The sequence below is a fragment of the Legionella nagasakiensis genome, assembly GCF_900639915.1.
GTDB classification, from domain to species: Bacteria; Pseudomonadota; Gammaproteobacteria; order Legionellales; family Legionellaceae; genus Legionella_A; species Legionella_A nagasakiensis.
In genome coordinates this window covers 1-54771 of record NZ_CAAAID010000014.1, presented here as the reverse complement: position 1 = coordinate 54771, position 54771 = coordinate 1, and the positions used below count along the sequence as shown (strand labels likewise).

Genomic DNA, 54771 nt, shown 5'->3' with positions numbered 1-54771 from the left:
GGATATCAAGGTGGCACGTTCTATAAGAAAAGGTCCTTTTGTTGATCAGCATCTGCTGACTAAAATTGAGGCAGCAGTTGCGTCTAAATCGAAAAAGCCAATTAAAACTTGGTCGCGGCGTTCAACGATTATTCCTGAAATGATCGATTTGACCATCGCAGTTCATAACGGTCGTGATCATGTTCCCGTGTTTATTACAGATAACATGGTTGGTCATAAATTAGGTGAGTTTGCCATGACTCGAACATTTAAAGGCCATGCTGGTGACAGAAAGGCCAAAGGTAAGTAAGAGGCAGCGATGGAAGTTACAGCTAAATTAAGAAATGCCCCTTTATCAGCACAAAAAGGCAGGTTGGTTGCAAATATGATACGTAATATGAACGTTTCAAGTGCAATCGATGTCCTTAAGTTTACTCCCAAAAAGGGAGCTCAATTGATGCTGAAATTATTGGAATCTGCAATTGCTAATGCAGAGAATAATAATGGCGCAGATATCGACGAACTAAAAGTAGGTATGGTATGTGTGGATGAGGCTGCAACGCTGAAGCGCATTCGTGCTCGTGCCAAAGGGCGTGCGAACAGAATTTCCAAGCGCACATGTCATATCACCATTAAAGTGTCTGATGAGGAATAACAATGGGACAGAAAGTTAACCCAATTGGCATACGGTTAGGTATTATTAAAGATTGGAATTCCAAGTGGTTTGCAAGTAAAAATTACGCGCAGCTATTAAACCAAGACATAAACCTCCGTAAAGAATTAAAGAATAAGTTGATGTCTGCTGCAGTAAGTCGAATTCAGATAGAACGCCCTGCGAATAACGCTGTGGTTACTATCTACTCTGCAAGACCAGGCGTTATTATTGGAAAAAAAGGTGGTGGTATTGAATCACTGCGTGCTGAGATTTCTTCAAAACTTGAGGTTCCTGTGCACCTCAATATAGAAGAAGTACGAAAACCTGAGCTTGATGCAACGCTTGTTGCCGAAGGCATCGCTCAGCAATTGGAACAGCGTGTTATGTTTAGACGTGCCATGAAGCGTGCTGTAACCTCTGCGTTAAAGGCAGGCGCCAAAGGCATTAAAATTTGTGTTAGTGGTCGACTTGGCGGCGCAGAGATTGCTCGTAGTGAATGGTATCGTGAAGGCCGTGTTCCCTTGCATACATTTCGTGCTGATATTGATTATGGTACGGCTGAGTCAAAAACCACCTACGGGATTATTGGTGTCAAAGTTTGGATCTTTAAGGGGGAAAGCGTGCCTCAAAAGAGCCGTAGTAATGACACGACCAAGTAAGTGAGGATTTACAATCATGTTACAGCCAAAACGTACTAAATATCGTAAACAAATGAAAGGGCGAAATCGAGGGCTTGCACAAAGAGGCTCTAAGGTTAGCTTTGGTGAATTTGGTTTAAAAGCAATAGAAAGAGGTCGCTTGACAGCCCGTCAAATAGAAGCGGCAAGGCGAGCGATGACGCGTCATGTTAAGCGTGGCGGGAAAATATGGATTCGGGTCTTTCCTGACAAGCCGATCACCCAAAAACCTTTAGAAGTTCGGCAAGGGAAAGGAAAAGGTAATGTTGAATATTGGGTGGCTCAAATTCAACCGGGCAAGATGCTTTTTGAAATGGAAGGGGTGAGTCGAGAGCTTGCCATTGAAGCATTTGATCTTGCTAAAGCGAAACTTCCTTTCAAAGTAGCGTTTGAAGAGCGTAAGGTGATGTAATGAAAGATAATAGTGAATTAAGAAATATGACGGTTGATGAATTGCAAAATGAGTTACTTTCATTACGTAAAGAACAGTTTAACATGCGTTTAAAAAAGGCGAATGGCACATTAGATAAGACGCATCTTGTACGACAAGTACGCCGCTCAATTGCAAGAATTAAAACAATTATGACTGAAAAGGCAGGAAATAGTGATGTCAAATAGTGAGACAAATGCCAGAACAGTAGTTGGAAAAGTTATTAGTGATAAAATGCAAAAAACTATTGTTGTCATGGTAGAACGAACTGTTAAGCACCCTAAATATGGAAAAATGATTAAACGTCGAACAAAATTGCATGCGCACGATGAGAATCAAGTTTCCAAAATTGGTAATACCGTTAAGATTCGTGAGACCAGGCCACTTTCTAAAACAAAGTCTTGGGAACTCATCGAGGTAATTTCCTGATTTTCGTGATTTGATGCCCTTTTAAAAATCCAGTAAGGCTGATATAATCAGCAGCCTTTTTCTGGTCAAAATTAGATCTGGAGAATAAGATGATACAAATGCAGACCGTGCTCGATGTCGCGGACAATAGCGGTGCGCGCAAAGTGATGTGTATCAAGGTGCTTGGTGGCTCACACAGACGATATGCTCGTGTGGGGGATATTATCAAAGTTAGTGTTAAAGAAGCTATACCACGTAGCAAGGTTAAGAAAGGTGCGGTTATGAATGCCGTTGTTGTGCGTACCAGTCAAGGGGTTCGTCGTGATGATGGTTCGCTGATACGATTTGATGGAAATGCGGCTGTACTTTTAAACAACCAGCATGAGCCGATTGGGACTCGAATATTCGGACCGGTGACGCGTGAACTAAGAGAGCGATTTATGAAAATCATATCTCTCGCTGCTGAAGTATTATGAGAAGGATTATTTATGAAACGCATTAGAAAAGGCGATACAGTTGTTGTGATTGCTGGAAAAAGCAAAAGTCATATAGGCAAAGTAGTACGTGTAATTGATAATAAGCTTATTGTCGAAGGCGCAAATTTAATAAAAAAACATGTTAAGCCTAATCCACAACTAGGTCAAAAAGGTGGAATTATATCTAAAGAGGCTCCATTAGATGTTTCAAATGTGGCTTTATATAATCCTGTTACTAAAAAAGCAGATAGAGTTGGATTCAAGTTCATTGAAAAAGATGGCAACAAGCACAAGGTAAGGTATTTTAAATCCAATAATGAAGTCGTTGACCTTGTTTAATTTAGGTGATGGAAATGGCTAGATTGAAAGAGTTTTATAATAAAGAAGTAGTCGATATGATGATGCAAAAATTCGGCTATAAAAGTATCATGCAAGTACCACGAATTAAAAAAATAACACTCAATATGGGTGTTGGCGAAGCGGTTGGTGATAAAAAGGTTATGAATTTTGCTTTAGAGGATATGACAAGAATATCTGGTCAAAAACCTGTAATTACTAAAGCTAAAAAATCCATCGCTGGTTTTAAAATTCGTGAGGGGTGGCCTGTCGGGTGTAAAGTGACTCTGCGTAATAATCATATGTATGAGTTTCTTGATCGACTAATAACGGTTGCTTTGCCGAGGGTTAGAGATTTTCGTGGCCTGAATCCAAAATCATTTGATGGTACCGGAAATTACAGTATGGGCATCCAAGAGCAAATTGTTTTTCCTGAAATTGACTTTGATAAGATTGATGGTATTCGTGGTTTGGATATATGTATAACAACAAGTGCCAAGACCAATGAAGAAGCAAAAGCACTATTGGAAGCTTTCAATCTTCCTTTAAGAGATAGAGACAGAAAATAAGAAGGGTAATATTGTGGCTAAAAAATCAATTATAGCACGTGAAAGTAAAAAGGGTCGTTTGGTTGATAAGTATCGGAGTCGAAGATCTGAGTTAAAGAATATCATTAAATCATCAGATGATTTTGATACAATCATGGCAGCGCAAGCTAAGTTGGCTAAGTTACCTGTTAATTCAAATCCTGTCCGACATACGACCCGTTGTCAACAGTGCGGAAGACCACATGCCGTTTATCGTAAGTTCGGACTTTGCAGGATTTGCTTGCGTCAGCAGTTAATGACTGGAAATGTCACTGGTGGCAGAAAATCCAGCTGGTAAAAACCATTATTCATTGGAGAACAAATGTGAGTATGCATGATCCAGTTGCAGATATGCTGACCCGAATACGGAATGGTCAGAGAGCGAAGCATCAATCTGTAACAATGATGTCGTCTAATTTAAAAGAAGAAATCGCAAGAGTATTGAAAGAAGAAGGCTATATTGTTGGATATAGCGTTGATGCTTGTGAAAATAATCAAAAAGAAATCACTTTACAGCTTAAATATTATCATGGAAAGCCAGTAATCGAGCGAATTCAGCGTGTTAGTCGTCCAGGGCTACGGGTTTATAAATCAGTAAAAGCGTTATCTCCTGTGCCAGGATTTGGAATTGCAATTTTGTCAACCTCTAAAGGTGTGATGACTCATATTGCAGCAAAAGAACGCGGCGTGGGCGGCGAGCTTATTTGTGAAGTGGCGTAATACAAACGAGGATAGATATGTCTAGAGTAGCGAAAGCCCCAATTGTACTGCCGGCAAATGTTGAGCTATCTATTGATAAAGATACGATAACAGTAAAAGGGCCTAAAGGTGCATTGACACAGCATAAAAATAAGTTGGTCAATATAAATAAATCCGAAGAAAATGCTAATGAAATTCTTTTTAAACCTGCGTCTAATGATCCTAATGCTTGGGCTCAGGCAGGTACGGCACGTGCTTTGGTTAACAACATGGTTAAAGGTGTGACGACCGGGTTTGAAATTACCATGGAACTTGTTGGGGTTGGATACCGTGCACAAGCCAAGGGAAAGTCAATTTCTTTATCTCTAGGATTCTCTCATCCCGTGGAATATAAGTTGCCTGAGGGGGTTGCTGTAGAAACACCAAGCAATACAACGGTGCTTTTGAAGAGTATTGATAAGCAGTTGCTTGGGCAGGTTGCTGCAGAAATTCGCGGATTTAGACCACCAGAGCCTTATAAAGGGAAAGGCATTAAATATGCTGGCGAAGTTATTGTTCGTAAAGAAGCGAAAAAGAAATAAGGTATAAAGTATGAATAAGTATGCAGCCCGAAAAAGACGTGGTTCTAAAGTAAAAGCCGTTATTCGTAATTCAGAACGACCAAGGTTAGTCGTATATCGAAGTGCGTCTCATATCTATTCACAAATTGTGAGACCTAGTAAAAATGGTGATGAGGTTCTTGTTTCCTCATCAACATTGGATAAAGAATTAAAAGCCAGCTTGACCGGAAACAAATGTGAGCAGGCAATGCAAGTGGGTAAGTTGTTAGCGAAACGTGCAAAAGAGAAAGATGTTATCAAGGTTGCTTTTGATCGTGCTGGCTATAAATATCATGGTCGTGTGAAAGCACTTGCTGAAGCTGCTCGTGAAGCAGGGTTGGATTTTTAAGGATCGGTTATGGCATTAGATGAAACAACAAAAACTGATGGTTACCAAGAAAAGCTGGTGTCGGTGACGCGTACGGCAAAAGTCGTTAAAGGTGGCCGTGTATTTGGCTTTGCGGTTCTGGTTGTCGTTGGTGATGGTAAGGGTAAAGTAGGGTTTGGACGAGGGAAGGCTCGTGAAGTTCCTATTGCAATACAAAAAGCGATGGACCAAGCTCGAAAAAATATGGTGTATGTTCCATTAGCTGGAAAAACCATTCATCATGAAATAACACGCAGCTTTGGTGCTTCAAAGGTGTTTATGAAACCGGCGAGCGAAGGAACAGGAATCATTGCTGGTGGTGCTATGAGAGCTGTATTAGAAGTTCTTGGTGTACAGAATATTCTTGCAAAAAGTATTGGTTCGACAAATCCAAGCAATATTGTTCGTGCAACAATAAATGCCTTGACGAATGTTGGGACACCTGATTATGTTGCTGCCAAAAGGGGCAAAACCATTGAAGAAGTAATGGTGGGTTAATGATGAGTAAAATAAAAATCACTTTGATCAAAAGCTTGATTGGACGTATGCCAAAGCATATTGAAATCGCTAAACAATTGCGACTGCGTAAAATGAATAGCGTGGCCATTCACCAGGATAATCCTGCAATTCGTGGATTAATTCGCCAGATTGATTATTTGTTGAAGGTCGAGGAGTGCGCATAATGAATTTAAATTCACTTTCACCTGCACTGGGTTCCCGTACTGAGCGAAAACGGTTAGGGCGAGGAATAGGCTCAGGGCTTGGTAAAACCAGTGGTCGAGGACATAAGGGACAAAAAGCAAGAGCAGGTGGCTACCATAAAATCAATTTTGAGGGTGGTCAAATGCCTATTCAGCGTCGGCTTCCTAAATTGGGTTTTAAATCTCGTGTGGGTAAGTTGATTGACGAGATTACTTTAACTGAATTGACAAAAGTAAATGCAGATGTCATTGATATGGATGCATTGAAAGCAGCTGGCATTGTTAATAAATCAATGCGTGATGCAAAGATCATACTTTCTGGCGAACTTTCTACTGCTGTTAAGATTAAAGGCTTGCGAGTTACAAAAGGTGCACGTAAAGCAATCGAAGATCTTGGCGGAAGTATAGAAGAGTGAATATGAAAAACCAGAAACAAGGATCCATCCCCTCTCGCGGGGGATTAGCAGAGCTGAAATCAAGGTTACTGTTTGTTGTCCTCGCAATACTAGTGTATCGACTGGGAGCGCATATACCTGTTCCTGGTTTGGATCCACAAAAGCTAGCCAATTTTTTCAGTGAGCAACAAAATACCATTTTTGGTTTGTTCAATATGTTTTCTGGTGGGGCATTATCCAGGGTTACTGTTTTTGCGATTGGGATTATGCCTTATATTTCTGCTTCTATTATGATCCAACTTTTTTCTGTTGTTGTTCCGAAACTAGAGCAATTGAAAAAGGAAGGGGAGTCTGGTAGGCGTAAAATAAATCAATATACCCGATACTTGACACTTGTCCTCTCCATATTCCAATCTTTGGGGATGGCACGATGGTTAGCCGGGCAGCAAATAGCACTTCATCCGGATGTTGCTTTCTATTTTACGGCAGTGGTAACTTTGGTCACAGGAACAATGTTTTTAATGTGGTTAGGTGAGCAAATTACTGAGAAAGGCGTAGGAAACGGAATATCTCTCATTATATTTTCTGGGATTGTATCAAGCATGCCCGGAGCTATTGCCTCTATTTTGCAACAGGTAAAAGAAGGACAAATGCAAGCTTTAACTTTACTGGTTATTGCTGTAATTGTAGTGGTTGTTACAGGCTTTGTTGTTTTTATGGAACGGGGGCAAAGGCGAATTCGTGTAAATTATGCACAAAGAACACAAGGTCGAAAAGTGTATGCTGCGCAATCTAGCCATTTGCCTTTAAAAATAAATATGTCAGGCGTAATCCCTCCTATTTTTGCGTCTAGTATCATACTTTTACCAGCCACTTTGGCTCAGTTTTTTGGACGCGGGAAAGGTATGGATTGGTTGGCTGATATAGGCATGGCTTTATCGCCAGGTCAGCCTTTATATCTAATTGTTTATGCATTGGCTATTCTGTTTTTTGCATTTTTCTATACGGCATTGGTGTTTAATCCCAAAGATACAGCAGACAATCTTAAAAAATCAGGAGCATATATTCCTGGAATTAGGCCTGGCGAACAAACTGCAAAATACGTCGATAATGTTATGACCAGATTAACCTTGGTGGGGGCAGTTTACTTAGTGCTTGTTTGTCTGCTTCCTCAAATTTTGATGTTTACATGGCATGTTCCTTTTTATTTTGGAGGAACTTCATTATTGATTATTGTTGTGGTAATTATGGATTTTGTTGCTCAGGTACAAGCTCATTTAATGACTCAGCAATATGATTCACTTATGAAAAAGGCCAATTTTAAGGGAACGAAATTGCCTGGTCTATTATGATTTATTTTTGGAGTTAATAATGAAAGTTAGAGCATCAGTTAAACGCATTTGCCGTAATTGCAAGATTATTCGTCGCAGTGGCTCAATTCGTGTGATTTGTAAAGATGCGCGTCATAAGCAAAAGCAAGGTTAGTTAAAGCTTGATTTTATTTTGTGAAACTAGTATTCTTCTGTCCCTTTCGGCAGAGCAAATAATTATCGGAGAAATGAATGGCTCGTATTGCAGGTGTTAATATACCAGATAATAAGCACGTAGTGATTGCACTGATGTCGATTTATGGTATAGGAAAATCAACATCTCTAAAGTTATGCAAAAAGGTTGGTGTTGAGCCTACGACTAAAGTGGCTGAATTACCTGATGAACAATTGGAATTGTTCAGAAATGAGATAGCAAAAATGACGGTTGAGGGTGATTTAAGGCGTGTCGTTAGCATGAATATTAAGCGGCTGATGGATTTGGGCTGTTATAGAGGTTTGCGGCATCGAAGAGGATTGCCTTTGCGGGGACAACGAACAAAAACAAATGCTAGAACACGAAAAGGCCGAAGAAAAGGTACGGTAGTTTGATTTTTCATGTAGGAAATTGAGATGGCAATTAATAAGGCAAAGCAACAAAAGGCTAGAAAAAAAGTTAAAAGAGTCGTGTCTGATGGTATCGTCCATGTTCATGCATCATTTAATAATACTATTATTACCTTTACTGATCGACAAGGTAATGCTTTGTGCTGGGCAACTTCGGGTGGTTCTGGGTTTAGAGGCTCACGTAAAAGTACACCTTATGCTGCACAGATAGCAACTGAAAAAGCTGCTGCGGTGGCAAAAGAATATGGTATGAAATCCGTTGCTGTATTTGTGCATGGACCCGGCCCCGGGCGAGAATCAAGTATTCGCGAATTAATTTCGCAGGAATTCAAAATTGTAGAAATAACAGATGTGACTGGCATACCTCATAATGGGTGTAAGCCACCTAAAAAACGTCGCGTGTAAGTCTCAGGAGTGCTCAATGGCTAGATACCTTGGTCCAAAGTGTAAATTATCACGAAGAGAAGGGACCGATTTGTTACTTAAAAGTGGTGTGCGAGATCACAAATCCAAATGCAAGTCGGAAAAACAACCCGGACAACATGGTGATAAACGGCCGCGTTTAAGCGATTATGGTCTTCAATTGCGGGAAAAGCAAAAAATTCGAAGACTTTACGGGGTTTTGGAAAAACAATTCCGAAATTATTACAAGATAGCTGCTCGTAAAAAAGGGTCAACTGGCGAAAATTTACTGGTGTTATTAGAAAGCCGATTAGATAATGTCGTCTATCGAATGGGGTTTGCAAGTACACGTGCGGAAGCGCGTCAGCTTGTGGCTCATAAAGCTATTTTGGTGAATGATCAAGTTGTTAATATACCATCTTACCTTGTTGCAGCTGGTGATGTGGTTTCAATTCGCCAGAAGGCAAGAGAGCAGGGGCGTATACAAGCCGCAATTGCCTTATCTGAGCAACGAGCTCCGTGTGATTGGTTGACTGTTGAGTTGGCTTCTTTTAAAGGAACCTTTTCTACGTATCCAACATTAAATGATTTACCTCCTGATTTTAACGTTAACCTGGTGGTAGAACTTTACTCAAAGTAAGATCGGAGACATAGCCGAATGTATACTGATATTAATGAAATGCTAACCCCTAAGGTCTTGAAAGTACAATCTGAGACCCCTAATCATTCGCGTATTGTACTGGAACCATTAGAGCGTGGGTTTGGCCACACACTTGGTAACGCTTTACGGCGAATTTTGATGTCATCCATGCCAGGAAGTGCAATCACTGAGGCAACTATTGATGGTGTATTACATGAATACAGTACCATCGAAGGGGTTCAAGAAGATGTTGTTAATATCCTTCTTAATCTCAAAGAAGTGGCCGTTAAAATTTCTGTAGGTCATGAAGCTACTCTTACCTTAAATAAAAAAGGTCCATGCCAGGTTACTGCAGGCGATATTCAATTGACACATGGTGTTGAGGTTTTGAATCCTGATTTTGTAATCGCAAATCTGAACGAGCATGGAAAATTGGACATGACTCTGAAAGTAGAAAGAGGGGTTGGTTATCGGTCAACAGAAACATTTGTACGATTACTAGAGGATGAAATTCAAGAAAAATCAGTTGGTAAACTGAAAATTGATAGCACCTTTTCACCTGTAAAAAAAGTGGCTTATTTTGTTGATAATGCTCGTGTAGAAAATCGCACGGATTTGGATAAGCTTACGATTGATCTGCAAACAAATGGTACTATTGATCCTGAGGAAGCCATACGCATTTCTGCAAGTATACTGCAAAGACAATTGCATTCGTTTGTAGATATGAAATTTGAGGAATCTCGTCATGATCATAAGGAACAAAACCAGTTTGATCCAATCTTACTGCGGCCTGTGGATGATTTGGAATTAACCGTACGTTCAGCCAATTGCTTGAAAGCGGAAAATATATATTACATAGGGGACTTGGTACAAAAAACTGAAACTGAGTTATTAAAAACGCCTAACTTAGGTAAAAAATCCCTCACTGAAATTAAAGATGTATTAGCATCACGCTCATTATCATTGGGGATGAAACTAGAGAATTGGCCGCCAGAAAACCTTGGCGAGTAAAATTAGGAGTTATAATTATGCGTCACCGTAATACCGGCCGAAACTTAGGCAGGACAAGCAGCCATAGAAAAGCCATGTTTGCTAACATGTGTTGTTCTTTAATTGAACATGAGATCATTAAAACAACTTTACCAAAGGCAAAAGAATTAAGACGGTACATTGAGCCACTGATAACAACGAGCAAAGTTGACTCAGTAGCTACTAGACGGCAAGTATTTGACAAGTTGCGTAGTAAAGGTGCCGTTGGTAAATTATTTACAACGCTTGGTCCTCGTTATAATAAAAGACCAGGTGGGTATGTTCGTGTTTTAAAATGCGGTTATCGTGTTGGTGATAATGCACCAATGGCCGTTGTTGAGCTTGTGGATAGACCCACTGCAGAAAGTAATACAGAAGAATGAAGCGATTTATATACCTGTATAAAAAAGGCCAGGTTAACCTGGCCTTTTTTACTTTAAGATGGTTTTTAAAAAGGAATATCATCATCTAATTCTTCAAAGGCATCTTGAGATACTCCTTGAGAAGGCTTTGTTGCCGTCTTATTAGTTGGAGTCATTGATTGCTCTTCGGGATAAGTTGCTGTTTGGTTTTTACCGTCGAGCATTTGAATGTCAGAAGCGACTATCTCAGTGGTGTATCGATCTTGCCCTTGTTGATCTTGCCATTTTCTTGTACGTAAACTGCCCTCAACATAAAGTTTTGTTCCTTTACGAATGTATTCGCCTGCAATTTCACCAAGCCGGTTAAAACAAACCACGCGATGCCACTCCGTTCGTTCTTGTTTATCGCCAGTTTGCTTGTCTTTCCATGTTTCACTTGTGGCAATTGATAACGTTGTAACGGCATTGCCATTGGGCATATAACGTACTTCAGGATCAACGCCAACATTGCCTATAAGTATTACTTTATTAATACCACGGGCCATAAAATTTCTCCAATATCAGTAAATGAGTTTAATCGATTATATATAATTCCCAGACTATTTCGTAGGGTTCAATCTGAGATATTTATAAACTGCTCATCATCTCTTCAGCACTTCCGGGATGATAGTTGGCTTTATCAATTTTTAAGTAAATAACCCCTTCTTCATGTGCCATAGTAACATGCAGAATACCTGGCAAGCTTTGCAGCTTCTCAGCGAGAAGGCTCGAATCTTTTGCAGCATCAGGATATTTAAGAATGAGGGTTACTTGATAAACATTCGGTTTCATCGTGAATGCAACAATTATCCAGAGTAGACTAAGAAATGAATTGACTAGAAATATCCCTTTATTGCCAGATAATTGATAAATAAAACCTGCAGATGCTCCTCCGGCAAAAATACCAAGAAATTGGCAGCTTGAATAAATACCCATGGCGGTGCCTTTGCTTTCGGCATTTGCTTGCCTTGAAACCAGAGAGGGTAAACTGGCTTCAAGAATATTAAACGCTACAAAGTAGATAAATAGCAGCATGCATAGTCCCACCCAATGTTGGGAAATAAAAGACAGCAAGAATTGTGCTGCTGCAATAGTAATGACGGAGCCAAGGAACATGACCTTAACTTTTTGTTTTTTTTCTGCAAGCAAAATAAATGGCACCATCATCAGAAAGGATAGGAGCATTAATGGCAAATAAAAATGCCATTGTTCGGACAATTTGCCCTGTAGAATATAGTGTTGCAATAGAATCGGGATAGCAAAAAAGGTTGATGTCAGCATAAAATGCTGAAAAAAGATTCCCGCATTGAGGCGTTGTAAGTGGCGATTTTTTATAACCGGTTTAAATAGAACTAGATTCGTTTCACTGTCTGGATGAAAGGGTTCTTTTACCGGAGTTGGGATGACTAAGTGGAGCAATAATAAACCCATGATAGCCAGGAGAGCAGTAAAATAAAAAATTCCTGAAAGTCCAAAGTAAGATGTGATGGTTGGACTGATGATCATCGCCAGACTGAAAGAGATTCCAATGGTGGCTCCAATCACAGCCATGGCTTTCGTACGTTGCTCATCTGGAGTAAGATCAGCAAGAAGAGCTACTAAAACACTTCCTATGGCTCCCATGCCTTGTAAGATGCGTGCAGCAATCATGCCGTAAATGGAATCCGTCATGGCGCCAAGTAAACTACCTGCGGTAAATAGAATTAAACCAATCGTCAGTATGGATTTTCTGCCAAAATAATCTGAAAGCATGCCAAAGGGCATTTGTAAAATTCCCTGACTTAAACCGTAACTGCCAAGCGCTATACCAATCAGAGTCGGTGTAGCATCATGCAATTGGGTGGCCAGTACGGTAAAGACTGGAATCAGCATAAATAGGCCGAGCATGCGAAATGAAAATATTGCAGCTATGGGAAGAACACTGTTCATCCAAGGTTGTTTCATTGGAAGTTTCACTACGTAATCACTGTGTGCTGATGGTACCGAGATAGTGTTTTAGAAACAAGGTCTTCATTCGGACCTAATTGACAGAACCATTGAATCGCGATAATTTGACTGATTTTTAATCTAGAGGTGGTGCCAATGAAGCAAATACTGGCAAACAAAGTAGCAATGATTACTGGCGGCGCACGTGGTATTGGCAGGGCAACAGCCTTAAAATTGGCGCAAGAAGGCTGTGATATTGCCATCATTTACTACAATAGCTCCGATGAAGCAATGGTCATGGTAGAGGAAATACAAAAAATAGGTCAACGGGCTATTGCGATTCAAGCTAATGTTGCTGATCACCAGTCCGTTAAAGACATGTTTGTACAATTTAAAACGCATTTTAATCAATTGAATTTCCTGGTTAGTAATGCAGCCAGTGGTGTATTAAAACCAGCGATGAGCATGTCGACCAAGCATTGGCGATGGTGTTTAGAGACAAATGCTTTGGCTTTGAATCATTTAGTGAGTGAAGGCCGAAGCATGATGCCACCAGGTAGCCGCGTTATTGCCTTATCGAGCCTTGGTGCACACCGTGCCATACCAAATTATGCATTCATCGGGGCGTCAAAAGCAGCACTTGAAGCCTTGGTACGTTCATTAAGTCTTGAATTGGCTGAAGCTGGTATTAGTGTAAATACCGTTTCTGCTGGCGTTGTTGATACAGATGCTCTTAAACATTTTCCTAACCGAGAACAATTACTGGATGAGTACCAAGCTCATGCTTTGTCCGCGCGCCCGTTAACCCCTCAAGATGTGGCGAATGCTGTTTATTTGTTGTGTCTGCCAGAAGCAGAAATGATTAAGGGTCACACGCTTTTTGTGGATGCAGGTTATAGTGTTGTGGGATAAAAAAAAGGTAAATTAGAATGAATTGTTGAATATTTTTTTCGCGCAAAATCATACGTTGAGCATATAATGTAATACTTTTGCAGTCTTAAAGTATTTGACGACACATCCTGAAAATTTATGATATAATTTGAGCATTTTTGAAGTGCTAAAGAGCTTTGAGGTATACCATGAACGTAGAAAGCGTTTATCCAAAAGTCAGAGAAATTATTGCTGATGTATTGGTTATTGATGAAGAAGAAATATCGTTAAATAGTCGTTTAATTAGTGATCTAGGTGCTGAATCCATCGATTTTCTTGATCTGGTTTTTCAATTGGAAAAAGAATTTGATATAAAAATTCCTCGCGGCCAACTTGAAAAGAATGCTCGCGGTAATTTGGCCGAAGATGAGTTTGAAAAAGGCGGTGTATTAACTGAGAAAGGGGTGAGTGCTCTCAAAGATTATTTGAGTGAAGTCCCGACTGAATATTTTAAAACCAATATGAAGGTCAATGAGATTCCTACGCTTTTTACGGTGGAAACCTTTTGTAAACTCATTGTTGCCGCTGTGAAAGAACAAAAAGTATCTGAAACTGTGGCCTGATGCGGTTTTTATTTGTCGACAGAATTACTCAGTTATCCCCTGGCCAGATGGCAAGGGGGGTAAAGTATATTGCACATGATGAACATTATTTATGCCGTGATCCGCATGGCCGATTATGTTTTATTCCTTCCCTAATTGGCGAATCTTTAGGTCAATTGGCGGCTTGGAATGTTATGGTTTGTAATAACTTTACGCAACGGCCAGTGGCGGGCATTGTCGGCAGCGCTCACGTACATCGTTCGGTGTATGTTGGCGAAACAATTTTACTAGAGTCATTTATTGATTCTCTGGATGATGCGGCTGTACGTTATCACAGCATTGCCCGGGTTGGTGATGAAATCGTATTTCGCATTGAAGATGCATTAGGGCCTTTATTGCCTATGACAGAGTTTATTGAAACCGCTGAGGTGCGACGGCAATTTGCTGAAATTAATCACCCTGGTGAGTGGTCATTGTCAGATATAAGCCGCAATCGACAACTCAATATTAATAACGGTCATATAACGTCTCTTGAGTTTGACCGTCTGATTGATTGTCAACCTAGACAGTCTCTTACAGCGGAAAAAAAGATAGGTTACGAAGCACCTTATTTTCCTGACCATTTTCCGAATAAACCGGTTTTACCCATGACGGTTTTGCTTGAATGCAAGCTAAATTTGGCACGCCTGTTTCTGGAAAAATCGCAGTGGATAGACAACTATCAAGTTCGGGAGCTGCGTAAAATCAAAATGAATGAGTTTGTTCATCCTGGGGATGCCTTATTTTGTCACTTGAAAGTAAAACAGCAGTGTGAGCATGAGCTGATATTAAGTTATCGTAGTGAAGTGGATGGCAGACGAGTTTGTGTTTTAGACGTGGTTATGACTGCAAAGGGTGTTCTATGAAAAAGCGACGTGTCGCAGTGACTGGTTTAGGTATAGTTTCTCCGTTAGGTCATGATGTTCAATCAACGTGGTCTAATCTATTAGCCGGTCGGTCTGGAATTGATGAAATTAAACAGTTTGATGCCAGTGCATTTCCAACCAGAATCGCTGCCGAGGTGAAAAACTATATTCCCCCCTCTGTAAATTTTGGCAAACACAAGCGATTTGCCATGCCGTTTACGTCTTATGCTTTAGATGCCGCATTGCAGGCCTTTGAGGATGCAGGAGTCAGGCCCAATGACCAAACTTCCCAGCGTTGGGGGGTCGTTACTGGCAGCGGTATGATGACAGCTGAGTTTGATTATTTGCTCCGTTTTCAACAGACTTGTGCGTTGAATGGGGACATCAATTGGCAAGCATTACAAAATAATGCCAGTGGTTTTTATAAATTAGTTGATTTTGGTAAAACGACCTCAAATTCTGGGTTGTCACTTTTGATCCAGCAATTCGGAATTTCTGGTTTCGCGAGCTCTGTACATACTGCATGTGCATCTGGTGGACAGGCGTTGGGCTTGGCGATGCAGGCTATTCGTCGCGGTGATGCAGATTATATGCTTGCCGGTGGTTTTGATTCGATGATTAACCCTCTGGGTTTATCCAGTTTTTGTCTCTTAGGGGCTTTATCAACTTATAATGATGCACCAGAAACGGCAAGCCGTCCTTTTGATGCGACCAGGAACGGATTTGTTCTGGGAGAAGGAGCGGCTTTCCTAATTTTGGAGGCATGGGACAAGGCTAAAGCCCGAGGAGCGCATATTTACGCTGAATTGGCAGGAGAAGGCAATACGTTAAGTTCTTATCGAATTACGGATTCTCATCCGAATGGCGATGGCGCTATTCAAGCCATGCAACAGGCGCTTCGTGATGCCGGAATTAAACACTCCGATGTGGATTATATCAATGCTCATGGCACCTCAACTAAAATGAATGATTTGAGTGAAACCAACGCTATTAAGGCCGTTTTTGCTACCAATGCTTATCGAGTACCAGTTAGTTCTACTAAAAGCCAAACCGGGCATTTAATTGCGGCAGCGGGTGCCTTGGAAGCGGTGATATCTGTTTTATCCATTCAACATGCAAAAATTCCAGGGACCGCAAATTTGACCGTGCCCGATCCAGAATGTGATTTGGATTACGTGGTGGAGGGGCCAAGAGAAAAATCAGTCGGTGCGGTGCTGTCCAATTCATTCGGATTTGGAGGTTCCAATAGCAGTTTATTATTCAAACATCCGGAGTTTGAGGGGCCAGTGCATGAGTCATAAAAAACGTGTTTTTATTACTGGCTTAAGTGCCTTAACGGCCTGCGGTCACACGGCAGATGATACGTGGGCGGCCGTATTGGCCGGTAAACATGGTCTTGATGAAATTAAGCATTGGGATTTGTCCTCATGGACTCATCGATTGGGTGGTGAGTTAAAGCAATTTCAGCCTGCTAAAATGCTTCCTGACCGCAAATTGATGAAAGTTATCTCACGACAAGATGCCATGGGCATTCATGCGGCGGTCCAAGCGGTTGAGCATAGCTGCCTGCTTCCCTATCGCGATACCTTAGATTTAGTGAATTCATTTAATGATGAAACAGGTGTTTATGTTGGTTCGCCGGGTAATAAGTATTATCAACAGTATGATTTTTTACCACTGGCTGCCAAAACTGGTGGTGACATGAAGGAATTTGCTTCCCAGCTGTTCAGTGAAGTTCATCCTATGTGGCTATTGCGTATTTTGCCCAATAATGTCTTGGCTTACACTGGAATTACTTATGGTTTTAAAGGTGCAAATCATAATATAACCAACCATGCTGTTGGAGGCATGCAAGCCATTATTGAAGCGTACCATGCCATTCAAAGTGGACAGATAGCACGGGCTGTTGTTGTGGCTTATGATATTGGTACAGAACCGCAAGCCTTATTTTATTATGAAAAGTTGGGTGTTATCAGTCCACGTCATCTGAAACCGTTTGATTACGATCATGATGGAACATTGCTGGCTGAAGGTGCTGCAGCTTTAGTACTTGAAAGCGAAGAGAGTGCACAAGCGCGTTCTGCGATTTGTTATGGAGAAATCGTCGCTGGAGCGTCTGCTTCTGAAGCGTCTGGTTTGTTTTCAATAGGAGCAGAAGGAACTCATTTGGCTTCAATGCTGAATCAGACGTTGGCCGCTCAACAGCTAAGTGTAACGGATATTGGCTTAGTGGTTGCTCATGGAAATGGCAACAAAAAGTCAGATATCAGTGAAGCTCAGGCCATTCATACACTTTTTGATAACTATAAAGTACCAGTCACTGCGTTTAAATGGTCTATGGGACATACCATTTGTGCTTCAGGTATTGTGGATACGGTTCTGGCAACGTATGCGCTGCGTGCAAAATGCATCCCTGGTATCGCTAATTTTGCAAAGCCGGCTTTAGGCTGTGAGCAGCTCAATATTTCGTCAGCAGAGAGGGACATGGAAGAAGATAAATCCCATGCGTTGATTATTAATCGTGGTTATGCCAGCATAAATGCCTGCCTAGTGATTAAAGCCTGTGAATGATCTGACAAAAAGAATAAATGCATTGCCTTTATCGTTGGCTGGAAAAATCTTATATCACGTATTGCCTTACCGTAGACGGGTTGTTATGAATAATATCAATCATGTCTTTGGCACGCTTTTAACGAAACAACAGCAAACCCATTTGGCTAAATCTTTTTATTCTCATCTTGCTACTTCCATAAAAGAAATGATACAGCTGCGTTTTATGAATGAAAAGAAATTGCAGCAGCGGGTTGAAGTGCGAGGTTATGAGCATTTATTGCGTGTTGCTGAACAAGGCCAAGGCGTTCTGATTCTCACCGGGCATTTCGGTAGCTGGGAGTATGCGCCGATCGGCGGTATTTTGAATTTTAAGCAATTTCAAGGGCAGTTTCATTTTATTCGCCGTACATTAGGGAATAAATTTATTGAGCGTATTTTGTTTCGCCGATATTATCGGGCTGGCCTTAATGTAATACCTAAGAAAAACTCTCTGCAGCAAGTATGTGACGCGCTGGAAAAAAATCATGCCGTTGTTTTTGTTCTCGATCAGCATGCCTCACTGGTTAATCGTGATGGAGTAGCCGTTGAATTTTTTGGCAAAAAAGCGGGTACTTATCGAAGTCTAGCCAGTTTTGCAAGACATACGGGTATCCCAGTGATTCCTGCTGCCGGCTATCGACTTGGTAAGAAACAGCATGTATTAGAATTTCATGACCCCATTTTTTGGAAACATTATGACAATACTCAGGAAGCGATTTATCGCAATACCCTAGAGTATAATCGTGCATTGGAGCGTATTATCCTGGCTCATCCAGAACAATGGCTGTGGTTACATAAGCGGTGGAAATTAAAAGAATAGTTTGATGGTTTCTTATTTTTATTTTTGCCAAAACTGACGAGAAAATAGAATAAGTAATGAAAAAATTTCCAATCGACCGGCCACCATGGCAAACATGAGTAGCCATTTGCTGGGTAGATTGAGATCGGCAAATGTAACACTAATCGTTCCAATCCCAGCGCCAGCGTTAGCGAGTGTGGCGGTCATTGCTGAAAATGCGGTAATAAAATCATTACCTAAAGCAATAAATACGATCATTAATAGCAAAAATAGCGCGATGAAGACAGAAATAAATCCCCACATGGATTGTAGTATGGGCTCGGCTAAAATATGACCGCCAAACTTAATAGGGATGATGCCATGTGGATGTAAAAGACGAGACATTTCTCGTTTACTTTGCTTATAAAGAAGAAGGGCCCTTAACATTTTAATGCCGCCACTGGTTGACGCGGCACAACCACCAATAATGGCCAAGATTAATATTAATATAGGGACAAACGTTGGCCATGTTCCAAATGGAGCAGAGATGAAACCTGTGGTTGTTGCCAGTGAAATGACATTAAATAGGCTTTTAACTACAGCTTGATGGTTGGCTGCAAAAAATCCATAACACACCAACGCAATGACTACAATAAGACTTGCAGTAAATAACACACCAATATAACAACGAAATTCTTCATCCTGCCAATAATGTTTTAATGTGCGTTTTTTTAAAGCAATAAAATGCAGGGCAAAGTTAGTACTGCCTAAGAGCATAAAAAAACAGGCGATGAGTTCGATGGTATTACTTTGGTAATGGGCAAAACTGGCGTCATGCATGGAGAATCCACCCGTTGATACGGTTGCAAAACTCTCTCCCAGAGCATCGAACCAATCCATGCCCGCAATCAAATAACACAGCATACATAACAGCGTTAATAGAAAATAAATAAACCATAATGCCTTAGCGGTTTGCGCAATACGAGGGGTAAGCTTCGTTTCTTTCATGGGCCCTGGGGTCTCTGCACGATATAATTGCATTCCTCCTACACCAAGCATGGGTAAAATTGCAACAGCCAAGACAATGATGCCCATTCCTCCTAGAAATTGTAGTTGTTGGCGATAATACAACAGCGCATGGGGCAGATCATCAAGATGAGTGATGATGGTAGCTCCTGTCGTCGTGAAGCCTGAAACAGACTCAAACAATGCATCCGTCATGCTATGATTATGAAGGGCAAATAAAAACGGCAAAGAGGCAAAAAAACAGAGTACAAACCAAAATAAAACGACGATAAGGAAGCCATCACGAATTTTTAATTCTTGGCGGTGTTGATAAAAACCGAGCCATAAGCCCGCGCCAGTGCTCACAGTACAAAGGAATGCTGCCACAAATGGAACCCAAAAATGTTCATGAAACATAAAATTAATGGGTAAAGGGGTCAGCATACTTAAACTAAAGATCATAAGCAGCAAGCCAATTAACCGCAAAATGGTTTTAATTTGCATATCTGTCTTAAATATCTAACATACAAAACTCAAGTTCACCTGGAAGAGTGATTCAACCTGGCGTACATAGCGTTTTTTTAATAATAGCAATATAAGATGATCGTCGGCTGCTAATTTGAAATCCTTGCTTGCAATGTATACTTTTTCACCACGAACAATGGCGGCTATTAAGCAAGTCGGAGGTAATTTGATTTCATCTAGTCTGCGACCAATCACTTGAGAAGTGTGTTCATCACCATGGATGATTAATTCAATGGCTTCCGCTTCATCATGTAATCGATAAACTTTAACCATATTGCCGCGGCGCAATTTGGTAAGAATACTGCCAATGGTGATGCGTTGTGGGGAGATAGCATGATCAATGTTGCTATCATCAATTAAATCCACATAAGTGCTGCGATTGACCAAAGCCATGACATGCCTTGTGCCTAAGCGTTTTGCTTGCAGACAAGACATGATATTCGCTTCATCGTCATTTGTTACGGCACAAAATACGTCTGTAAATTCAATATTTTCATTGATAAGCAGATCTCTATCGGCGATGTCGCCTTGTAAAACGGTTGACTTATGCAATTGTGAAGCAAGATTATTAGCACGCTCCAAATTATGCTCGATGATTTTAATACGATATCGAGTTTCAAGGGTTTGTGCCAGTTTACAGCCGATATGGCCACCGCCTGCTATCATGATGCGGCGGTTAGGATGAGTATAGCGACCCAAAGCAATTAATACCTGTTGAATGGCTTGAGGAGACGCAATGAATAATACATCGTCACCTTTTGCTATGACACAATCTTCTTGCAGAGGGATAGCTGTATCATTACGAAACAGGGCCACGACCCCCGCTTCAATTGCACTCAAGTGTTGATCCAGTTGTGCAATTGTTTTGCCAATAATGATTCCTCCAGTCTGAGGCTTAATGGTCACCAATAACACTTTGCCATCAGCAAAATCAAGAACTTGGGATGCGCCTGGGTAGTCAATCAGATTAACGATATGTTCTGTCACCAATTGTTCCGGACTGATGCATACATCAACTGGCACGTGATCGTTGGTGAATAATGCAGGATATTGATAATAGTTAGGGGAACGAATCCTGGCGATTTTATTCGGAGTACGAAAAAGGCTGTAGGCAATTTGACAGCCCATCATATTGATTTCATCACTGTCAGTGACGGCGATTAACATGTCTGCTTGTTGAATTCCTGCCTCAATTAATGCATTGGGGTGCGAGGCACAACCTTGAACGGTTTTGATATCTAAACGATGTTGTAATTCCCGCAAACGCTCTCCGTTAATATCCACCAGCGTAATATCATTATCTTCATGAGCAAGATTACGAGCTAATGTTCCTCCTACTTGTCCAGCTCCAAGGATCACAATACGCATCGTGTTTGCTTAAGGATAGGGGTCATGACATTGTTTTACCTTCATAAACAAAGACTGCAGGACCGGTTAAGAAAATATCGCCTTGTGTTTGTGGCCAGTGAACCAGTAACTCTCCGCCTGGCAAGCTAACGTGGATTTGCTCTGCCAATTGATGGTAGAGCCGGCCAACCGCTGCAGCTGCCACAGCGCCGCTTCCACAGGCCCGAGTTTCACCACAGCCGCGCTCATAGACTCGCAATTGAATATGATTATGAGTAACCACCTGCATGAAACCAACGTTGGTTTGTTCTGGAAATAATGAATGTTCGCTAATCTGCTTCCCCTGTGCATGCACAGGCGCTGACTCAATATGATCGACAAGAATAACCGCATGAGGATTGCCAACGTTGACTGCATGGAAATGACATAGGGTTTGATTTTCCAATGACAGAGAATAAAGCGGTTTTTGCGAATTTGCTAAGAGCGGAATCGAAGCAGGATGAAATTTGGGGGCGCCCATATTAACGGTAACCGTTTCGTCTTCATTAAGTTGCAATTGCATGCGTGTGGTTGATGTTGCAACCGTTATTAATGTCTTGTCTGTTAATTGATAATACTTTAGAAAACGTGCAAGACATCTGGCCCCATTTCCGCATTGACCTACTTCTTTGCCATCGGCATTAAAAATACGATAGAAAAAATCAACGCCGGTTTCCTGGCTGACCTCAACCATTAAGCATTGATCGAAACCGATGCCAGTATCGCGTTTGCTTAAAGCCGTTATTTGCTTGGGACTAAGTAAAACGCTCTGTTGTATGGCATTGATTACCATAAAGTCGTTTCCTAGTCCATGCATTTTCGTAAATCGAATGGTCATTGTTTATCAGTGGTTTGTTGATACCTATCCGGCAAATAGAGCGGTCCTTTTTGACCGCAAGCAGACACAAGCAGAATTATAATACAAGCAAAAAAAATGTGGCTGGGTATTTTCATCACGCTCTTCCAGTTCAGATGATTGTGATAATTAAGAATCAAATAATAGTATATCATATTATCATGCAATGTCCTGCTGCTATTCCTCCTTTTAAAAAAGAGAGGAGTTAATACAATTTTTGCAACAAGTCGGTGATTTGAACACAAAGGGAATTTAAGAAGATAACTTCGTGCTATGATTTATAATGATTGAGGTTATCTTTTTCCATTCAAATCATATGAATGCTATTTCTGCCTTGCCATGAGCTTTTGCATTGGCGATAATTCGGCTTTTTTCATTGGGGAAATTTTGAACGTGTATATCAAAGACCCACAGCAACAGCCGCAAGCTTGTGTGATTTGGATGCATGGTTTGGGCGCTGATGCTCAGGATATGGCCGGCCTAGCCGAACAATTAGCATTAAATTTACCCGTCCGCCATGTGTTTTTAAATGCCCCTGTGCGGCCGGTTACTTTAAACAATCATATGCCTATGCGTGCTTGGTATGATCTCATCAACATGAATTTAACTGGGCATGAAGACAAGGGCGGCATTTTACAATCTGAGGCCCTGATTCGACAGGTGATTGCCAGCCAGCTTGCTGATGGATTTTATTCCAATCAGATTTTTTTGGCGGGATTTTCACAAGGTGGTGCTATGGCCTTATTTACTGGCATACGCACGTCAGAGCCATTGGCTGGAATAATTGTTTTATCTGCTTATCTGCCATTAGCAGCAGAATGCAAGTCTATCCAACCCACCAATTCACCTATATTTATTGCCAGTGGCCAACAGGACCCTATTGTCTTGCCCGCTTGGACTAAACAAAGTGCGGCATGGTTAAAAGAGCAAGGATATCGAAGAATTAGCATGCATGAGTATTCTATGGAACATGCGGTTTGTCGTGAAGAAATTTCAGACATACAGCATTGGTTAATCCGTGAGATTTCAGCATTCAATTGCGTAGGAGGCGAACGATGACTATTGTGAAAAAATCACGTATCGTGCCTTTCACGTGCGAGCAAATGTATAATCTGGTTAATGATGTAGAACATTACGATGAGTTTTTACCTTTTTTTTCAAAAAGTCTGGTTCATCATCGTGATGAAGATGAAGTTCAAGCCACCTTAGTTATTGCCGCAGCAGGCATGAGTAAATCCTTTACCACCCGCAATCGCTTGCAGGCGAATAAGATGATAGAAATACGATTAGTGGATGGTCCTTTTAGCCACTTGGAAGGTTTTTGGCGTTTTGACGAAGTTCCAGAAGGTTGCCATATTTCTTTTGACCTTGAATTTGATTTTGCTGGCCGCATGTTTTCCATGTTGTTGGGTTCTGTCTTCGAACAAATCAGTGATAAAATGGTCGATGCTTTTTGTGAACGTGCCAAGGTTTTATATGGTTAATGTGGAAGTCGTCTATTTGCCCATAAACAATTTACCAGTGCATCTGCATTTGTCGGTTGAAGCGGGAACAACGGTTGCACAAGTGCTTGACCAAAGTGGAATACAAGATAAATATCCTGAAATACAAACGATGGCTATCGGGATTTTTGCAAAACGAGTATCGATGGAAAGCGTGATAAACCATGGAGATCGTATCGAAATTTATCGTCCTCTAATGATTGAGCCAAAAGAAAAAAGGCGAGAGCGGGCAAGCCGGCGAAATTACAAGCAACACAAACGATAGCCAACAGTTTTTGTCTAGGGTATGTCTTCAATTCATTTTCAGCCATAGAATGAATTGAAGACATGCCCTACTATTAAGGATGATGCTCAATGCGTGCGAGGCGGCCATGCACAAAATATAGGCTTAGGTTGCGTTTTTCCATGGGGCCGCTTCCTTTACGCCATGTGTAAGCATAATCCCAGCGGTCATTATTAAATAAAGGGCTAAGCAAGCTCGTACCCATAAGAATGGCTGTGTCTTCTTTACTCATGCCAATTTTTAAGCGTTCAATTTTGGATTGGGGGAGCAGGTTTCCCTGTTGGACAACACGTCTTGAGAAATCGTAAGAGGTACAACCTGTAAAAGAGCATAGAAATGCTGCGAGTATGAGAATAGTTTTAATTCGCATTTTTTTGCCTGCGGAGAAAAATTTCGCCATAATAACATGCAATTCATTGAAAGAGTACTACAGGTGACGGTTAAGGAGTCTATGTGGAAGAAAGCCAGCAGTTAAAGGATGCCGGACTTAAAATAACAATGCCCCGCTTAAAGGTTTTACAAATCCTTGAGCAAGCTCGTGAGCATCATCTTAGTGCCGAAGATGTTTACAAGGCCTTATTGGATATGGGGGAAGATGTAGGTTTGGCTACGGTATATCGAGTTCTTGCCCAGTTTGAGGCCGCAGGCCTGATTAATCGTCATAATTTTGAAGGTGGATATTCTGTCTATGAGCTTAGTCAAGGCGAACATCATGATCATCTTGTTTGCATTAAATGCGGACGAGTAGAAGAGTTTGTCGATGACATTATTGAAAAACGCCAGAAAATGATTGCTGAACGTGCGCGATTTAAAATGACGGATCATGCCTTGAATATTTATGGATTATGTCCAGACTGTTTGATCGATAAAAAAGCATAAATGCAATCTACTATCATTCGACAATTGGCGGAAGGGTTTGAGCTTGCTCTATCCAAGATTCAACTTTAGTGATGCTTGGCATGACTCTTACTAATTTAGTTTGTTCATTGACTTGTTGCATGGTGTTGAATAGTTTTTCGGGACTAAATTGAGCAAGTGTTGGTACGGAGTCCACACCACTGTGCTCGAGAAGTTCTGCGTATTCTTCTCCGATTCCATTAATTCTTGCCAAGTCCGCTTGCTGAGTCCATTTGAGGATTAATTTTGGGTTAATTCCTGTTTCTTTTGCGAGTGTTTGTCGTCCACCTCGCTGACTGCAAGCGGCAAGCAATTGCTCTTGATCTTCTATACCGGCTTTTTGTAATAGTTCTCTGAACTTTACACCTATACTTTCGATCTGGGATAACTTGTACACGGCGGCTCCATGATTTTGCGAGGTACACTATAAGTATATACTTCCTGGGAAAACTGAAGCGATAAAATCATATTTTTTTACATTTTGATCAGGGAATGACCTTAGGACATGTCTTCACCTTTTCGCGTCAAAGAATGGATTGAGGATACGCCCTAAAGCAACTGCAGCAACTCTCGCAAGCTACTCGTCAGAACATTAATTAACTGATTAAACGTATCTTTGGTTGTCATCAAAGCCTGATTACTTTCCACTTCAATGCCTAGGTAATCTTTTTGATTATGCTGCTTGCGAAGTGCGGTTGTAAAACCATCGCTTGTTCCCTGATAAGGATAATTAAGGCGTACGCGATAAGCAGCTGGTTGGTGTAAGAGTAAATTTTGCCAGATACGAGCCACTTCTTTTTCACCATGGCGTTTGGGGTCATATAAAAGCGAAATGGCGGCATTTCGTGGAATACCGTTCAGTTCGGGGGTAAAGCTGTGAATGGACAAGTGCAACACTTGTTGACCTTGATGAATATGATTAGTAATGAGTTGTGCGGTGTGTTGACGGAAAGGCAAATAATAGTTTTCTATCAAGGTTTGTTTGTCTTTTTTAGGGAGAGGGCGGGTAAATTCTGAAAAACATTTAGGATTGGCTAAGCTGCGGTTGCAATCGATTAATAAGCGTGTAACCGTTGTTTTGGTATAATCACAATCAAATGTTTGACTGATTTGTTCAGCAATTTCAAGTGCGCCAAAATCTATGGCACGGTGCGTTTGCAAAACGGCTTCTTGCTGAGCAAACAGATTGCGATATTCATTAGGTACGTCATTACCAGCATGTTCGCAACTTACTACTAATACAGTGGGTTTCATAATGCACTAAATAATTGATTGTTTACCAGACAATGTCCTAGTTGGCGATAAATATGTTGTATCGTTGGCCTACTAAAATCATTTCCGCAAGCACGCAGTATACGCTCACTCAAATTACCATGCCTTAAAATATGTTCTAATGCGCATTGACTGGCATTATCCAGGTCACTGGATGCTTTTTCTATTAATGAGGACCAGACATCACGAATGCTCATGCTGCGCTTTGGCAGCTGCCACTGCGTTAAAACATCCATATCGTCAATATGCACCGATAAACCTTCTTTAATACTCCGGTCATAGATGGACTTCAGTTTTCTCGTTTCACAGACAGGTTTCGTATGAATCGGTGATTGAGAATACCAATATTTAAGGATAGCATGAATGGCATGAGCGATTGCAATATCTGCTTGTACACATTCTTGTGAATCGATGATTCGAATTTCAACAGCCTTGCTTGCAAATTTGGCAATGGCGCCACGAGAATTCAACCATTCAAATTGCAGAATGCCTTGAGGATCCCAGGCATGTATATCACGATACATTGGCTTTAGAATCTCTAGTTCATATTGTGTTTCTGAGCAGATAAACTCGGGAATAATATCACCACTGATGGAAGGAATACGTTCCTGATTTTTACCATAATAAAAAAGGCGTGAATCTAAAAAGCCGGTGTTTTTACCGTCAAGAAATGGGGTACTGGCAGCTAAGGCAGGGAGTAAGGGAAGGAGTAAACGAATCGTATTATGCAACTGGCAGAATTCTTCGTCATTGGCAAAAGGAAGATTGACGTGCATACTTTGTAGATTGGCCCAGCCATGGCCTTGGCAGTTGAAAATTTTATCGTATTGCTGATAAATACTTTTATTGCCATGAGGCCAGCGCTGAGTCTCATGCAATGGGTTCATCCAAGGATGAGCTCCAGTGGGTAAAAACTGTAAGTTGTGTTGTGTCAGCAAAGGTTGTAATTGTAGAATCGTTTGTTGAAATTGATTGGCAATAGGTGTGTCTGGAGCCTTTGGACCATTGTTTTTAAATTCAAGAACATGCATGACTAATTCATTACTTACAGCGATTTCATCAAGTGCAATTTCATTGACAAGCTTACCAGCCAATGTGTGCAAAATCAGGTCGCTTTTGGGTTGCACCGACAAGGTATTGCGGTCAACCAGCATGTATTCGATTTCAATTCCCAATACTGAGAACAAAGAATAATTAGACATAACCATGTTTCCTGCGAATGCGTTGTAAAAAAACATTCATGATTTGTTCATAGAGTGCTTCCCCAAGAATTTGATCTTCAATACCTTGGTCAATATTAGGATTATCATTGACTTCAATGACGTAATTTTTGTCATCAAGACTTTTGATGTCCACACCATACAGACCATCGCCAATTAAGCGAGTTGCTTTTAACGCTGTTTTAATGACGGAGTCAGGCACTTCATGTATCGGTATCGTTTCAAATTCACCTTCAAATTCTTTCTTTGAGTTCCAGTTATAAATTTGCCAATGACCTTTAGCCATATAATAACGGCATGCAAACAGGGGTTTGTTGTCTAAAATGCCAATACGCCAGTCAAATTCGGTCGGTATAAAAGGCTGAAGTAAAATCAAGTCAGAAGTCTTAAAAAACTGGGCAAGTGATTTTTGTAAATTTTTTTTATCATCTAATTTAATGACTCCATGAGAAAAAGCGCTGTCTGGTTTTTTTAATACACAAGGAAATTCTATGGTTGGTAATGACTTATCATATTTGCTAATAAATAAGGTTTCGGGTGTTAATATTTGATGACTACGCATTAATTCAGCAAGATAAACTTTATTCGTACATTTGACGATGGATTGTGGGTCATCGATGACAACCAGGTTTTCCTGAGCAGCTCGTCTGGCGAAGCGATAAGTGTAATGATCAACTGCGGTGGTTGCGCGAATAAATAAGGCATCATATTCGGCAATGGATTTGCTGTCATTTTTATCAATTAAATCGACATTAAGTCCTAAAGATTCTCCGGTGCTAATAAAAGTATCAAGCGCTTTTTTATTGGAAGGCGCGTTGGGTTCACTGGGGTCAATAAGAATCGCCAAATCATGAAAACGCTGCTTTTTCCGCCACTGATAAAACCGCTTTTTAGTAAAATAAGCTTCGGCAGCTTGCTTCATGAAATCATAATGAGGACCTGGAATGTCTGTTGGTGACAAAGCGGTGACTTTTTTGATACACCATTGTTTTTTCTTCTCTAGAGTGAAACGAATAAGAGGCAAAGGGAATAATCCATGGAGTTTTTTTGCTAAATTAGCATGCCTTTTAGCAATATTTTGCCCAAAGTAAAGACTAAATACGAATTCCTCTCCTTTTATATCATGTAAACTATGTTGTATTTCCTCATCAATATCGAGAGAGATTTGCTTCGTTAAGCTCGCGTTTAAAACGTCTTGAATATTTAAAGCAGAGGGAATGGCTTTGTGATCTCGAGCCTGAGCAAGCAATGAAACATAATAACCAATGGTTTGATAATTGTAGGAGCTACAGAGATTAATAATGCGCATCGTCTGATTTTGATGATAACTGTCGTTAGACAAATAATCTGAAGCATGAATAATGGGAGCCAGCGAACTTAAGAAGTCCCAACTTTGAAGATCATCAGTAATCAGAACCGTTTGCATTACGCTTCCTTTTTGGCTGGATTATTAATAAATTGGCGTCGTAAGTATAAACACCTAACATGATAGCGTTAATTAGGCGATTGCTGCTTACCTTATAATAGTTATCATGCGATAAAGGATTCTCACGATGCGGATCTGCGACAATAATATGTCTATTTTTATCATCATAACCACATAATACAACAAAATGCCCACAAGGCGTTCCTCGGATATCATCATAAAAAGCAATGCCATCATTGGAATAAATTTCGCGCGCGCTGCGATATAAATAAGTGGCACTTAAGCCAGTTAACAAGGGTATTTTTTGGTTGAAATACTCTTTTAGTAACTGCACGCTGATTGTATTAAAACGAACTTTACCACCGGATTGTAAATATTGCTGATAGGCAATGCTGGACTGGATAATACCCTTATCCCATTTATGCTTCATTTGTGCATCTAATTTAGCAATTAGATTTTCAGGGGATGCCTCATGTTCAAACCATGTTGGGTCAAATACATCCAGATTATTAACATAAATCGTTGTATCAAAGCCGTGCATTAGAGCATGATTCCCAAGCAAAGGGGCCAATGTTCCTCCTGATAAAGAGCGTTCTACTTCTAATATGACTTTTTCAAGGGGAACATCCAACCCATAATAGGCATAGATAGCATGCAAGCAGGTTGGTCCGCATGTTTCATCGTCGGGTTGGGTATGAATTGTTAAATCAATCATGAGTAAGAGGTTCAGAAATAAATGGGTGATACCAGGGTATCAATATCATTAACTTAGATTGCAATGCTCGGTTTGTCAATTGAGAACTTTTAATGATAACTCAAGAATAAAATGGGCGATTTCTTCGGGATGATCTGGGTAATTGATGTAAGCTTTTACTTCTACAGGTTGATTGATGCGCTGACCTGTTTGACGGGATTCGTTAATCATTGCATTTACCATGTCACCCATATTACAAATGAAATAAACATCCGTTTCTGGACGTCGTAGAAATTGGGCTTGAAATGATTTAAAGGCCAGCGAGACTTTTAACCCTGAGCGGTTGGCGTGATAAAACCCATGCAGCCCACCGGCTACATCGGCTCCCACAGAAAGAGCACCAAAATACATAGAGTGCAAGTGATTTTTACTTCTTCGTGATAAGGGTAGCTTGACAACAATTTCCTGATCGTTCAGCTGTAATAATTGTGGTTTTAAATAGCCCATCAGAGGTACTTTAAAGCGACCAAAATACCATAAAAAAAATTTAAAACGGTTTAAAGCGTTCATAAAGAGGGTAACCTAAGAATTTGTAGTCAAGTGTAAATTTGAAATGACTTTTTTAACGCCACGGACTGAACTGACACGTTTTAATATGGCTGTAATGGATTTATCCGTTTTCAAATCACCGGACAAGGTGACAATACCATTGGTTGTCGAGGCATTGATTCCAACCAGAGGAATGGATTCATCATCCAGTACTTTCGCTTTTAGTATGGCAGCTTCTACTTTAGCGGTGATGTAGGCATCGGCAAGAGCGGTATTAACCACTTTTATTTCTAAATTGTCGGTGTCAACTTCTTTAACGCCGTGGGTGGATTTTGCAAGCCTTAGTGCATCAACAAATGCTTGCTTATTTTTGACATGACCGCTTAACTGAACGATCCCATCTTCCGTCGATACAGAAATTTTCAGTGGATTCAAATCCTTGTTTTTAGTATATTTGGCGGTGATGATGGTCGTAATGACTGAATCGCTAAGTTCTTGTTCGATTTCTTTTAAATCAGCGGATTGAGCTTGGGATATAAATAGCGTCAATACAGTTGCGGCTATGAGGTATTTTATTTGGCCCATGTTAACCTCAGCTAAAAATTTCAGAATATTCATTATAGCATTACAGGCCTTAATACAGCCAGGCCATTCACCAAGATATCCACAGAGTGTGGATAAATTACTTTGGTGTATAAGTTTATCTTACCTCTTTTATTAATGCAGAGTCATATCCAGCGCTTGAATGAGATAGTTTTTTTGCAATGTTTCAATGACAACGATTGTAAATTCAATATTTTGATTAAGTTCTGGTATCAAAACGGCCTGATGAATACGCCAGTAATGAATGCCATCGAAAAAAGTACTGTTTTTGACGATCCCCGCTTCAAGGACTTCAGCAGGTCCATTTAATTGTGGATGTAGAGTGAGTTGTTTGTTTTTGATGACGACCATGTAACCACCCAAAAATTCATGCAAGGCTTGCCGGGCATTATAAGTGTAGTTGGACTGGACGAATTCATCGTGTTGTTTATTTTCCTGATAACTAACGGAAAGCGTTGAGAGCAGTGTATTTTGCGTCCATTGTATTATTTTATTATCGTTAGCAGCATAAGTGTTTGTGGATATAAATAACGATACTATCAACAATAAGCTCATTGTTAATCGTCGGTTCATGATAGATTCCTTCTGCAGCATCCTTGCGATGAAAATATACACAAAATGTTTGTTATATCAGTATAGCAGAGATATAATTTGTAATTTTTTGCATCAAAATGATGACAACTATGCACATGATTAGCATAAGAGGGGCGCGAACTCATAATCTAAAAAATATCAATGTGGATTTGCCTCGTGATCGTTTAATTGTAATCACCGGTTTATCGGGTTCAGGGAAATCTTCACTTGCCTTCGATACCTTATATGCCGAGGGGCAGCGGCGGTACGTGGAATCTTTATCAGCTTATGCACGGCAGTTTTTATCGATGATGGAAAAACCGGATGTTGATTCGATAGAAGGGTTGTCTCCGGCCATTTCGATAGAGCAGAAAGCAACGTCTCATAATCCCCGCTCAACGGTTGGCACAATTACTGAAATTTATGATTATTTGCGTTTGCTCTATGCACGGGTTGGCGAACCAAGATGCCCGGAGCATGGCGGGCAGTTGCATGCTCAGACTGTTAGTCAAATGGTGGATCAAGTTCTTGCTCTTCCCTCAGAATGCAAAGCGATGATTCTTGCGCCGGTTGTTCGCGATCGCAAAGGTGAGCATGTGCAGTTGCTGCAGCAGCTGCAGGCTCAAGGATATGTGCGTGCACGCATTGATGGTGAGTTGTATGAACTTGATTCTCCACCAAAACTGGAGCTTCGCAAAAAACATACCATAGAAGTGGTTGTTGATCGGTTTAAAGTCCGTCCCGATCTATCGCAGCGACTGAGTGAATCCTTTGAAAATGCTCTGAATCTTACGGCAGGTCTGGTGATTGTTGCAGCGATTGACGATGAGTTTGACGATTTACTCTTTTCATCGAAATTTGCTTGTGCTGAATGTGGTTATAGTCTTAGTGAATTGGAACCACGTCTATTTTCCTTTAATAATCCAGCAGGCGCATGTCCTTCTTGCGATGGATTAGGGGTGGATCAGTTTTTTGATCCATGCCGAATTATTCATGATGAAACCTTGAGTCTAGCGGATGGAGCTATCCGTGGTTGGGATAAGCGTACAGTTTATTATTATTCATTATTGGAATCATTAGCCCGGCATTATGACTTTTCATTGGAATCTGCCTTTTGTGATCTGCCAGAGATTATTCGTCAGCGAATTCTTTATGGCAGTGGTAAGGAAGTCATCGAATTTCATTATCAACGTCCGCATGGGGGTTTTGTACTTAAAAAACATCCTTTTGAAGGAATTATTCCAAACATGCAGCGACGTTATCGCGAATCGGATTCGAATATGGTTCGTGAAGAATTATCCAAGTATTTATCTTCTCGCCCTTGTACCATTTGTCATGGTATGCGCTTACGATTAGAGGCCCGTCATGTCTTTATTGAACACAGGAATTTACCTGAAATTAGTTCATATTCCATCGAACAAGCCCATGCTTTTTTTAAAGAATTACAATTGCCTGGGAATCGTGGTGAGATTGCCGCAAAAATTAATAAAGAAATTGTGGAGCGCCTTGGATTTTTGGTGAATGTTGGTTTGGATTATTTATCGCTTGCAAGAAGCGCTGAAACGCTTTCAGGTGGAGAGGCACAGCGTATTCGCCTGGCCAGTCAAATCGGTTCGGGTTTGGTTGGTGTCATGTATATTCTTGATGAACCATCAATAGGCTTGCATCAACGAGATAATGATCGCTTATTAAAAACGTTATTGCGCCTGCGCGATTTAGGCAATACAGTGATTGTCGTTGAACATGATGAAGATGCGATTCGTACAGCAGATTATGTGCTTGATATTGGTCCGGGTGCTGGTGTACATGGAGGGGAAATTGTGGCATTTGGACCCCCGCAGGCCATTATGGAGAACGACGATTCACTTACTGGCCAGTATCTTTCAGGAAAACAAGTGATTCCTCTGCCCAAAACCCGTGTTCCATACGATGAAAAACGGGTGATTCATTTAGAGGGGGTCATTTGCAATAATTTAAACAATGTTAGCGTCGATATCCCCTTGGGCTTGATAACTTGCATTACGGGTGTTTCTGGTTCTGGTAAATCCAGCTTAATTAACGATACGTTATATCCACTGGCTGCAGCAAAACTTAATCGTGCCAGCCTCTCCATGGCAGGAGAAGTACGGAATATTACTGGACTTGAGTTATGCGATAAAGTGATTGATATCGATCAGAGTCCAATCGGCCGCACTCCACGCTCCAATCCGGCAACTTATACAGGATTATTTACGCCAATTCGTGAATTATTTGCTAATACGCCTGAAGCGCGCGCGCGGGGGTATCAACCTGGTCGGTTTAGTTTCAATGTACGAGGAGGCCGCTGTGAAGCGTGCCAGGGCGACGGCCTTATTAAAGTGGAAATGCATTTTTTACCTGATATTTATGTCACTTGTGATGCTTGTAAGGGACAACGCTATAATCGTGAAACACTGGATATTCAATATAAGGGTAAAAACATCCATGAAGTTCTTAACATGACGGTTGAAGAAGCCTGTATTTTTTTTGCCGCTATTCCGATTTTATCACGTAAATGCCAAACGTTAATGGATGTTGGTTTATCTTATATTTCCTTAGGGCAAAGTGCTACCACGTTGTCAGGTGGTGAAGCGCAGCGTATAAAATTAGCGCGAGAACTGTCAAAGCGAGGAACAGGGAACACTTTATATATTTTAGATGAACCGACAACAGGGTTGCATTTTCATGATACGAGGCAATTGTTGAATGTCTTGATGCGCTTACGGGAACAAGGCAATACCATCGTAATTATTGAACATAATCTCGATGTGATTAAAACGGCGGACTGGATTATTGATTTAGGGCCAGGGGGGGGCAGTAAAGGGGGAAAAATCATCGCCGTTGGCTCGCCCGAAATGGTTGCAGCTTGTTCAGAGTCCTATACGGGGCAGTTTCTATGTCCTTTACTGGGGTTGTTAACAAGCTCTAAGGAATGAAACACTGGCCATAATCATATCCTTGTAATTTGTTTGCGTTTTCAAGGATTTGTGCTTATAACATACATAGAAGCCGTAAACAGGTTGAAGCTGAATAGGATCTATTATGAGTACATTCGTTCTTGTCATTTTAATTATTGCCGTGTTGATCCTGTTTTGGATCATTGGAATTTATAATAAACTCATTGCCTTGATAGAGGCAATTAATAACAACAAACGTCAAATTGATATCCAACTGGATAGACGATTCAAAGTATTTCAGTCTTTAATTGAATCCGTCAAAAAATACATGGATTATGAACAAACCACCCTGAAAGATGTGGTTGCTTTGCGTAATCAAGCGCAAGCTGCGAAAGATGCAGGCGATGAAAAAGGACGCATTGCTGCAGAAGAAGGAATATCACGAATTGCTTCCGGCCTGAATGTGGTGTTTGAACAATACCCTGATTTAAAAGCCAGCCAAAACGTGATGCAATTGCAGGAGGAAATAGTCAATACTGAAAATAAGCTGTCCTATGCAAAACAGGCTTATAATGATGGCTTGGAGCGTTATTATGCCAAGAAAAAATCATTTTTTGAATCCATGATTGTTAGCTTGTTTTCTGCAAAACTGGATAAGGACTATGAATATTGGTCATTGCCGGAAGAGCAAATCCAATCTCGTGAAGATTACACAGTAAAATTTTAATTCAGTGGTGGCTTCATGAGCTTATCGGATTATCATGCGACGACTGGCAATTGGCGAGAGCAGCTTAAGCGCAATGAGCGAAAGACTCGCTGGGTTATCATGACCTTTATTATTGTCTATGCCATTGTAGGATTGATTGCTGATACAGTTATTTTACAATCTTATTATCCACAAGTAACCATAAGCCAATGTTTACAGGCTTTATTAACCTTTCATAAAATTCCTTATGCGACATTGTTGATGGGAGGCATCGCTGTCTTATCTTTGCTTATAACGTATGCCATGTATGACCGTCTAATGTTGTTAGGCACAGATTCCCATGAAATCACTCCTGAAACCGCAAAAACCTTGCAAGAAAGACAATTATTTAACGTTGTGGAAGAAATGAAGGTAGCCGCTGGTTTACAATATATGCCCAAGGTTTATCTTATCGAAGCGAATTATATGAATGCATTTGCCAGCGGCTACAGCGAAAAATCAGCCATGGTGGCCATTACTCGAGGGCTATTGGAAAAACTGGATCGTGCCGAGCTGCAGGCAGTGATGGCTCATGAATTAAGCCATATTCGTCATCATGATATTAAATTAACGTTAATGGTGGCCATTTTAAGTAATCTTCTACTGATTGTTATTGATGTATTGTTTTATGCAGTGATTTTTAGACGCGATCGCCGTCAGGACAATCGCTTATTTACCATTATTCTTGTACTTCGCTATTTATTACCGTTAATTACAGTTGTTTTAGCTTTATTTTTGAGTCGTACACGGGAATATATGGCCGATGCCGGTTCAGTTGAATTAATGCGGGACAATGAACCCATGGCCCGTGCTTTATTAAAAATCAGTCGGGATCATCAAAGTCATGCAGAAGAATACGCAGTTGAATATGGCAACACGGCCCATGAGCAGGTTCGTCAGACCTCTTATTTATTTGATCCATCTTCCATTGACCCTGTGAAGTCGTTAAGCAGTGCTTTTTCTACTCACCCAAGCATTTCTAACCGCTTAAAAGCACTGGGGTTCAAGCTTAAACAACAATAACCAAAAGCCTTACCGCTTAAGATTAACTAAATCTTTGCAAAAAACAGAATGGATGAAATGGATCATGGGAATAAAATAGCCTAATATAAAGAATGTAGGCAGTATACATTGAACAGCCAACATGATTTAGCAGGAGGCCAGATTGAGAATGTGGTGAGCAAGCTTAGCGCGGTCTAAGAAGCCAAAAGCATTCCGGAGGCATCCACTTTAATAGAGAGGACTGCTTTCAATCTTACTGTCTATCTGACTGCTTAATCGTTCAATACCTTCTTAGCAATTTTGTGATTTTTTGCGTCTTAAGCACGAATGCCAATGCCTTTTTTAAGTAAAATGACATTAAGTGCAATTAATAGGAACAGCATGATGATAATAATACTCATTGCTAATGGTAAATTAATTTGCTGTTGATTGATCATCACTTGCCGCAGGGCATTGACCATGTAAAAAATAGGATTAAACTGGGTCATGGTTTGCCAAAATGGCGATAACATGCTTGCTTCATAAAATACACCGCCCAAGTAGGTTAATGGTGCAAGAATAAACGTTGGTACAATAGCCACGTCGTCAAAATTGCGCGCCAGAAGAGCATTGGTAAATCCAGCTAATGAAAATAAAGCAGCAACCAAAATGACTACCAATAACGTCATAGGCAGATGCTTAATATCGATATCTACGAAGAAAAAAGAAACAAAATATACCAAAATGGCAACAATCAAACCCCGTAGAATGCCTCCTAGAGTGAAGCCTAGCAGCAGAGTACTATAATGCATGGGACTGACAAGCATTTCTTCGATATTTTTTTGAAATCGTATGCTGAACAATGAGGTGGAAACATTAGAATAAGCATTGGTGATGACGCCCATCATAATTAATCCCGGCGCGATAAATTTTACATAGCTTACTCCTTGCACGGGACCAATGCGGGTGCCGATGATTGAACCAAAAATTAAAAAGTACAATAATGTTGTGATGACTGGCGGAAGAAATACTTGGCTAAAAATGCGAAACATACGTATGAATTCACGGCGTACAATGGTGTAGAGAGCAATCAATTGTGTGTTAACGGTCATAATTAATGATATCCAAAAACAGTTCTTCCAAACGATTGGTTTTATTGCGCATGCTTTCAATACGAATACCGTGTTGACTAAGCGCTGAAAAGACATCATTGAGCGCCCATCGCCTATCTACCCTTATTTCAAACGTATTGGCATCCAGTTTGACAGCTTCAAATGGCTCCATGGCTGGTAAGAAATCAAGGGGTTCAGTCGTGTTAAAAACAAACGTTTGGTGACGCAGACTTTTTAAGAGGGTATTCATGGATGTATTTTCAATGATTAGACCTTTATCAATGATGGCAATGTTTTTGCATAATTGCTCTGCCTCTTCAAGATAATGCGTGGTTAGAATGATGGTGGTGCCTTGCTGGTTCGTGCGCGATAAAAAATCCCACATGCTACGACGGATTTCAATGTCGACACCAGCGGTTGGTTCATCAAGAATCAAGACTTTGGGTCGATGTATTAAAGCACGAGCAATCATCAAACGTCTTTTCATGCCACCCGATAAGTGGCGCACAATAGAGTAGCGTTTTTCCCATAAGCCTAGTTGCTGCAACAGCAATTTTGCATTTGATTGTGCGTCCTTTCGAGGTATCCCATAATAACCTGCCTGGTTTAACAGAATTTGTTCGCAAGTTTCAAAAATATTGAGATTAACTTCCTGAGGAACTAATCCTAGACATGATTTCGCCGGCTCAGGCTCTTTGTCCAAGTCATAACCATTAATCAGTATGGAACCAGACGTTTTATTCAGTAAGGTAGTAACCAAACCAATGGTGGTGGACTTCCCCGCCCCATTTGCGCCAAGCAAAGCAAAAAAATCACCGGTTTTGACGGTTAAATCAATGCCTTTTAATGCCTCAATGCCATTGGCGTATACTTTGCGTAACTGGCGAATTTCTAGGGCATAAGGCGAATCTTGCGTCTGAAATGTATTCATGATTTGCTTATGTATTTATTTCCAACGTTATTGTATCTCTTGCTGACTTGAAAAATAAAATCATAATAGAAAACTTGAGGTGGAGCTATTCACAATTTTATTAAAAATAATACCAATCTGATGGCTTTTAAACGATTATTCAATAATCATTTTCATCACTTGGATTTGTGATTTAATTATGTCCATAACGACCAGAAGCGATGCACGGACTGTCGATGTATTCTCCATTGACGGTCAAAATCATATTGACGTTAGCGCGTTGGTAACGCTCAAGTTGATTATATTGGGCTTGATTTAAATAAACGTAGGTATTGCCACAATAAACTAAAGAGTAGGCAGCGCGATTAGGTTTTACGTGAACTGGCATGTCGCATTCCCAGCGAAAACGATTTAAATCACAATGAGCTAAAATCGTACTTACAGGCATTACTAGTAAAATAACAGCCAGTCCCCAGTATTTCATAGCCATTCTCCGATATATCATTTTATAAGGATATCGGTTGTTTCATGAAAACCTTTATTTACTGTTAAATAATGGGGACTGTGGGGTAGAGCCATTCCTTCGATTAGTCTTTTTTTGCCGTTAATTTTTCTTTAATGCGTGCGGCACGGCCAGCCAAGTTACGTAAGTAATAGAGTTTGGCACGACGTACGTCGCCACGGCGTTTTACGGTAATGCTGGCAACAACTGGACTATAGGTTTGAAAAACGCGTTCTACACCAACACTGTGTGAAATTTTACGAACCGTGAAGGCTGAGTTAAGACCACGATTTCGCTTAGCGATTACCAAGCCTTCAAATGCTTGCAAACGCTCACGATTGCCTTCTTTTACCTTAACCTGAACAACGACAGTATCGCCAGGATTGAATTCAGGGATTTCTTTGCCTTGCATTTGTTCAGCATTAATTTGATCAATAATGTTTGTCATAGCCACTCCTAAAAAACATTGATTTTACTCGAAAAAGCAAGGAGGTATGCCTCATTGTTCTTCAATTTTATTTAAATTCTGCTGCATCGGCTTTCAGCAGGATTCCTTATATTCACACTTAAATTCCGTCAGTAATTGGTCGTCTACATCGCTCAGTTGTATTTTTTTCAATAAATCTGGTCGCTTTAACCAGGTTTTTCCTAACGATTGTTTTCTCCGCCATCGCTCAATATCCTGGTGGTTGCCACTCATCAAAACAGTCGGAACCTCTTTATCATGAATAACCGCTGGCCGCGTATAATGCGGATGATCAAGCAGGCCATTCATAAAAGAATCCTGCCGCGCTGATTCATGATGTCCTAAACTTCCTGGAAGCAATCTTACAATGGCATCAATAAATACCATGGCAGCCAACTCGCCACCACTTAATACAAAATCTCCAAGTGACCATTCTTCATCAATGTGTTGGCTTATAATACGCTCGTCAATTCCTTCGTACCGTCCTGCCAAAAAAAGTAAAGATTGGCTGCGTTCAGCGATGCAATTTAAATCGGCCTGCTGAACTGTTCTACCCTGCGGACTTAGGTAGATAGTTTTGCAATCAGGTGGCATCTGGCTGCGAGCAACAGTAATGGCAGCATGTAAGGGCTCATACATCATGACCATTCCAGGCCCGCCACCATAGGGTTTATCATCCACCTGTCGATATGGCCTGCTTGCCCAATCTCTTGGATTCCAGCAGCTTAGCTTAACCAAACCTTGTTTTATAGCTCGCCCGGTAACGCCATAGTCGAGGCTTGCGAATATGTCTGGTAGCAAACTGATAATACCCAAATGCAACATCGATTAAAAATCCGCATCCCAATCAACGGTGATGAGGTTCTTTTGGTTGTCAACCTCAAGAATATAGTCGCCTGGCAAATAAGGAATTAAAAAACGCCTTTGCCCAGAGACAACTAACACATCGTTCGATCCAGTTGGCATGATCTCAGATACCATTCCCAAAATGATGCCTTGGCGATTAATCACATTCATCCCTATCAACTGATGCCAGTAATATTCCCCAGCCTCTAATTCAGGAAGCTGTGCTCGACGAACAGCAATGTCTACATTGGTTAAATGAGCGGCTTGTTCGCGATCGTGACAGCATTCCAGCTGTGCCAAAATAAGCTTATTATTCACATCAACATATTCTAAAGCCAGTGGCTGCCAACCTTTCTTGGTTTGTGTATGCCATGGCATATAGTGAATTATATTTTCACGAGGCTCAGTAAAAGAAATTACTGTAATCAGCCCTTTGATCCCATGCGGGCGACCAAATTTACCAACAATAACCCATTCATCATTAAGGTTATTGTTATGCGGCAGTCCCATGTGCCTTACTGAATTCTTTGGCCAAAGCCTTGACGCGATCTGACAATTGGGCTCCTACTTTTTCCCAGTGCTTTAACTTATCAATTTCTAAATGCAAGCGTATTTCTTGTCCTTTGGCGACCGGATTGAAGTAACCAATACGTTCGATGTAATTTCCATCCCGACGTCTGCGACTGTCGGTTACAACGACGTGATAGAAAGGACGCTTTTTTGCACCTGCTCGAGATAAACGTATAACGACCATTGTTTTCCTCTACTTTAAGAGTGATTACGTAAAAATGCCGTGTATTGTACGAAAATTAACTTGGCATTGGAAGTGTTTCTATTTCAATTGTGTACAATTAATTAAAATCATCTGGAAACATGCCTTTCATCCCTGCCATTCCGCCCATACCACGCATCATTTGTTTTATTCCCCCGGGCTTGGTGAATTTTTTCATCATTTTTTGCATTTGATTGTATTGTTTTAATAAACGGTTTACGTCTTGGATTTGAGTGCCAGATCCTTGAGCAATGCGTCTTTTACGAGAGCCAACGATAAGTTTAGGGATACGTCGTTCTTTCATCGTCATGGAATTAATAATTGCTACGGTTTGCGCCAAGGCTTTATCATTAATTTGTCCTAGTGCTTGCTGGGGTAATTGATTCATTCCTGGCAATTTACTCATCATTCCAGTGATGCCCCCCATTTTATTCATTTGTAAAAGTTGCTGTTTAAAATCTTCAAGGTCAAACCCTTTTCCTTTTTTAATTTTTTTTGCCAGTTTTTCACTGGCTACTTTATCGGTTTTACGCTGAACTTCTTCAATCAGTGTGAGAATGTCTCCCATGCCAAGAATGCGAGAAGCGACTCGTTCAGGATGGAACGGTTCAAGGGCGTCAATTTTTTCACCACTTCCCATAAATTTAATGGGTTGTCCAGTAATATGCCGAACGGAGAGTGCAGCACCTCCGCGAGCATCGCCATCTGTCTTGGTTAAAATGACGCCAGTAAGTGGCAGTGCCTGGTGAAACGCTTTTGCCGTATTAGCGGCATCCTGGCCGGTCATACTATCTACAACGAAGAGTGTTTCTATGGGTTGAACGGCTTGATGTAATGTTTTGATTTCAGACATCATTTCGTCATCGATATGTAAACGACCCGCTGTATCAAGAATCAGGACATCGATGAATTGTTTTTTTGCGCTTTCCAAGGCATTTTTTGCGATGATTAAGGGTTGTTCATGGACATCGGCAGGAAAGAAGGCAATATCCAACTCATCGGCCAATAACTTTAATTGTTGAATGGCCGCAGGCCGGTAAACATCCGTACTTGCCAACATGACCTTTTTCTTTTCTGTCTCTTTTAGATAACGCGCAAGCTTGGCAGAACTTGTTGTTTTACCAGACCCCTGTAAACCGGCCATTAAAAAAATGGCAGGAGGCTGGGTTTTGAAATTCAGCTCTGACCGCGTATCACCCATCACATGAATTAATTCATCATGAACAATTTTTACCAAAGCCTGATCGGGCTTTAAACTGGTCATGACTTCCTGTCCCAGAGCCTTTTGCTTGACTTCTTCTATAAATTCTTTAACAACAGGCAGCGCAACATCCGCTTCAAGCAGCGATAAGCGCACTTCACGCAAAGCTTGCTGCATATTGTCTTCGGTTAAACGCCCTTGTCCGCTTAAGTGTTTAAAGGTACGGGTTAATCGCTCAGTTAAATTTTCAAACATGATAAATCTCTCATACTCTGAGGTAGGCGAATTTTTAAACAGGCATAAAAATGAGGATGGCCTGATATGAGTTTAAAAATGCGCTTTAAATAAAAATGACAAAAAGTATACCATATCTGGATAAATGAATCTGCTACGTTCTATCCACGATTTGTGCCCTAAACATCTACTTCAAAGACTTTTAGCACAGTACAACTCCTTTTGATAGTTTCGAAAAACAGTATGCAGGAGAGAGTTTGTTTCAACAACTTTTTGTAATATTCCAACAGAGGATGATAAGCTTTTTGCTAGATCATATCTTAAGGATTGTATGTGCAGGTTTCTATTATCACGTTGGTGATTGCATTATTGGTATTAATTGTTATCTCCGCTTTCTTTTCTGGCTCGGAGATTGGAATGATGTCTTTGAACCGATATCGCTTACGCCATTTGGTTAAAAAAAATCATAAACAAGCCATACGAGTAAATCAGTTACTTGCACATCCTGATAAGCTTCTCAGTGTTATTTTAATTGGCAATACGTTGGCTAATATTATCGCTTCAATGATAGCAGCGCTTATCGGGCAGCGTTTATATGGTGATGGTGGCGTTTTAGCCGCTGCAATTTTGTTGACATTCATTATTTTAGTATTTTCAGAAATAACGCCTAAAACGCTTGCTGCTTTATATCCTCAGCAAGTTGCTTTTGTGTGCTCGTTTCCCCTGATGATAATGCAACTTGTTCTTGCACCACTGATCAATCTAATAAGCCGGATTGCTAATGGCATTCTGCGTTTATTTGGCATATCGATGAATCGTGTACAAAAAGAAGCATTATCTGGTGAAGAATTACGTTCAGTTGTGCATGAGGCGGGAGGGCTTTTGCCTACTGAGCATAAAAGTATGTTAATTAGTCTTCTTGATTTGGAGCAAGCACGAGTTGAAGACATCATGATCCCAAAGGCTGATATCATTGGGATTGATTTAGAATTGCCATGGCATGAATTGCTGGAACAGTTTGAGACAGCCCAGCATACTCGATTACCTTTATATCGAGGCACAATTGATAATTTGATTGGCATGATTCATTTACGTAGTGTATTGAATTTGGCTTTAGAGGAACGGCTTGACATGGATGCCTTATTAAAAATTGCCGAAGCACCTTATTTCATTCCCGAGGCTACCCCTTTAAATGTACAAATTTTAAATTTTCAGAAAATGAAACGCCGTAGTTGTTTTGTGGTTGATGAGTATGGGGATTTGCAAGGTTTGGTTACTATGGAAGATATTCTTGAAGAAGTCGTTGGTGAGTTTACGACAGATATTGCGGCATTAAGTAAAGATATTGCTCCTCAAGATGACGGTTCTGTGATGATTGATGCCAGCATTACATTACGAAATCTAAATCGCTTGATGAACTGGCAATTGCCATCCATTGGGCCCCGTACTTTAAGTGGTTTGATTATTGAATATTTGGGATATATTCCACCCGCTGATTGTTGTTTGATGATTGAGCATTATCAGATTGAAGTACTAAAAGTGAGTGAGAATATGATTAAGAGCGTTCGGATGATGAAAGTTAATAAAAAAAGAAAATAGTTTGGATCAGTATCTTACACTCGGTGTATGTGCTTATTCTTTTACCGATATGACATGGGTGGCGAAGAGATAACCGGTATGTCGAATGGTTTTAATTAATGTTGGCTGCTTTGTGTCTGTCTCAATCTTTTGGCGTAATCGGCTAATATGCACATCCAGCTGCCTCGTAAAATGATGGGCATTACCAGAGTTGATGATCTGCAATAAAAATTTCCTGCTTAATGTTTGTTGAGGGTGGCGTACAAAAGCCAATAATAAATCATATTCCCTATTGCTTAATGATAACTCGGTATTATTTTTAAAACATTGTCTTGCACTAGGATAAAGTCGGCAATTGCCGAATAAAAGAACTTCTGTTTTTTGTTCAGCGAGCGGTGTTACATGCTTGACTCGACGGCTGATGGCATTAATACGAGCATGTAATTCACGTGGAAGAATAGGTGTTATCATAAAGTCATCTGCTCCTGCTTCAAGCATTTGAACACAAATTTCCTCATTGGCCGTATCATTGAAGAGGATGATTGGTATCGGATATTGATGAAATAGAGTATTTATTGTTTCATGGTTGTTTTGGATTGAAGACCAATTTATTAATAACGCAACCGGAAGCGGTTCATCTAGCAATAAACGATGGGGCGATGGTTTTTGTATGAGGTTGAAGCCAAATTTTGTGAAATAATCTATGAGTGCTGTATCAATGGGTTCTTCATCGATAACCAAGATGGCGTTTAACTGTGTCATAGGTTTCCAGTGGATATTGGTTAAAATTTTGGCGATGGTGGTTTTGGTGATGGTGTATCGTAATTGACTTGTTTCTCATGGTTTGATTCTTTGTCATGGTGGTTTGTATGTAGTTTCTCCCAGTACATAGCAATCTGCGCCTTGATATCAGGAATAGCGCCTAGAAATTCATGCAACTGCCCCTGTAGAACAGGAGCAGTGCCGCGTCCTAACGTTGGTATTCCCATCCAATTATTCGCATTATCAAGAATACGGTTGGCTGTTTGTAATCCTATTAATTCAGCCAGTAAATCTGGCGCAATTTTACGATTCGCAAGTAGACGTAAAAGAAAAGCATCAAATGATTGACGATTATTTTTTGACATTACTTTTTCCTCAGAGCTTAATTAAATAATAGTTCAATGACAGGATAAGGCAAATCATCATGTTTGCTATGGTTGATTTCATTCGATCTGAGCGTTATTTTTATGTGTCTACAGTAAATTTAGCAAATGGATGATATGCTTTTCATAATAGGCCTGTAAGGCTAAATGAATCCCAATCTAGAACGCGCTGAGAATAGGTTGATTACCATGAAAAATCATAGTGTAGATTGGTTAGTTAGCAGCCTTTGCCGTTCTAAAGCGCTGATAAAATATGAAATTAGGCAGCTGGAAAGTCGTCTTAAGTTTTATTTGGCTAAAGAAAATGAGCGACTATTGGATGTTGAGGTAGTCCTGGCCTTATGTGCTTCCTTGTGCCAGCATTATGATAATTATCTAATGATTCTTTGTCCGAACCATCCGCATAATATGCTTAAAGAGGAAAGTAGCCGGACTTTGCAAACTTGGCGAGATTGTTACTCGCAAATTGAACGATTACAATTACAGTGTATTAACACCACTACAATAGTCGATGAAATTACAAAGATACATGCCTTGCGTTATCAGTATCGGCAACTTGCTTTATTAGTTTCCAAAAATGATGCCATATCTAAACAAAAAACAGGTGATGTGGCATGGTTTTACAGCATTAAACCACTGCTTCAAGCCTCTACTCCTAAGGACTGGTTGAAGGCAATGGTTTTGTTTGCCAACCAGCAGTCAGGAATTAATATTAATGATTGTCTTTTGCACCTTTCGCAATTGAATAGCGAGCAATTATTGCATTTGGCTAATGCATTTAGCCATCAGGAATACATCCATATCATCAGCGCTATTTTTTTCTATAAACTGTATCCTCAAAAACTTTTTAAATATTCTCCGCATCCGGAGAAATTAGTATCTGCAAAAACCAGATTATCCTTATTATATGATTTTATTGAGGTACTACATCAAACTTTGGCACAAACGATGACACAGAGAGGATTGCCAAAAATACATGATTATTTATTTCATAGCGAAGATTTACCACAAGGAATAGAAATTGAAATAAGCGATGAATGTCGTGATTTAATTTTATCAGCCATTAAATCTTGGAGTTCGAACATAGCAATTGCAGAATCCCACCATGGGATGAGTCAATTACATGATATATTTCGTGCCTACAAGTTTTGGTTTAATCCAACGCGATTAATTGATGCGGCTATGATATTAGAACAAAAGCTTGATAAGCATTATTCTCACCTTAGATCCAAGGATGTTTTTTATCAACAGATGCAGTTGTTATATCGTCAATTAACGACGACAGAATGCCTTGACTTATATGGTTATTTCGCTAATAAAGACAGCAATTATTTGATGCGTACTTTATTGGTTGTTAAGCGGGGAGAAGTATTACCGTGGCTACCCCCATTGAATTCTGCAGAGCTTGATGCCATTAAACGGGTCTACGATTCATTGGATTGTGTTATGAATGCGTTGCGTGATGAATTGGCGGCACGTCATATTTCCACCGCACCTTACAAGCGTGAAACGGCTGAAAAAAAGCTGACACCTGGTCGTAGAAATCGTAATGCAGTGATTCGCATTATTACCTTGTACACAAAGGAGGCCAGTCAGCTAAATTCCAAATTAGATGTACTGTTTGACGCAATTAAAGCTCATGAATAACAAGGCGATATTTTCTACGATTCTGAAGCAGTACTGTTTAAATGCCAATTATAAGTATAGAGATTAATTTTACTAATTTGCTTTAATTTTTCAACGAATGGCTCTTGAGCATATTGTGATAGATGTTTAATTAAATCTTGCTCTTCGCCGCCGAAATCGTCAATAAACCAATCATAGATTTTTGACACAATTAATTTGTCATCAATGATTTGGGCACCACGCAAGGAATTGATGTATTGCGATGCTGCTTCATTCAGTTGTTTTTCTAGTAAGGGCCCTTGAAAGGCTTGTTTGCTTAGATTTGCTGCTCCGATGCTGCCATTGTTTATGGCATAATGAGTGCGAGGGTCGTTCCAAATGGCTCTGATAATACGATTGTGAATTTCATCCAATGATAATTGCGTGCCGTTTATAGTAATAAGATTTGCTCCCCACGGCCCTACACTAAATAATCCTGGCGAAATATTGATTTCCTGGATGCTTGCTACTGGATAATAATGGGCTATGGTTTGTACGGTAAGGGCATTGTATAGGTTAAGCCAGAATGCTAATTGTTCTTGACGGTTGTAATTACTGATCTCGATTTGGGACATGTGATTAATATAACGTTCCAGTAAGTCACGGTCGCTTTTTGATAAATGAGTATAATCCACAAGATTGATTCCCTCTCGATTGGTAATGACACATCGGGATAAAAAATCCTGCCATTCTTGATGGGAAATCACTTCTTGGGATAACGGGTTGTGGATGCTCCATTTTGGCCATAAATTTTTATGAAATGATGCAGTAGCCATATGGCTGAGCAACAAACAAAACAGCAAAAGACTAAGTCGTAATTTAAAATGAACCATATTCATGAGGTATCAATCTACATTAAATCATAAGTTTTGCACGATTTCGCAAAGCGCTGCCAATTGTATTCCCATCCAAGAATTCTAGCTCTCCTCCAGAAGGAATGCCATGCGCTAATTGGCTAACCCGTATTGAATAAGTACTTAACAATTCATGAATAAAATGGACAGTGGTTTGCCCCTCAATGGTAGGGCTTAAAGCCAAAATCACTTCTTTTATATTTTCGCGTTCGATTAAATGCTGTAATTTGGATAATCCTATATCTTCTGGGCCAATTCCATCTAAGGGAGAAATTTTATTCATTAATACATAATAGCCGCCATGAAAAGCACGGCTTTGTTCAATTGCGGCAACGTCAGCTGGGCTTTCAACCACGCAAAGAATGGTCTGATCTCTTTCTTCATTCTGGCAAAGTGAACAGAAATCATTGGTGGTGTAATTGTTGCAGCGCTCACAGTTTCGAATATTATGCATCGCATCTTCGAGACATGCCGCCAGATGTAAGCCGCGCTGACGTTGTCGCTGAAGTAGATGAAATACCATGCGTTGCGCTGATTTAGGGCCAACACCGGGTAAACATCGTAATGCATCCACCAAACGAGATAATGCGTCCATAAGTTGATTATTATTCTTTCTCGCCTTCTTTGTCACCTTTCATAAAATCAGTAGGAATATTCAGGCCAGCAGTTAATTGACTGATTTTTTCTTTGGATGCTTTTTCAACTTTGCGAACGGCATCGTTCACTGCTGCAGCAAGCAAGTCTTCCAGCATTTCAATGTCTTCATCCATGAGTGAGGGGCTTATTTTAACTTTTGTCACATCATGACGGCCATTCATCTCAATTTTTACCATGCCCCCACCTGATTCGCCATGCACAATTAATTGACTTAACTGTTGCTGTGCTTCTTGCATGCGCTGCTGCATTTTTTGAGCTTCTTTCATCAGATTATTAAGATTTTGATTCATATCCATTAGAGCCTCTTTTCGGTTGTTGTTAACAATGTTTCTGGAAGTAAAAAGTATCTATATTTTTTAATGACTCAACACGTTGATGGTGTTGCCTGCAATATTGCAAGGTCATTGTCGGTGGATATCATCTTCTTGGATGACAGCCGTCCGTTAGTTATTTTACCAGAATCCAAGTAATTATAGGTCATCTTGACGCGGGACAATAGAATTTTTAACCAATGTTGCGGAAAACTCTTGCTGAATTTGTTGAAAAAGTGGATCGGTTTGTAGTGCAATCTCCGCCTCTTGATGCTGTTTTTCCTGCCTGGTTTTCTTTTGCTGCGCAGGGGATGAGTGTAGCGCTTGATCCGCTTGCAGAATGAGTTTCACGGTCTCTTGATAATAATCAGCTAATGCTTTTTCTATGCGATCAATCACGGCAGTGGTGAAGACCGATTGATGGCTACTGGCAATACGCAGTGTCACTTCTCCCTCATTTTTTCCGACCCATTCAGTATTTTCTGCCGCACTTAGTGCCAATCCACTCAATTTGAGCTTGGGCAATAGGTTATGCCAACCTTCACCATTAACTGATTTATTGTTTTTCTCAATAGGTGGCGACTTAGTGATAGACGATGTTGATTGGTCTGGTATATCAGCAAAGCTAGGCGGAGATGCTTCAGTTGCTGATTCGAGTTTCTTTTCAGAATGATTTGGAATGTGGGGATTGGAAGTGGAAACGGAAGGATGAGTTATGTCAATTAGGCGATTGCTCCTATTATTTTGATAAGCCAACGGCGGTGTTGCCACTTCAGGTGCCGGCTTAAATGTATACATACGCAATAACGTCATTTCAAAGCCAATGATCAAAGACGGTGCAAGATGCAATTCTTCGAGACCTTTTATCCCAATTTGATAAAATAATTGAATATCTTCGGCAGTAAATTTTTGGCTCAAGCTGATGATATCAGAATTTGGACAGAGCAGCGGATTATTGTTTGGCAGGTTTTGGGTGACACAAATCTGATGCAAGTGGTTCAGTATTTCATCCAGGACGTAATGAAAGTTTCCTCCTTCAGCCATGATTTGTTTACTGAGATGAATGAGTGCCTTAGGATCAGAATCCGCCAAGGCATTCAATAATTGTATCGCATAATTTTGTTGTGTATAACCAAGGATGTTTTTTATAGCTAATGTTGTTACATGATTATCACTGTAGGCAATTGCTTGATCCAGGAGGCTTAAAGCATCTCGCATGCTGCCGCTTGCAGCAGCAGCTAATAGCTCTAATGCTTGTTCATCAAAGGTTACGTGTTCATTGTTTAATATGTATTGCAATTGTTGGCAGATGATTTCAGAGGGTAAGGGCTTTAGATTAAATTGCAGACAACGTGATAAAACGGTGATGGGTAATTTATGAGAGTCCGTTGTAGCCAGCAAAAATTTAACATGCGTTGGTGGTTCTTCCAAGGTTTTAAGCAATGCGTTAAAACTGTGCTGAGACAGCATGTGTACTTCATCAATAAGATATATCTTGAAACGACCATTCGTTGGTGCATATTGGACGTTTTCAAGTATTTCTCGCGTATCTTCAACCCGTGTCCTTGAGGCGCCGTCAATTTCAATCAAATCAAGAAAACGACCTTGTTCGATTGCGATGCAAGCATCACATTGAAGACAAGGCTCAGCAGAAATTCCTTGCTCACAATTCAGTGCTTTTGCTAATAAGCGGGCAACGCTGGTTTTGCCAACACCGCGAGTTCCAGTGAACAAATAAGCATGATGCATTCGCTGTTGGTTAAGCGAATTGGTTAATGCTTTGGTGACGTGTTCTTGGCCAACCAGTTGGGAAAACGTACGTGGTCGCCATTTACGTGCTAGGGCAATGTAGCTCATAAGGGCTTTCACAAAAATTGGCGGCAGCGCTAGAAGCCGCACCTCGGCACCCGAATCAACCGTTACCGCTGCTCCCTTCCGGGCCTGACGGGGTTCACAGTCTATCGTCGCGAAGGGACCAATAGCACCACCATGATGAATTGCGAAGCTTAGCAAATTTCATGTCCATTGGCCAGTTCTTTTCATGAAACATTGAATCGATTAAGACCGCATGGTCAGCATCGTTGGATGAGGCGCTTCATCGTCAAGCGATGCATACATGCTATCTAGTTTGTCTAATTTTTTTTGCCCTTCTGCCAATATTGCTTCCAGCGTTTTTGTGCCCCTGACTTGCAAAGGATGAATAACTGCAGTTGATAATCTCTCTTTTAATTCATTAATGGCGTTTCTTATTTCTTTTTGTTCTGCCTCAGTGAATGAGCTGTCTACATCGGCAAGACTGGTTTGTAGCCTTTCCATGTTTTGGTTCATTTTCTCCATAATCTCGTGATATTGGGCGGTATAATCACTAAATTTTTGTTCACGTGTCGTTCTCCATCGATTCCAATGAGGGGTTGCATAATATATGAGGCGATTTATGATGCTGTTGCCACTTCCCGAACTGGGCCGTAATAATTTGTCTAATTCACTCTCTAAATCTTTTAGGTGCAAACGAATCAATTGCTTTTTATCGACAGGCTCTACTTTAGGTGCTTCATCCCTAGTAGGGGCAGGATGGACGTGAGGCGTTGTGGCTATTCCAGGAATACATAAGATTGCAACTGCCATGGTCAAGGTTGAGGAGGTACCTGGAATTCCTTTGCCAGGAAATTTTTCAGCAAATTGATTCATCTGGTCTATATGCGTTTGGGTTAACCGCGGGTTGTTCTCAATAAATCGATTAAGATAAGGTACTTGTTCCATAATGCATAATGGACTAGCTAGTTGTTTTATAAACGGTAAATTATGTTCATGAAAAAAAGCAGGTGAGAGATCCAGTAAAAATTGAGGAACCTCTTTGAGGGAAGAATTTTGCACAAGGGCTAATCGAGCCGCCATTAGAGAATAATTCGATGCATTGGCATTTAACGCCGGTATGTCCCATTCAATTTGTTCTGTTTGTCCTGATAAGGCATAAAAATTTAAGCCTTGAATGGTTGCTTCGGTAATTTCCTCAGGATCATGATGATTCAGAAATTCAATGAGCTCATCATTAAATAATTGACTATCTAGATTGGCGAGTTTTTTTAAATGGCCATGTTGCCACCATGCTTCATTTAATTTTAGTAAGCGTTCTTTTTCTTTATCATAATGTGGCAAGGCTTGTTTGATGCATTGTTCAGCGAATTCTTGGGCGTGGTTAGGTATTTGACTTAAGTGTATTGGATTGTCAATTAAGGTCTCGGTCATGAGTCTAAGCAATTTGGTATGATTAGATGATGCAAACCAGGGTTGTGACGGTAATAGCAGGCATTGTTGTCGGATAGTTAGAAGCTGATTAAGGTAATCGAGATCGACAGCCTCAACTGATCTAATGGCTGCTGTGGGATTGCAATCCAGGCAGCGTTGCAGATCGTGTTGACTGAGTGGCGGAGAAGTCGTAAAGGTCATAGAAGCATCGGTTTTTCCTTCCATGACTAGCCGTATGTAGGTCGGGGTGCCATCCTCGTTAAGTGTTGCGGCCAATTTAAGTGCATGATGTTTTTCTTCAGTTAATATAGTGGGCTGGGCCTCTTTTAAAAGAGTATTAATGCAAGTGGATTTTTCATTTAATTTTTCTCGGCCTAATAGATTAATGTCGATGGAATTGACAGCAAATTCTTCAGGACTGAGTTCCAATTCAATTAATGTATTTAATCCTTCCATATGAATGAGTGAAAATTCATCGGCATGGATTAAGTCAAGACAGGAAAGCGCCGTTTCTCCAATGCCGGATCCTAGATAACAAGACCACAGGGGTAAGGTTTTTTCGCTAAAAAGTTCTGGCCGTACTCGGGACGCTATTTTACTGAACGTTTCATATTGCTCATCACTAAGAAACCCCTTTTCTTTTTGGGAGGTCAAATAATCTAAGTTGACACGTTTAAAGGCTTCAGGAATGTCATGGTTAAAAAGTTGGTCTTTATTGACAGAACTGTCTAGTTCCCGATATTCCAATTGCAAGTAGTTTGCAACTTTAATAGCTTCTTGTGGCGATAGTGTGTTAAAGAAGGCGATGGCGTCATCAGTTTGACAATGAGCCGGCAAAGTGCTGACGAGAGAACGAATGGTTTCATTCCTGATTTGCCCAAGTTGATGCTCTTGATACAGGGATAAGGCATCATGGACATCATTTGCCTGAAATTCAAGGTTGGTGATTGCACATAATTGCTTTAGTTGTTCTCGAAATTGTCGTATTTCTGATTGCAGCTGGCTTGGATAACTGTTCTTTTCGGCTGAAATCTTGTTATCGATACGATCCAAGATGGCAATTGCCTTCAGTATTTTGTCAAGAGTTTGCTCTTCTGACGAATGGTTAGTACGAAGAGACTCCGTGATTTCATTAGCCAGTGAGACCAACGACGCACATTGGGTTTCTCGGTCAGAATGCTTTTTCCCTTTCCACCAGGCTTTTTGTCTTTTTGCTGCATATGCTTCGGTGGCTTGTATTAACCCCTCGGCAATTTTTCCTAATTCTACCTGAATAAGCGGTTTAGTAGAGTGTTCACTCCAAAATCCATTACAACGCAGTGCATTCCCTATGTTTTCGCGTGACAGCATGCTGAGAAGTGCATTTTTTTGCACTTGAGTTATTTTGTCTGTGGCGATTATTTGGCTTTTTATCGATGCCCAGCTGGGATGGAAACAAATCTGATTACATAGTTCTGGTGTTAATAAGGAATAATTAGGATGTTCTGAGAAATCCTTATTCATTAAATAGGCAACTAAGGCGGTAGGATCCGTATCCAGATAGTTCAAGACTGTTTCTTTAAGGATGATGGGTTCAAGGCCTTTTTTTACTAACTCATTTTTGTGGTTTAATCGATTTGAAGGCGTTTGCTGAAGCGTCTCTGAGTAACCAGAAAAAGTATCTAAAATGTGTTGAATGCTTGTGCTATATCGAAAACCTTGAGTATGATGAGCAAAAAAATCTAAGAAATGACAGCAGATTCTGCCTTGATGTGAGTAAATATTGCCAGGCCTTTCTGGATCAACGATTAGAAACTCATCAAAATGTGGTGAAGCTTTGATCGTATTGTAATGTTGTGTAAATTTTTGGGTAATTGCTTTTTGTTGTTCAGAAGCTAAAGGGTTTGTTAAGCCTAAAGCTCGGTGGTGGCGATTGATGTAGGCAAAGATTAAAGGCTCGATATCATCGCCATCTCTGAGGCCTTCTTTGACCAGTGTGGCGAGGGCGGATGTATGAGGTTCAGCGTCAAAAAATTGGCCAAAATTGGCATCTGATAGCTGATGCATCTTACAGTATGCATTAATTTCACCTAGCAAGAATTGAACTTTGATGGATAACTGATCGGCTTGTTCGACAGTGGTTATCCTCTCCAGCCCATCGTAAAAAACGCTTTCTGACTGTTGATCCCAAAATGTTTCACTAACACCAAGGTCAATAACCCCGGTTATCCATTCTTTTAGAGAGACGCTTTCATCATAGCATAAAATGTTTTCAACATACTCTAAATCAAGTGTGCTGCCATCCGTGGTTTTCTCCAGGGAGAGGTTGGAGTCAATTTTCCTTAATTCTTCCTCTACCATTTGTTTCAATTCATTAAAATTAATTTTTTCATGAGTCGTATCTTCACCCGTTACAATTTTGGCGCCTACTCGGGCTAATACGACACCGATGAGTTTTTCTTTGGGTGAGCGTTGGTTAATAATGACTTGCGGATGTGCTTGACGATAAGTATAAGCAGGGGCAAATGTCGGATGTGCTTGACGATAAGTATAAGTAGGGGCAAATGTCGTTCGTAAACTTTGGCCTAATCCTTGAACGCGTTGTAATTCATAATCGGAATATTGATTTCGATTGATTTGAAAAACGGGGTGGTCAAAACGGGTAAGTGGATCGGGTTTATCTGGAGAAAGCCGGATCGCAAATGCATTTCGAGCCGCTTTTAGAACTTTAATGATGCCTGTAGGCAATTCAGGATAAGTTTGGGTATTAAGCTCTCGAATTTTACCGTCGATATCAAAATCTCTTTTTATCGCTCGAATTAATTGCAGGTAATTTTGAATCTGAATAAATCGCTGTTTTTTTTGATTAATTATTTTTTGATAAGCAAATGATGATAGGTGACGTTCTTGCTCTTCTTGCAAGGCGAGGATGTCTTTTTCCAATTGGGTGAGATAAGCCTGAAGTGTTTGTTCAGCAGAAGGTTTTCCTGCTTTACCGTAGAAAAATGTTCTTAATTCGGCCGCTGTTTGACAGGTATTATCAAGCCCTATTTCATCACCGCCTACCAACGGCAACATCAAATGAACATGGTTTTGTTCATCTATATACAGATAATCGCATTTTTCTGGTTCTTTAAGATCTGTAGATTTAACCATTTTGCTTTAAAAAAACACAATGTACTTGTGTTAATAATAGACAAAATTTTTGCCGTTGTATTTTGATTGATGCGAGGTTGATATAACTTCAGGCGAAAAAGAGTTTCATTCAATATTCTTGCCAAAAAGCGGAAAAATAGATTGACAATGTGAGCTGTATGAGTAGAATGTGCGTCACTGCCTTGAGGGCGAGCTGATTAAGAAGATAGAAGACAAACTGTGTGGGCGCTTTGAGTGACTGGAGTGCTTGAAAGAGATGAAGTGAGTCAGTAGAGATACTGATGTTGAGAGATTAAACTGAAGAGTTTGATCCTGGC

General features: G+C 40.4%; 68 protein-coding genes and 1 other RNA gene. 38 read left to right on the top strand and 31 right to left on the bottom strand.

Annotation, left to right across the window (positions count from 1 at the left end):
• The first annotated feature begins 10 nt into the window (after nucleotides 1–10).
• From rpsS to rplQ, 23 genes are all read left to right on the top strand, one after another.
• Nucleotides 11–289: a 30S ribosomal protein S19 gene (rpsS, locus tag E1O52_RS11120; protein ID WP_133128786.1), complete on the top strand. Its 279-nt coding sequence runs from the start codon at nucleotides 11–13 to the stop codon at nucleotides 287–289.
• 9 nt (nucleotides 290–298) lie between these two features.
• Complete coding sequence (rplV, locus tag E1O52_RS11115; protein WP_133128785.1) at nucleotides 299–634, top strand: 50S ribosomal protein L22; 336 nt, start codon at nucleotides 299–301, stop codon at nucleotides 632–634.
• A 2-nt stretch (nucleotides 635–636) separates the two neighbouring features.
• Nucleotides 637–1293, top strand: a complete 657-nt coding sequence (gene rpsC, locus E1O52_RS11110; protein ID WP_133128784.1) for a 30S ribosomal protein S3 — start codon at nucleotides 637–639, stop codon at nucleotides 1291–1293.
• Between the two features lie 16 nt (nucleotides 1294–1309).
• Nucleotides 1310–1723: a 50S ribosomal protein L16 gene (rplP, locus tag E1O52_RS11105; protein ID WP_133128783.1), complete on the top strand. Its 414-nt coding sequence runs from the start codon at nucleotides 1310–1312 to the stop codon at nucleotides 1721–1723.
• Entirely contained in the window at nucleotides 1723–1929 is a 207-nt protein-coding gene (rpmC, locus tag E1O52_RS11100; protein WP_133128782.1) for a 50S ribosomal protein L29, read from the top strand. Before rplP ends, rpmC begins: the two co-directional genes overlap by 1 nt.
• Nucleotides 1916–2170 (top strand): 30S ribosomal protein S17, encoded by a 255-nt coding sequence (gene rpsQ / locus E1O52_RS11095; protein WP_133128781.1) that lies wholly within the window; start codon nucleotides 1916–1918, stop codon nucleotides 2168–2170. Before rpmC ends, rpsQ begins: the two co-directional genes overlap by 14 nt.
• Before the next feature lie 89 nt (nucleotides 2171–2259).
• A complete protein-coding gene (gene rplN, locus E1O52_RS11090) occupies nucleotides 2260–2625 on the top strand; it encodes a 50S ribosomal protein L14 (protein WP_133128780.1) in 366 nt (121 codons plus the stop codon).
• 12 nt (nucleotides 2626–2637) lie between these two features.
• The gene (gene rplX, locus E1O52_RS11085) at nucleotides 2638–2964 is read left to right on the top strand and encodes a 50S ribosomal protein L24 (protein WP_133128779.1); all 327 of its coding nucleotides are present in this window, start codon (nucleotides 2638–2640) and stop codon (nucleotides 2962–2964) included.
• A 14-nt stretch (nucleotides 2965–2978) separates the two neighbouring features.
• Nucleotides 2979–3530 carry a 50S ribosomal protein L5 gene (gene rplE / locus E1O52_RS11080; RefSeq protein ID WP_133128778.1) on the top strand — a complete coding sequence of 184 codons (552 nt, stop codon included), beginning with the start codon at nucleotides 2979–2981 and terminating at the stop codon, nucleotides 3528–3530.
• 13 nt (nucleotides 3531–3543) lie between these two features.
• The gene (gene rpsN, locus E1O52_RS11075) at nucleotides 3544–3846 is read left to right on the top strand and encodes a 30S ribosomal protein S14 (protein WP_133128777.1); all 303 of its coding nucleotides are present in this window, start codon (nucleotides 3544–3546) and stop codon (nucleotides 3844–3846) included.
• A 32-nt stretch (nucleotides 3847–3878) separates the two neighbouring features.
• Nucleotides 3879–4268 carry a 30S ribosomal protein S8 gene (gene rpsH, locus E1O52_RS11070; RefSeq protein ID WP_133128792.1) on the top strand — a complete coding sequence of 130 codons (390 nt, stop codon included), beginning with the start codon at nucleotides 3879–3881 and terminating at the stop codon, nucleotides 4266–4268.
• 17 nt (nucleotides 4269–4285) lie between these two features.
• Complete coding sequence (gene rplF / locus E1O52_RS11065; RefSeq protein ID WP_133128776.1) at nucleotides 4286–4828, top strand: 50S ribosomal protein L6; 543 nt, start codon at nucleotides 4286–4288, stop codon at nucleotides 4826–4828.
• A gap of 10 nt (nucleotides 4829–4838) precedes the next feature.
• Nucleotides 4839–5195 (top strand): 50S ribosomal protein L18, encoded by a 357-nt coding sequence (rplR, locus tag E1O52_RS11060; protein ID WP_133128775.1) that lies wholly within the window; start codon nucleotides 4839–4841, stop codon nucleotides 5193–5195.
• Nucleotides 5196–5204: 9 nt separating this feature from the next.
• Complete coding sequence (gene rpsE, locus E1O52_RS11055; RefSeq protein WP_133128774.1) at nucleotides 5205–5711, top strand: 30S ribosomal protein S5; 507 nt, start codon at nucleotides 5205–5207, stop codon at nucleotides 5709–5711.
• Nucleotides 5711–5896: a 50S ribosomal protein L30 gene (rpmD, locus tag E1O52_RS11050; protein ID WP_165474793.1), complete on the top strand. Its 186-nt coding sequence runs from the start codon at nucleotides 5711–5713 to the stop codon at nucleotides 5894–5896. The genes rpsE and rpmD overlap by 1 nt, the downstream gene beginning before the upstream one ends.
• Nucleotides 5896–6330: a 50S ribosomal protein L15 gene (rplO, locus tag E1O52_RS11045; protein ID WP_133128773.1), complete on the top strand. Its 435-nt coding sequence runs from the start codon at nucleotides 5896–5898 to the stop codon at nucleotides 6328–6330. The genes rpmD and rplO overlap by 1 nt, the downstream gene beginning before the upstream one ends.
• A 2-nt stretch (nucleotides 6331–6332) precedes the next feature.
• A complete protein-coding gene (gene secY / locus E1O52_RS11040) occupies nucleotides 6333–7661 on the top strand; it encodes a preprotein translocase subunit SecY (protein ID WP_133128772.1) in 1329 nt (442 codons plus the stop codon).
• A gap of 19 nt (nucleotides 7662–7680) precedes the next feature.
• The gene (gene rpmJ / locus E1O52_RS11035) at nucleotides 7681–7794 is read left to right on the top strand and encodes a 50S ribosomal protein L36 (RefSeq protein WP_081724921.1); all 114 of its coding nucleotides are present in this window, start codon (nucleotides 7681–7683) and stop codon (nucleotides 7792–7794) included.
• 77 nt (nucleotides 7795–7871) lie between these two features.
• Entirely contained in the window at nucleotides 7872–8228 is a 357-nt protein-coding gene (rpsM, locus tag E1O52_RS11030; protein WP_133128771.1) for a 30S ribosomal protein S13, read from the top strand.
• A 21-nt stretch (nucleotides 8229–8249) separates the two neighbouring features.
• Nucleotides 8250–8648 (top strand): 30S ribosomal protein S11, encoded by a 399-nt coding sequence (gene rpsK, locus E1O52_RS11025; protein WP_133128770.1) that lies wholly within the window; start codon nucleotides 8250–8252, stop codon nucleotides 8646–8648.
• 16 nt (nucleotides 8649–8664) lie between these two features.
• The gene (gene rpsD, locus E1O52_RS11020; RefSeq protein WP_133128769.1) at nucleotides 8665–9285 is read left to right on the top strand and encodes a 30S ribosomal protein S4; all 621 of its coding nucleotides are present in this window, start codon (nucleotides 8665–8667) and stop codon (nucleotides 9283–9285) included.
• A gap of 18 nt (nucleotides 9286–9303) precedes the next feature.
• Nucleotides 9304–10296, top strand: coding sequence for a DNA-directed RNA polymerase subunit alpha (locus E1O52_RS11015; protein WP_133128768.1), 993 nt, complete (start codon nucleotides 9304–9306; stop codon nucleotides 10294–10296).
• 17 nt (nucleotides 10297–10313) lie between these two features.
• A complete protein-coding gene (gene rplQ / locus E1O52_RS11010) occupies nucleotides 10314–10697 on the top strand; it encodes a 50S ribosomal protein L17 (RefSeq protein WP_133128767.1) in 384 nt (127 codons plus the stop codon).
• Nucleotides 10698–10762: 65 nt separating this feature from the next.
• Here the strand turns inward: rplQ and ssb are convergent, their stop codons facing one another.
• Together ssb and E1O52_RS11000 are read right to left on the bottom strand one after the other, a co-directional pair.
• On the bottom strand, nucleotides 10763–11221 hold the full coding sequence (ssb, locus tag E1O52_RS11005; RefSeq protein WP_133128766.1) for a single-stranded DNA-binding protein: 459 nt from the start codon (nucleotides 11219–11221) through the stop codon (nucleotides 10763–10765).
• 82 nt (nucleotides 11222–11303) lie between these two features.
• Entirely contained in the window at nucleotides 11304–12659 is a 1356-nt protein-coding gene (locus tag E1O52_RS11000; protein WP_133128765.1) for an MFS transporter, read from the bottom strand.
• Nucleotides 12660–12797: 138 nt separating this feature from the next.
• Here E1O52_RS11000 and fabL point away from each other — a divergent pair, with 138 nt between their 5' ends.
• From fabL to E1O52_RS10970, 6 genes are all read left to right on the top strand, one after another.
• Entirely contained in the window at nucleotides 12798–13553 is a 756-nt protein-coding gene (gene fabL / locus E1O52_RS10995; protein ID WP_133128764.1) for an enoyl-[acyl-carrier-protein] reductase FabL, read from the top strand.
• 167 nt (nucleotides 13554–13720) lie between these two features.
• The gene (locus E1O52_RS10990) at nucleotides 13721–14134 is read left to right on the top strand and encodes an acyl carrier protein (protein WP_133128763.1); all 414 of its coding nucleotides are present in this window, start codon (nucleotides 13721–13723) and stop codon (nucleotides 14132–14134) included.
• Entirely contained in the window at nucleotides 14134–15018 is an 885-nt protein-coding gene (locus E1O52_RS10985; RefSeq protein ID WP_133128762.1) for an ApeI family dehydratase, read from the top strand. Before E1O52_RS10990 ends, E1O52_RS10985 begins: the two co-directional genes overlap by 1 nt.
• Nucleotides 15015–16319, top strand: coding sequence for a beta-ketoacyl-[acyl-carrier-protein] synthase family protein (locus E1O52_RS10980; RefSeq protein ID WP_133128761.1), 1305 nt, complete (start codon nucleotides 15015–15017; stop codon nucleotides 16317–16319). The genes E1O52_RS10985 and E1O52_RS10980 overlap by 4 nt, the downstream gene beginning before the upstream one ends.
• Complete coding sequence (locus E1O52_RS10975; RefSeq protein ID WP_133128760.1) at nucleotides 16309–17589, top strand: beta-ketoacyl-[acyl-carrier-protein] synthase family protein; 1281 nt, start codon at nucleotides 16309–16311, stop codon at nucleotides 17587–17589. The genes E1O52_RS10980 and E1O52_RS10975 overlap by 11 nt, the downstream gene beginning before the upstream one ends.
• The gene (locus E1O52_RS10970) at nucleotides 17582–18430 is read left to right on the top strand and encodes a lysophospholipid acyltransferase family protein (protein ID WP_133128759.1); all 849 of its coding nucleotides are present in this window, start codon (nucleotides 17582–17584) and stop codon (nucleotides 18428–18430) included. The genes E1O52_RS10975 and E1O52_RS10970 overlap by 8 nt, the downstream gene beginning before the upstream one ends.
• Nucleotides 18431–18448: 18 nt before the next feature.
• Here the strand turns inward: E1O52_RS10970 and E1O52_RS10965 are convergent, their stop codons facing one another.
• The 4 genes from E1O52_RS10965 to lptM are packed head-to-tail and all read right to left on the bottom strand — an operon-like array spanning nucleotide 18449 to nucleotide 22258.
• Nucleotides 18449–19897 carry a TrkH family potassium uptake protein gene (locus E1O52_RS10965; protein ID WP_133128758.1) on the bottom strand — a complete coding sequence of 483 codons (1449 nt, stop codon included), beginning with the start codon at nucleotides 19895–19897 and terminating at the stop codon, nucleotides 18449–18451.
• A 15-nt stretch (nucleotides 19898–19912) separates the two neighbouring features.
• Nucleotides 19913–21286: a Trk system potassium transporter TrkA gene (gene trkA / locus E1O52_RS10960; protein ID WP_133128757.1), complete on the bottom strand. Its 1374-nt coding sequence runs from the start codon at nucleotides 21284–21286 to the stop codon at nucleotides 19913–19915.
• A 22-nt stretch (nucleotides 21287–21308) separates the two neighbouring features.
• Complete coding sequence (dapF, locus tag E1O52_RS10955) at nucleotides 21309–22142, bottom strand: diaminopimelate epimerase (protein ID WP_133128756.1); 834 nt, start codon at nucleotides 22140–22142, stop codon at nucleotides 21309–21311.
• Complete coding sequence (lptM, locus tag E1O52_RS10950; RefSeq protein WP_133128755.1) at nucleotides 22139–22258, bottom strand: LPS translocon maturation chaperone LptM; 120 nt, start codon at nucleotides 22256–22258, stop codon at nucleotides 22139–22141. The genes dapF and lptM overlap by 4 nt, the downstream gene beginning before the upstream one ends.
• 301 nt (nucleotides 22259–22559) lie before the next feature.
• On the opposite strand from lptM, the gene E1O52_RS10945 reads away from it, so the two are divergent.
• From E1O52_RS10945 to E1O52_RS10935, 3 genes are read left to right on the top strand one after another with little or no spacing between them, the layout of a single operon-like run.
• The gene (locus E1O52_RS10945; protein WP_242602236.1) at nucleotides 22560–23219 is read left to right on the top strand and encodes an alpha/beta hydrolase; all 660 of its coding nucleotides are present in this window, start codon (nucleotides 22560–22562) and stop codon (nucleotides 23217–23219) included.
• A complete protein-coding gene (locus tag E1O52_RS10940) occupies nucleotides 23216–23644 on the top strand; it encodes a type II toxin-antitoxin system RatA family toxin (RefSeq protein WP_133128753.1) in 429 nt (142 codons plus the stop codon). Before E1O52_RS10945 ends, E1O52_RS10940 begins: the two co-directional genes overlap by 4 nt.
• Nucleotides 23637–23927: an RnfH family protein gene (locus E1O52_RS10935; protein WP_133128752.1), complete on the top strand. Its 291-nt coding sequence runs from the start codon at nucleotides 23637–23639 to the stop codon at nucleotides 23925–23927. Before E1O52_RS10940 ends, E1O52_RS10935 begins: the two co-directional genes overlap by 8 nt.
• A gap of 73 nt (nucleotides 23928–24000) precedes the next feature.
• Here E1O52_RS10935 and E1O52_RS10930 read toward each other — a convergent pair whose 3' ends face one another.
• The gene (locus E1O52_RS10930) at nucleotides 24001–24345 is read right to left on the bottom strand and encodes an outer membrane protein assembly factor BamE (protein WP_133128751.1); all 345 of its coding nucleotides are present in this window, start codon (nucleotides 24343–24345) and stop codon (nucleotides 24001–24003) included.
• Nucleotides 24346–24398: 53 nt separating this feature from the next.
• On the opposite strand from E1O52_RS10930, the gene fur reads away from it, so the two are divergent.
• On the top strand, nucleotides 24399–24824 hold the full coding sequence (fur, locus tag E1O52_RS10925) for a ferric iron uptake transcriptional regulator (protein WP_133128750.1): 426 nt from the start codon (nucleotides 24399–24401) through the stop codon (nucleotides 24822–24824).
• A gap of 13 nt (nucleotides 24825–24837) precedes the next feature.
• Here the strand turns inward: fur and E1O52_RS10920 are convergent, their stop codons facing one another.
• From E1O52_RS10920 to E1O52_RS10885, 8 genes are all read right to left on the bottom strand, one after another.
• Nucleotides 24838–25239 (bottom strand): DUF4332 domain-containing protein, encoded by a 402-nt coding sequence (locus E1O52_RS10920; RefSeq protein ID WP_133128749.1) that lies wholly within the window; start codon nucleotides 25237–25239, stop codon nucleotides 24838–24840.
• Between the two features lie 152 nt (nucleotides 25240–25391).
• A complete protein-coding gene (locus tag E1O52_RS10915) occupies nucleotides 25392–26096 on the bottom strand; it encodes an N-formylglutamate amidohydrolase (RefSeq protein WP_133128748.1) in 705 nt (234 codons plus the stop codon).
• Entirely contained in the window at nucleotides 26093–27316 is a 1224-nt protein-coding gene (locus tag E1O52_RS10910; RefSeq protein ID WP_165474792.1) for a glutamate-cysteine ligase family protein, read from the bottom strand. Before E1O52_RS10910 ends, E1O52_RS10915 begins: the two co-directional genes overlap by 4 nt.
• The gene (locus tag E1O52_RS10905) at nucleotides 27309–28760 is read right to left on the bottom strand and encodes a RimK family protein (protein ID WP_133128746.1); all 1452 of its coding nucleotides are present in this window, start codon (nucleotides 28758–28760) and stop codon (nucleotides 27309–27311) included. The genes E1O52_RS10910 and E1O52_RS10905 overlap by 8 nt, the downstream gene beginning before the upstream one ends.
• Nucleotides 28738–29475, bottom strand: a complete 738-nt coding sequence (locus tag E1O52_RS10900) for a C39 family peptidase (protein ID WP_133128745.1) — start codon at nucleotides 29473–29475, stop codon at nucleotides 28738–28740. The genes E1O52_RS10905 and E1O52_RS10900 overlap by 23 nt, the downstream gene beginning before the upstream one ends.
• Nucleotides 29476–29550: 75 nt before the next feature.
• Nucleotides 29551–30024 carry a DUF4442 domain-containing protein gene (locus E1O52_RS10895; protein ID WP_133128744.1) on the bottom strand — a complete coding sequence of 158 codons (474 nt, stop codon included), beginning with the start codon at nucleotides 30022–30024 and terminating at the stop codon, nucleotides 29551–29553.
• Between the two features lie 12 nt (nucleotides 30025–30036).
• Complete coding sequence (locus E1O52_RS10890) at nucleotides 30037–30588, bottom strand: BON domain-containing protein (protein WP_133128743.1); 552 nt, start codon at nucleotides 30586–30588, stop codon at nucleotides 30037–30039.
• Nucleotides 30589–30720: 132 nt separating this feature from the next.
• Nucleotides 30721–31179 carry a hypothetical protein gene (locus E1O52_RS10885; RefSeq protein ID WP_133128742.1) on the bottom strand — a complete coding sequence of 153 codons (459 nt, stop codon included), beginning with the start codon at nucleotides 31177–31179 and terminating at the stop codon, nucleotides 30721–30723.
• A gap of 110 nt (nucleotides 31180–31289) precedes the next feature.
• Between E1O52_RS10885 and uvrA the strand changes: the two genes are divergently transcribed.
• The 3 genes from uvrA (at nucleotide 31290) to htpX (ending at nucleotide 35862) form a co-directional block, all read left to right on the top strand.
• Nucleotides 31290–34133: an excinuclease ABC subunit UvrA gene (uvrA, locus tag E1O52_RS10880; RefSeq protein ID WP_133128741.1), complete on the top strand. Its 2844-nt coding sequence runs from the start codon at nucleotides 31290–31292 to the stop codon at nucleotides 34131–34133.
• A gap of 106 nt (nucleotides 34134–34239) precedes the next feature.
• On the top strand, nucleotides 34240–34821 hold the full coding sequence (locus E1O52_RS10875) for a LemA family protein (protein WP_133128740.1): 582 nt from the start codon (nucleotides 34240–34242) through the stop codon (nucleotides 34819–34821).
• 15 nt (nucleotides 34822–34836) lie between these two features.
• Nucleotides 34837–35862 (top strand): zinc metalloprotease HtpX, encoded by a 1026-nt coding sequence (gene htpX, locus E1O52_RS10870; protein WP_133128739.1) that lies wholly within the window; start codon nucleotides 34837–34839, stop codon nucleotides 35860–35862.
• 296 nt (nucleotides 35863–36158) lie between these two features.
• Here htpX and E1O52_RS10865 read toward each other — a convergent pair whose 3' ends face one another.
• The 8 genes from E1O52_RS10865 to ffh form a co-directional block, all read right to left on the bottom strand.
• Nucleotides 36159–36932: an ABC transporter permease gene (locus tag E1O52_RS10865; RefSeq protein WP_133128738.1), complete on the bottom strand. Its 774-nt coding sequence runs from the start codon at nucleotides 36930–36932 to the stop codon at nucleotides 36159–36161.
• On the bottom strand, nucleotides 36922–37863 hold the full coding sequence (locus E1O52_RS10860) for an ABC transporter ATP-binding protein (RefSeq protein ID WP_133128737.1): 942 nt from the start codon (nucleotides 37861–37863) through the stop codon (nucleotides 36922–36924). Before E1O52_RS10860 ends, E1O52_RS10865 begins: the two co-directional genes overlap by 11 nt.
• Nucleotides 37864–38035: 172 nt before the next feature.
• On the bottom strand, nucleotides 38036–38326 hold the full coding sequence (locus tag E1O52_RS10855) for a hypothetical protein (RefSeq protein ID WP_133128736.1): 291 nt from the start codon (nucleotides 38324–38326) through the stop codon (nucleotides 38036–38038).
• Between the two features lie 103 nt (nucleotides 38327–38429).
• Complete coding sequence (gene rplS, locus E1O52_RS10850) at nucleotides 38430–38792, bottom strand: 50S ribosomal protein L19 (protein ID WP_133128735.1); 363 nt, start codon at nucleotides 38790–38792, stop codon at nucleotides 38430–38432.
• Nucleotides 38793–38885: 93 nt separating this feature from the next.
• On the bottom strand, nucleotides 38886–39635 hold the full coding sequence (trmD, locus tag E1O52_RS10845; RefSeq protein WP_133128734.1) for a tRNA (guanosine(37)-N1)-methyltransferase TrmD: 750 nt from the start codon (nucleotides 39633–39635) through the stop codon (nucleotides 38886–38888).
• Between the two features lie 3 nt (nucleotides 39636–39638).
• A complete protein-coding gene (gene rimM / locus E1O52_RS10840; protein ID WP_133128733.1) occupies nucleotides 39639–40166 on the bottom strand; it encodes a ribosome maturation factor RimM in 528 nt (175 codons plus the stop codon).
• The gene (rpsP, locus tag E1O52_RS10835; protein ID WP_133128732.1) at nucleotides 40150–40410 is read right to left on the bottom strand and encodes a 30S ribosomal protein S16; all 261 of its coding nucleotides are present in this window, start codon (nucleotides 40408–40410) and stop codon (nucleotides 40150–40152) included. Before rpsP ends, rimM begins: the two co-directional genes overlap by 17 nt.
• Nucleotides 40411–40507: 97 nt before the next feature.
• Nucleotides 40508–41884 carry a signal recognition particle protein gene (gene ffh, locus E1O52_RS10830; protein WP_133128731.1) on the bottom strand — a complete coding sequence of 459 codons (1377 nt, stop codon included), beginning with the start codon at nucleotides 41882–41884 and terminating at the stop codon, nucleotides 40508–40510.
• A 312-nt stretch (nucleotides 41885–42196) separates the two neighbouring features.
• Here ffh and E1O52_RS10825 point away from each other — a divergent pair, with 312 nt between their 5' ends.
• Complete coding sequence (locus E1O52_RS10825; protein ID WP_133128730.1) at nucleotides 42197–43462, top strand: HlyC/CorC family transporter; 1266 nt, start codon at nucleotides 42197–42199, stop codon at nucleotides 43460–43462.
• A gap of 33 nt (nucleotides 43463–43495) precedes the next feature.
• On the opposite strand, the gene E1O52_RS10820 is transcribed toward E1O52_RS10825, so the two are convergent.
• Together E1O52_RS10820 and E1O52_RS10815 are read right to left on the bottom strand one after the other, a co-directional pair.
• Complete coding sequence (locus E1O52_RS10820) at nucleotides 43496–44203, bottom strand: winged helix-turn-helix domain-containing protein (RefSeq protein ID WP_133128729.1); 708 nt, start codon at nucleotides 44201–44203, stop codon at nucleotides 43496–43498.
• Between the two features lie 20 nt (nucleotides 44204–44223).
• Nucleotides 44224–44568 carry a hypothetical protein gene (locus E1O52_RS10815; RefSeq protein WP_133128728.1) on the bottom strand — a complete coding sequence of 115 codons (345 nt, stop codon included), beginning with the start codon at nucleotides 44566–44568 and terminating at the stop codon, nucleotides 44224–44226.
• Between the two features lie 207 nt (nucleotides 44569–44775).
• On the opposite strand from E1O52_RS10815, the gene E1O52_RS10810 reads away from it, so the two are divergent.
• Complete coding sequence (locus E1O52_RS10810) at nucleotides 44776–46233, top strand: hypothetical protein (protein ID WP_133128727.1); 1458 nt, start codon at nucleotides 44776–44778, stop codon at nucleotides 46231–46233.
• Between the two features lie 14 nt (nucleotides 46234–46247).
• On the opposite strand, the gene E1O52_RS10805 is transcribed toward E1O52_RS10810, so the two are convergent.
• The 6 genes from E1O52_RS10805 to E1O52_RS10780 all read right to left on the bottom strand — a co-directional run bounded on the left by E1O52_RS10805 (nucleotide 46248) and on the right by E1O52_RS10780 (nucleotide 54454).
• On the bottom strand, nucleotides 46248–47090 hold the full coding sequence (locus E1O52_RS10805; protein ID WP_133128726.1) for a DUF547 domain-containing protein: 843 nt from the start codon (nucleotides 47088–47090) through the stop codon (nucleotides 46248–46250).
• A gap of 16 nt (nucleotides 47091–47106) precedes the next feature.
• The gene (gene recR / locus E1O52_RS10800; protein ID WP_133128725.1) at nucleotides 47107–47700 is read right to left on the bottom strand and encodes a recombination mediator RecR; all 594 of its coding nucleotides are present in this window, start codon (nucleotides 47698–47700) and stop codon (nucleotides 47107–47109) included.
• A gap of 10 nt (nucleotides 47701–47710) precedes the next feature.
• Nucleotides 47711–48058: a YbaB/EbfC family nucleoid-associated protein gene (locus E1O52_RS10795; protein ID WP_133128724.1), complete on the bottom strand. Its 348-nt coding sequence runs from the start codon at nucleotides 48056–48058 to the stop codon at nucleotides 47711–47713.
• Between the two features lie 174 nt (nucleotides 48059–48232).
• Nucleotides 48233–49930, bottom strand: coding sequence for a DNA polymerase III subunit gamma/tau (gene dnaX / locus E1O52_RS10790; RefSeq protein ID WP_133128723.1), 1698 nt, complete (start codon nucleotides 49928–49930; stop codon nucleotides 48233–48235).
• 27 nt (nucleotides 49931–49957) lie between these two features.
• Nucleotides 49958–50054: signal recognition particle sRNA small type (ffs, locus tag E1O52_RS10785), an RNA gene on the bottom strand.
• A 77-nt stretch (nucleotides 50055–50131) separates the two neighbouring features.
• The gene (locus tag E1O52_RS10780; RefSeq protein ID WP_133128722.1) at nucleotides 50132–54454 is read right to left on the bottom strand and encodes a hypothetical protein; all 4323 of its coding nucleotides are present in this window, start codon (nucleotides 54452–54454) and stop codon (nucleotides 50132–50134) included.
• Between the last annotated feature and the right edge of the window lie 317 nt (nucleotides 54455–54771).

What these genes read in the sequence shown, in the direction of transcription:
- E1O52_RS10805 (WP_133128726.1), bottom strand. Translation starts at nt 47,090, where the DNA reads ATGAATATGGTTCATTTTAAATTACGACTTAGTCTTTTGCTGTTTTGT.
- rplN (WP_133128780.1), top strand. Translation starts at nt 2,260, where the DNA reads ATGATACAAATGCAGACCGTGCTCGATGTCGCGGACAATAGCGGTGCG.
- E1O52_RS10985 (WP_133128762.1), top strand. Translation starts at nt 14,134, where the DNA reads ATGCGGTTTTTATTTGTCGACAGAATTACTCAGTTATCCCCTGGCCAG.
- ffh (WP_133128731.1), bottom strand. Translation starts at nt 41,884, where the DNA reads ATGTTTGAAAATTTAACTGAGCGATTAACCCGTACCTTTAAACACTTA.
- rplX (WP_133128779.1), top strand. Translation starts at nt 2,638, where the DNA reads ATGAAACGCATTAGAAAAGGCGATACAGTTGTTGTGATTGCTGGAAAA.
- E1O52_RS10915 (WP_133128748.1), bottom strand. Translation starts at nt 26,096, where the DNA reads ATGAAACCCACTGTATTAGTAGTAAGTTGCGAACATGCTGGTAATGAC.
- E1O52_RS10895 (WP_133128744.1), bottom strand. Translation starts at nt 30,024, where the DNA reads ATGAACGCTTTAAACCGTTTTAAATTTTTTTTATGGTATTTTGGTCGC.
- rimM (WP_133128733.1), bottom strand. Translation starts at nt 40,166, where the DNA reads ATGGGACTGCCGCATAACAATAACCTTAATGATGAATGGGTTATTGTT.
- trkA (WP_133128757.1), bottom strand. Translation starts at nt 21,286, where the DNA reads ATGCGTATTGTGATCCTTGGAGCTGGACAAGTAGGAGGAACATTAGCT.
- rplP (WP_133128783.1), top strand. Translation starts at nt 1,310, where the DNA reads ATGTTACAGCCAAAACGTACTAAATATCGTAAACAAATGAAAGGGCGA.
- E1O52_RS10865 (WP_133128738.1), bottom strand. Translation starts at nt 36,932, where the DNA reads ATGACCGTTAACACACAATTGATTGCTCTCTACACCATTGTACGCCGT.
- trmD (WP_133128734.1), bottom strand. Translation starts at nt 39,635, where the DNA reads ATGTTGCATTTGGGTATTATCAGTTTGCTACCAGACATATTCGCAAGC.
- rplV (WP_133128785.1), top strand. Translation starts at nt 299, where the DNA reads ATGGAAGTTACAGCTAAATTAAGAAATGCCCCTTTATCAGCACAAAAA.
- E1O52_RS10940 (WP_133128753.1), top strand. Translation starts at nt 23,216, where the DNA reads ATGACTATTGTGAAAAAATCACGTATCGTGCCTTTCACGTGCGAGCAA.
- E1O52_RS10875 (WP_133128740.1), top strand. Translation starts at nt 34,240, where the DNA reads ATGAGTACATTCGTTCTTGTCATTTTAATTATTGCCGTGTTGATCCTG.
- E1O52_RS10855 (WP_133128736.1), bottom strand. Translation starts at nt 38,326, where the DNA reads ATGAAATACTGGGGACTGGCTGTTATTTTACTAGTAATGCCTGTAAGT.
- E1O52_RS10890 (WP_133128743.1), bottom strand. Translation starts at nt 30,588, where the DNA reads ATGGGCCAAATAAAATACCTCATAGCCGCAACTGTATTGACGCTATTT.
- E1O52_RS10810 (WP_133128727.1), top strand. Translation starts at nt 44,776, where the DNA reads ATGAAAAATCATAGTGTAGATTGGTTAGTTAGCAGCCTTTGCCGTTCT.
- E1O52_RS10860 (WP_133128737.1), bottom strand. Translation starts at nt 37,863, where the DNA reads ATGAATACATTTCAGACGCAAGATTCGCCTTATGCCCTAGAAATTCGC.
- E1O52_RS10780 (WP_133128722.1), bottom strand. Translation starts at nt 54,454, where the DNA reads ATGGTTAAATCTACAGATCTTAAAGAACCAGAAAAATGCGATTATCTG.
- dnaX (WP_133128723.1), bottom strand. Translation starts at nt 49,930, where the DNA reads ATGAGCTACATTGCCCTAGCACGTAAATGGCGACCACGTACGTTTTCC.
- E1O52_RS11015 (WP_133128768.1), top strand. Translation starts at nt 9,304, where the DNA reads ATGTATACTGATATTAATGAAATGCTAACCCCTAAGGTCTTGAAAGTA.
- E1O52_RS10980 (WP_133128761.1), top strand. Translation starts at nt 15,015, where the DNA reads ATGAAAAAGCGACGTGTCGCAGTGACTGGTTTAGGTATAGTTTCTCCG.
- E1O52_RS10930 (WP_133128751.1), bottom strand. Translation starts at nt 24,345, where the DNA reads ATGGCGAAATTTTTCTCCGCAGGCAAAAAAATGCGAATTAAAACTATT.
- rpmJ (WP_081724921.1), top strand. Translation starts at nt 7,681, where the DNA reads ATGAAAGTTAGAGCATCAGTTAAACGCATTTGCCGTAATTGCAAGATT.
- rplS (WP_133128735.1), bottom strand. Translation starts at nt 38,792, where the DNA reads ATGACAAACATTATTGATCAAATTAATGCTGAACAAATGCAAGGCAAA.
- dapF (WP_133128756.1), bottom strand. Translation starts at nt 22,142, where the DNA reads ATGACCATTCGATTTACGAAAATGCATGGACTAGGAAACGACTTTATG.
- rpsK (WP_133128770.1), top strand. Translation starts at nt 8,250, where the DNA reads ATGGCAATTAATAAGGCAAAGCAACAAAAGGCTAGAAAAAAAGTTAAA.
- E1O52_RS10975 (WP_133128760.1), top strand. Translation starts at nt 16,309, where the DNA reads ATGAGTCATAAAAAACGTGTTTTTATTACTGGCTTAAGTGCCTTAACG.
- E1O52_RS10820 (WP_133128729.1), bottom strand. Translation starts at nt 44,203, where the DNA reads ATGACACAGTTAAACGCCATCTTGGTTATCGATGAAGAACCCATTGAT.
- fabL (WP_133128764.1), top strand. Translation starts at nt 12,798, where the DNA reads ATGAAGCAAATACTGGCAAACAAAGTAGCAATGATTACTGGCGGCGCA.
- rpsE (WP_133128774.1), top strand. Translation starts at nt 5,205, where the DNA reads ATGGCATTAGATGAAACAACAAAAACTGATGGTTACCAAGAAAAGCTG.
- E1O52_RS10885 (WP_133128742.1), bottom strand. Translation starts at nt 31,179, where the DNA reads ATGAACCGACGATTAACAATGAGCTTATTGTTGATAGTATCGTTATTT.
- rpsH (WP_133128792.1), top strand. Translation starts at nt 3,879, where the DNA reads ATGCATGATCCAGTTGCAGATATGCTGACCCGAATACGGAATGGTCAG.
- E1O52_RS10910 (WP_165474792.1), bottom strand. Translation starts at nt 27,316, where the DNA reads ATGTCTAATTATTCTTTGTTCTCAGTATTGGGAATTGAAATCGAATAC.
- E1O52_RS10815 (WP_133128728.1), bottom strand. Translation starts at nt 44,568, where the DNA reads ATGTCAAAAAATAATCGTCAATCATTTGATGCTTTTCTTTTACGTCTA.
- rplO (WP_133128773.1), top strand. Translation starts at nt 5,896, where the DNA reads ATGAATTTAAATTCACTTTCACCTGCACTGGGTTCCCGTACTGAGCGA.
- E1O52_RS10795 (WP_133128724.1), bottom strand. Translation starts at nt 48,058, where the DNA reads ATGGATATGAATCAAAATCTTAATAATCTGATGAAAGAAGCTCAAAAA.
- rplR (WP_133128775.1), top strand. Translation starts at nt 4,839, where the DNA reads ATGAATAAGTATGCAGCCCGAAAAAGACGTGGTTCTAAAGTAAAAGCC.
- uvrA (WP_133128741.1), top strand. Translation starts at nt 31,290, where the DNA reads ATGCACATGATTAGCATAAGAGGGGCGCGAACTCATAATCTAAAAAAT.
- ssb (WP_133128766.1), bottom strand. Translation starts at nt 11,221, where the DNA reads ATGGCCCGTGGTATTAATAAAGTAATACTTATAGGCAATGTTGGCGTT.
- E1O52_RS11000 (WP_133128765.1), bottom strand. Translation starts at nt 12,659, where the DNA reads ATGAAACAACCTTGGATGAACAGTGTTCTTCCCATAGCTGCAATATTT.
- E1O52_RS10965 (WP_133128758.1), bottom strand. Translation starts at nt 19,897, where the DNA reads ATGCAAATTAAAACCATTTTGCGGTTAATTGGCTTGCTGCTTATGATC.
- E1O52_RS10990 (WP_133128763.1), top strand. Translation starts at nt 13,721, where the DNA reads ATGAACGTAGAAAGCGTTTATCCAAAAGTCAGAGAAATTATTGCTGAT.
- rpmD (WP_165474793.1), top strand. Translation starts at nt 5,711, where the DNA reads ATGATGAGTAAAATAAAAATCACTTTGATCAAAAGCTTGATTGGACGT.
- htpX (WP_133128739.1), top strand. Translation starts at nt 34,837, where the DNA reads ATGAGCTTATCGGATTATCATGCGACGACTGGCAATTGGCGAGAGCAG.
- E1O52_RS10935 (WP_133128752.1), top strand. Translation starts at nt 23,637, where the DNA reads ATGGTTAATGTGGAAGTCGTCTATTTGCCCATAAACAATTTACCAGTG.
- rplF (WP_133128776.1), top strand. Translation starts at nt 4,286, where the DNA reads ATGTCTAGAGTAGCGAAAGCCCCAATTGTACTGCCGGCAAATGTTGAG.
- E1O52_RS10900 (WP_133128745.1), bottom strand. Translation starts at nt 29,475, where the DNA reads ATGATTGATTTAACAATTCATACCCAACCCGACGATGAAACATGCGGA.
- lptM (WP_133128755.1), bottom strand. Translation starts at nt 22,258, where the DNA reads ATGAAAATACCCAGCCACATTTTTTTTGCTTGTATTATAATTCTGCTT.
- rpsP (WP_133128732.1), bottom strand. Translation starts at nt 40,410, where the DNA reads ATGGTCGTTATACGTTTATCTCGAGCAGGTGCAAAAAAGCGTCCTTTC.
- E1O52_RS10905 (WP_133128746.1), bottom strand. Translation starts at nt 28,760, where the DNA reads ATGCAAACGGTTCTGATTACTGATGATCTTCAAAGTTGGGACTTCTTA.
- rplQ (WP_133128767.1), top strand. Translation starts at nt 10,314, where the DNA reads ATGCGTCACCGTAATACCGGCCGAAACTTAGGCAGGACAAGCAGCCAT.
- rpmC (WP_133128782.1), top strand. Translation starts at nt 1,723, where the DNA reads ATGAAAGATAATAGTGAATTAAGAAATATGACGGTTGATGAATTGCAA.
- rplE (WP_133128778.1), top strand. Translation starts at nt 2,979, where the DNA reads ATGGCTAGATTGAAAGAGTTTTATAATAAAGAAGTAGTCGATATGATG.
- rpsM (WP_133128771.1), top strand. Translation starts at nt 7,872, where the DNA reads ATGGCTCGTATTGCAGGTGTTAATATACCAGATAATAAGCACGTAGTG.
- secY (WP_133128772.1), top strand. Translation starts at nt 6,333, where the DNA reads ATGAAAAACCAGAAACAAGGATCCATCCCCTCTCGCGGGGGATTAGCA.
- rpsD (WP_133128769.1), top strand. Translation starts at nt 8,665, where the DNA reads ATGGCTAGATACCTTGGTCCAAAGTGTAAATTATCACGAAGAGAAGGG.
- recR (WP_133128725.1), bottom strand. Translation starts at nt 47,700, where the DNA reads ATGGACGCATTATCTCGTTTGGTGGATGCATTACGATGTTTACCCGGT.
- rpsC (WP_133128784.1), top strand. Translation starts at nt 637, where the DNA reads ATGGGACAGAAAGTTAACCCAATTGGCATACGGTTAGGTATTATTAAA.